General features: G+C 62.8%; 40 protein-coding genes. 19 read left to right on the top strand and 21 right to left on the bottom strand.

All coding sequences use genetic code 11. The features are described from left to right. Nucleotides 1-524: 524 nt before the first annotated feature. On the bottom strand, nucleotides 525-1175 hold the full coding sequence (locus AB1792_11075) for a tetratricopeptide repeat protein (protein MEW5702756.1): 651 nt from the start codon (nucleotides 1173-1175) through the stop codon (nucleotides 525-527). A 342-nt stretch (nucleotides 1176-1517) separates the two neighbouring features. Here AB1792_11075 and AB1792_11070 point away from each other — a divergent pair, with 342 nt between their 5' ends. After that, nucleotides 1518-3365 (top strand): carboxypeptidase regulatory-like domain-containing protein, encoded by a 1848-nt coding sequence (locus tag AB1792_11070; GenBank protein MEW5702755.1) that lies wholly within the window; start codon nucleotides 1518-1520, stop codon nucleotides 3363-3365. 73 nt (nucleotides 3366-3438) lie between these two features. On the opposite strand, the gene AB1792_11065 is transcribed toward AB1792_11070, so the two are convergent. From AB1792_11065 to AB1792_11015, 11 genes are all read right to left on the bottom strand, one after another. Next, the gene (locus AB1792_11065; protein ID MEW5702754.1) at nucleotides 3439-4638 is read right to left on the bottom strand and encodes an ABC transporter substrate-binding protein; all 1200 of its coding nucleotides are present in this window, start codon (nucleotides 4636-4638) and stop codon (nucleotides 3439-3441) included. Between the two features lie 126 nt (nucleotides 4639-4764). Further along, complete coding sequence (locus AB1792_11060) at nucleotides 4765-5967, bottom strand: GNAT family N-acetyltransferase (GenBank protein MEW5702753.1); 1203 nt, start codon at nucleotides 5965-5967, stop codon at nucleotides 4765-4767. A gap of 192 nt (nucleotides 5968-6159) precedes the next feature. Further along, nucleotides 6160-6579, bottom strand: coding sequence for a response regulator (locus tag AB1792_11055; protein ID MEW5702752.1), 420 nt, complete (start codon nucleotides 6577-6579; stop codon nucleotides 6160-6162). Between the two features lie 236 nt (nucleotides 6580-6815). Further along, on the bottom strand, nucleotides 6816-9668 hold the full coding sequence (locus AB1792_11050; protein MEW5702751.1) for a M14 metallopeptidase family protein: 2853 nt from the start codon (nucleotides 9666-9668) through the stop codon (nucleotides 6816-6818). A 388-nt stretch (nucleotides 9669-10056) separates the two neighbouring features. Further along, nucleotides 10057-12792: a pitrilysin family protein gene (locus AB1792_11045; GenBank protein MEW5702750.1), complete on the bottom strand. Its 2736-nt coding sequence runs from the start codon at nucleotides 12790-12792 to the stop codon at nucleotides 10057-10059. Nucleotides 12793-13070: 278 nt separating this feature from the next. Further along, on the bottom strand, nucleotides 13071-14675 hold the full coding sequence (locus AB1792_11040; protein ID MEW5702749.1) for a hypothetical protein: 1605 nt from the start codon (nucleotides 14673-14675) through the stop codon (nucleotides 13071-13073). Nucleotides 14676-14845: 170 nt separating this feature from the next. Then, complete coding sequence (locus AB1792_11035) at nucleotides 14846-16951, bottom strand: hypothetical protein (GenBank protein MEW5702748.1); 2106 nt, start codon at nucleotides 16949-16951, stop codon at nucleotides 14846-14848. Between the two features lie 229 nt (nucleotides 16952-17180). Then, nucleotides 17181-18020, bottom strand: coding sequence for an LOG family protein (locus AB1792_11030; protein MEW5702747.1), 840 nt, complete (start codon nucleotides 18018-18020; stop codon nucleotides 17181-17183). Between the two features lie 113 nt (nucleotides 18021-18133). After that, complete coding sequence (locus AB1792_11025; protein MEW5702746.1) at nucleotides 18134-18421, bottom strand: hypothetical protein; 288 nt, start codon at nucleotides 18419-18421, stop codon at nucleotides 18134-18136. Continuing rightward, entirely contained in the window at nucleotides 18402-18698 is a 297-nt protein-coding gene (locus AB1792_11020) for an antibiotic biosynthesis monooxygenase (protein ID MEW5702745.1), read from the bottom strand. Before AB1792_11020 ends, AB1792_11025 begins: the two co-directional genes overlap by 20 nt. 196 nt (nucleotides 18699-18894) lie before the next feature. Further along, on the bottom strand, nucleotides 18895-19407 hold the full coding sequence (locus AB1792_11015; GenBank protein ID MEW5702744.1) for a hypothetical protein: 513 nt from the start codon (nucleotides 19405-19407) through the stop codon (nucleotides 18895-18897). A gap of 49 nt (nucleotides 19408-19456) precedes the next feature. On the opposite strand from AB1792_11015, the gene AB1792_11010 reads away from it, so the two are divergent. The 3 genes from AB1792_11010 to AB1792_11000 all read left to right on the top strand — a co-directional run bounded on the left by AB1792_11010 (nucleotide 19457) and on the right by AB1792_11000 (nucleotide 21271). After that, on the top strand, nucleotides 19457-19708 hold the full coding sequence (locus tag AB1792_11010; protein ID MEW5702743.1) for a hypothetical protein: 252 nt from the start codon (nucleotides 19457-19459) through the stop codon (nucleotides 19706-19708). Nucleotides 19709-19972: 264 nt separating this feature from the next. After that, nucleotides 19973-20503 (top strand): hypothetical protein, encoded by a 531-nt coding sequence (locus AB1792_11005; GenBank protein ID MEW5702742.1) that lies wholly within the window; start codon nucleotides 19973-19975, stop codon nucleotides 20501-20503. 366 nt (nucleotides 20504-20869) lie between these two features. Further along, nucleotides 20870-21271, top strand: a complete 402-nt coding sequence (locus tag AB1792_11000; GenBank protein ID MEW5702741.1) for a hypothetical protein — start codon at nucleotides 20870-20872, stop codon at nucleotides 21269-21271. A gap of 776 nt (nucleotides 21272-22047) precedes the next feature. Here AB1792_11000 and AB1792_10995 read toward each other — a convergent pair. Then, nucleotides 22048-22392, bottom strand: coding sequence for a hypothetical protein (locus AB1792_10995; GenBank protein MEW5702740.1), 345 nt, complete (start codon nucleotides 22390-22392; stop codon nucleotides 22048-22050). Nucleotides 22393-22876: 484 nt separating this feature from the next. On the opposite strand from AB1792_10995, the gene AB1792_10990 reads away from it, so the two are divergent. The 11 genes from AB1792_10990 to AB1792_10940 all read left to right on the top strand — a co-directional run bounded on the left by AB1792_10990 (nucleotide 22877) and on the right by AB1792_10940 (nucleotide 34578). Further along, nucleotides 22877-23074, top strand: coding sequence for a hypothetical protein (locus tag AB1792_10990; GenBank protein MEW5702739.1), 198 nt, complete (start codon nucleotides 22877-22879; stop codon nucleotides 23072-23074). A 726-nt stretch (nucleotides 23075-23800) separates the two neighbouring features. Then, entirely contained in the window at nucleotides 23801-24208 is a 408-nt protein-coding gene (locus AB1792_10985; GenBank protein ID MEW5702738.1) for a hypothetical protein, read from the top strand. 553 nt (nucleotides 24209-24761) lie between these two features. Then, nucleotides 24762-27113 carry a hypothetical protein gene (locus AB1792_10980; GenBank protein MEW5702737.1) on the top strand — a complete coding sequence of 784 codons (2352 nt, stop codon included), beginning with the start codon at nucleotides 24762-24764 and terminating at the stop codon, nucleotides 27111-27113. Next, on the top strand, nucleotides 27110-29647 hold the full coding sequence (locus tag AB1792_10975; protein MEW5702736.1) for a hypothetical protein: 2538 nt from the start codon (nucleotides 27110-27112) through the stop codon (nucleotides 29645-29647). The genes AB1792_10980 and AB1792_10975 overlap by 4 nt, the downstream gene beginning before the upstream one ends. Before the next feature lie 64 nt (nucleotides 29648-29711). Then, on the top strand, nucleotides 29712-30071 hold the full coding sequence (locus AB1792_10970) for a hypothetical protein (protein ID MEW5702735.1): 360 nt from the start codon (nucleotides 29712-29714) through the stop codon (nucleotides 30069-30071). A gap of 37 nt (nucleotides 30072-30108) precedes the next feature. Next, complete coding sequence (locus AB1792_10965) at nucleotides 30109-30468, top strand: hypothetical protein (GenBank protein ID MEW5702734.1); 360 nt, start codon at nucleotides 30109-30111, stop codon at nucleotides 30466-30468. Between the two features lie 188 nt (nucleotides 30469-30656). Continuing rightward, nucleotides 30657-31256, top strand: coding sequence for a Yip1 family protein (locus AB1792_10960; protein ID MEW5702733.1), 600 nt, complete (start codon nucleotides 30657-30659; stop codon nucleotides 31254-31256). Between the two features lie 45 nt (nucleotides 31257-31301). Further along, a complete protein-coding gene (locus AB1792_10955) occupies nucleotides 31302-31823 on the top strand; it encodes a hypothetical protein (protein MEW5702732.1) in 522 nt (173 codons plus the stop codon). Then, on the top strand, nucleotides 31820-33361 hold the full coding sequence (locus AB1792_10950; GenBank protein ID MEW5702731.1) for an SLC13 family permease: 1542 nt from the start codon (nucleotides 31820-31822) through the stop codon (nucleotides 33359-33361). The genes AB1792_10955 and AB1792_10950 overlap by 4 nt, the downstream gene beginning before the upstream one ends. 115 nt (nucleotides 33362-33476) lie before the next feature. After that, nucleotides 33477-34037, top strand: a complete 561-nt coding sequence (locus tag AB1792_10945) for an Ada metal-binding domain-containing protein (protein MEW5702730.1) — start codon at nucleotides 33477-33479, stop codon at nucleotides 34035-34037. Continuing rightward, nucleotides 34009-34578, top strand: a complete 570-nt coding sequence (locus tag AB1792_10940) for a methylated-DNA--[protein]-cysteine S-methyltransferase (GenBank protein MEW5702729.1) — start codon at nucleotides 34009-34011, stop codon at nucleotides 34576-34578. Before AB1792_10945 ends, AB1792_10940 begins: the two co-directional genes overlap by 29 nt. Nucleotides 34579-35007: 429 nt before the next feature. Here the strand turns inward: AB1792_10940 and AB1792_10935 are convergent, their stop codons facing one another. The 6 genes from AB1792_10935 to AB1792_10910 form a co-directional block, all read right to left on the bottom strand. Then, nucleotides 35008-36234 (bottom strand): multiheme c-type cytochrome, encoded by a 1227-nt coding sequence (locus tag AB1792_10935; protein MEW5702728.1) that lies wholly within the window; start codon nucleotides 36232-36234, stop codon nucleotides 35008-35010. Between the two features lie 378 nt (nucleotides 36235-36612). Next, complete coding sequence (gene rpsA / locus AB1792_10930; protein ID MEW5702727.1) at nucleotides 36613-38661, bottom strand: 30S ribosomal protein S1; 2049 nt, start codon at nucleotides 38659-38661, stop codon at nucleotides 36613-36615. A 259-nt stretch (nucleotides 38662-38920) separates the two neighbouring features. Further along, nucleotides 38921-39583: a lysophospholipid acyltransferase family protein gene (locus AB1792_10925; protein ID MEW5702726.1), complete on the bottom strand. Its 663-nt coding sequence runs from the start codon at nucleotides 39581-39583 to the stop codon at nucleotides 38921-38923. Between the two features lie 19 nt (nucleotides 39584-39602). Beyond that, a complete protein-coding gene (cmk, locus tag AB1792_10920) occupies nucleotides 39603-40352 on the bottom strand; it encodes a (d)CMP kinase (protein MEW5702725.1) in 750 nt (249 codons plus the stop codon). Nucleotides 40353-40397: 45 nt separating this feature from the next. Further along, complete coding sequence (locus AB1792_10915; GenBank protein ID MEW5702724.1) at nucleotides 40398-41201, bottom strand: enoyl-CoA hydratase; 804 nt, start codon at nucleotides 41199-41201, stop codon at nucleotides 40398-40400. Nucleotides 41202-41406: 205 nt separating this feature from the next. Next, nucleotides 41407-42240, bottom strand: coding sequence for an SDR family NAD(P)-dependent oxidoreductase (locus AB1792_10910; protein MEW5702723.1), 834 nt, complete (start codon nucleotides 42238-42240; stop codon nucleotides 41407-41409). A 99-nt stretch (nucleotides 42241-42339) separates the two neighbouring features. Between AB1792_10910 and AB1792_10905 the strand changes: the two genes are divergently transcribed. The 3 genes from AB1792_10905 to AB1792_10895 all read left to right on the top strand — a co-directional run bounded on the left by AB1792_10905 (nucleotide 42340) and on the right by AB1792_10895 (nucleotide 45482). Beyond that, nucleotides 42340-42939, top strand: a complete 600-nt coding sequence (locus AB1792_10905) for a sigma-70 family RNA polymerase sigma factor (protein MEW5702722.1) — start codon at nucleotides 42340-42342, stop codon at nucleotides 42937-42939. After that, nucleotides 42936-43172, top strand: a complete 237-nt coding sequence (locus tag AB1792_10900; GenBank protein MEW5702721.1) for a hypothetical protein — start codon at nucleotides 42936-42938, stop codon at nucleotides 43170-43172. The genes AB1792_10905 and AB1792_10900 overlap by 4 nt, the downstream gene beginning before the upstream one ends. 267 nt (nucleotides 43173-43439) lie before the next feature. Next, entirely contained in the window at nucleotides 43440-45482 is a 2043-nt protein-coding gene (locus AB1792_10895; protein MEW5702720.1) for a S8 family serine peptidase, read from the top strand. Nucleotides 45483-45638: 156 nt separating this feature from the next. Here the strand turns inward: AB1792_10895 and AB1792_10890 are convergent, their stop codons facing one another. Together AB1792_10890 and AB1792_10885 are read right to left on the bottom strand one after the other, a co-directional pair. Further along, nucleotides 45639-47003 (bottom strand): terminase family protein, encoded by a 1365-nt coding sequence (locus tag AB1792_10890; protein MEW5702719.1) that lies wholly within the window; start codon nucleotides 47001-47003, stop codon nucleotides 45639-45641. Then, complete coding sequence (locus AB1792_10885; GenBank protein MEW5702718.1) at nucleotides 46990-48237, bottom strand: hypothetical protein; 1248 nt, start codon at nucleotides 48235-48237, stop codon at nucleotides 46990-46992. Before AB1792_10885 ends, AB1792_10890 begins: the two co-directional genes overlap by 14 nt. Before the next feature lie 324 nt (nucleotides 48238-48561). Here AB1792_10885 and AB1792_10880 point away from each other — a divergent pair, with 324 nt between their 5' ends. Then, nucleotides 48562-49719 (top strand): VCBS repeat-containing protein, encoded by a 1158-nt coding sequence (locus tag AB1792_10880; protein MEW5702717.1) that lies wholly within the window; start codon nucleotides 48562-48564, stop codon nucleotides 49717-49719. The last annotated feature ends 115 nt before the right edge of the window (nucleotides 49720-49834 follow it).

Raw genomic sequence — 49834 nt, 5'->3', positions numbered from 1 at the left:
TGAGAAACCGCGATCACAGATCGCGGGCACGCAACAAGGGCGAGGTGGCGGGTTGCCACAACTGTGGCAGTCGTGTGGCCGCGATCTCTGATCGCGGATGAAAGGGACCCATTGAGAAACCGCGATCACAGGTCGCGGGCACGCAACAAGGGCGAGGTGGCGGGTTGCCACAACTGTGGCAGTCGTGTGGCCGCGATCTCTGATCGCGGATGAAAGGGACCCATTGAGAAACCGCGATCTCTGATCGCGGATGGACGGCATCGTCAGAGGACCGCGATCACAGGTCGCGGGCAGACAACCGTTGCCGATCCGTCCCCGACCAAGGGGCCTCTTGAAAGAGCATTGGTGTGGACGCCAGCCGCCCTCGGCTGGCGCCAGGGCGTCACGCGAGACGCGTGGCGTCCACAAACTCACGATTCTGTGACCACGTGGATTCGCGTCGTGTTGTGTACGTGCCGGGGTTTTTCAACGGGCCCCAAGGTCGGTGGCACGACCTCGCCCGTGGGCGACCCACCGGGTCGCCTCTACTTGCCCGAATTCTTTTCCAGACTCTCGATTTCTCTGCGGACGGCCTCGGTGTGCTCGGAACTGTCGCTTAAGGCAAGAAACTTGCGCCAGGCGGCGATGGCTTCCTCGGGTTGTTTCAAATCGAAGGCATAAATCACGCCCATATTGAACCACGATTGCGGATGCACCGAATCGATGGCGACCACGCGGGCGAGGGTCGCGACGGCCTCGGACGGTCGTCCGGCTTCGCGCTGCATCGTTGCCAGGTCGGTCATGACATTCACATCGCCGGGACGCAACTGTAGCGCCCGCTCGTAGTGGATGATGGCCTCTTCGGCCATACGGCTGTCGAAGTAGAGATTCCCCAACGCCACCCAAGCATCGAAGTTCGAGCTGTCCCTGGCGAGAACCGAGCGGATGTGCTCGATCTGGTGCGAGAGCTCCTGCATCATCGTCGTGTCCATCAGTATCCCGTCCGGATCGGTCATCCCAACCTCGCCCGACTGCTCCGTTGAACCCGACTGGGGCGGCTCCATGTTGGACTTGAGGAGGTAGACCGCCGCCACAACGGCCACGGCGATCACGGCCAGGAGGATATAGCGGTTGGAGGTCGTGCCCGTCGCGGGGTCGGGTGTATCGGACTGATCGTGTCTCGATTCAGATGCCATTGAGATCGCTCACTCTGTTGCGGTGGATTGCGCCGCCGCGGCGCCCTCTCTTGCCGATCGTCGCCCAATTCTACGCAGTGCCGCGCCCTTGGTCAACATGGAATAGCCCGGCGGGCTCACCCTGTTCCTGGTATCCCGGTGCCGGCAGGAACCCAAGCTCCGGTACATGGACCCCTCTCAAGCCACGCTTCTCCCCTGCCGATAAATCGAGGAGAAACGCGCGAAAGCGAATATTAGAGACCTCTTTGCCAGGAGAGAACCGTGGACACGTCTGCCTCCCCGTCCCGGCCTGATCCGGGCCCGAGCGGATCACGACCACCAACCCCGAGTGGTGAGCCAGAGATGCACTTGCAGGACCTTCCTCGCCCCAGGCGCGATCGTCGCAGTCCGACGCCGGACAACTCACGACGCGGACCGGCCACCGCGGTGGCCGACCCCCCGGCGGGTCTCCAGCCGGTCGACCTGGATCACTCACAATCGACAGGAACTCCATCGGAAAACGGCATCCGCTATGATGCCAAGGCGCGCGAGGCCGAGTTGATAGCGCTCAACGCGGCACCGCCCCCTTCGCGGAGCACAACACTGCCTCCGTCGTCGAAGGTCGAAGCAAGGCCAGAGGCAGCCCCGTCGCCTGCCGCAGATTCAAGGCCCGGGCTGGCTGATGCCGCGACATCCGCGCCCTCACGCATCCCGGAGACCACGCAACCGGCGCGACCGCGCTTGGCACCACTGCCTCCGGTCGAGGGGGTCAAGCCACCGAGCGGAACGGCGCGTCTGTCGGGGCGGTCCTTGCAGTTCCCGTTGGGCGCGAAGCTGACACCCGGGGAGCAAGTGGTCCTCGGCGGCCGCACGTACGAAATCCGCCACGGGCACACATTCACAGCGGCCTTCTGGCTGAAAGGAGCGGCACTCGTGGTTCTCGTTATCCTCGCTGCGGTGGGGATCACCCACATGGCGGCCGGCCCACAGGGCGGTTCGATCACCGGCGTGGTCGTCGATCGACTGACCAGCCGCATTCTCCCCAGTGCCACGCTGCGGACGGCAGACGGAAGACAAGTCACGACCAACATCGCCGGTCTGTATTCGTTCGATGGCCTCACGCCCGGCCAGTACCAGCTCACGGCGTCCGCCGAGGGGTACGAGAGTCAAACCGGGACCGTCATCCGTCCCGCCCGCGATAACGCGCAGTTGGCCTTCGCTCTGGTGCCGCTGGTCTACGACACCGGTTCCGCCATCGCCTTTGCGACCCGTCCGCCGGCGGAGTCCTCCCCAACAGAGACCGAGGAATCGGCCCCCGTCGCCTACGGCAACGTGAACTTGAACACCGACTTTGAGGACTACCTGATCTTCGTTGACGACGTGCTCTACGGCAAGAACGCCAAGAAGCTCAAACGGATGTCGGCAGGCGATCACAAGATCGTGCTCCAGTTGGACGGTTACGAGGACTACTCGACCTCGGTGGCAGTGAAGGCGCGCTCGACCTCCACGTTGACGGTCAGCAAGAGCGACCTTGTACCCAAGGTGAATCCTCTGAAGCGGGCCAAAGGCCACTTTGCCGAAGGCAAGAGTCTGCTGGACCGTGGACTCTGGCAGGCGGCCATCGAGGCATACGATCGGGGTCTGGAATTCGATCCGGAGAATGCGGGGGCGATCCAGTACCGTGGCTGGGCCTACTTCAAGGCGGGGAATATGGAGAAAGCCAGGGTGGACTTCCTGGCGGCGGCGCAGCTCCATCGGAACGCCAGTCGCTACCTCGACGCCGTGGCCTGTGCCGGGCATCTGATCGACATGGATCCGACGAATCCCGATTCCTACCGGCGCCGCGCCGGGTTCTACATTGCTCTCACGGAATATGGCAAGGCGATCGACGACTACGAGCAGGCCGTCAAGCTCGACAAGAAGTCATTCGCCAGTCAATTGGGTTTGGGAGAGGCCTGTTTTCTCGCCGGCGACTATCGTCGCGCCGCCAAGGAGTTTGACAAGGCGCGCAAACTGGCCGATGATCCCTTCGATGTTTATGTCCGCCTGCTCGTGTCGCTGTCGCGTGCCGGGGAAGATGACCAAGTACGCAAGAAGTACAAGGAATTCTCCGGCAACGCGGCTCCCGAGCGCTTGCAGAAGCTGCGCAACGATCCGGAATGGCTGCGGGTGCTTCAAATCGTCGATCCCACCGTCCGATCACAGGGATAGCCCGGCGGGAACAGACATACGAACGGCCCATGGGTGAACCCCGTGGGCCGTTTGGCTTCGATGGGCGGGACGCTCACTCTTTGATGGCATCCTCCGCCGGAGGTGATTGAGCGCCCATGACCGCCTCGACATAGGCGAACCGGCGAGCAGGTTCGGCCTTGAGGATGATCACCTTCTTGGTCGGGTTGCGTGACACGTTCATTTCGATGTGACCGGTCACGCCTTCATGGTGCGCGTGAGCTAATGCGGCCTTGAGGGCGGCCGGCGTCGGCTCGGCGGCGTCCTCCAGCGCACCGGCAATCACTCCGAGGGCATCGTACCCGAGCGCCGAGGACGTGTTCGGGCGACGTCCGAACTGCTCACGGAATTCATCCACGAACCCGCGGACTTTCGCGCGATGGGCGTCTGCGGAAAAGTGCGATGCGATGTAGATCCGCGACTTGTCGTTGATGGCGTCGCCGGCGACGTCGAACAGCCCGTCGGATTCCCAGCCGTCGCCGCCGAGGAAGGCCACGTTGAGATTCTGGCGCCGGGCCGCCGTCACGATGGCTCCCGCCTCAGGATAGAAGCCGGACACCAGGATCGCATCGGGGTGGGGAGCGGCGACTTGACGCAAGTCGTCCGAGAAGTCGGATCTTCCTGCCGGGTACCCGCCCTGGTAGACAATCTCCCCGCCGAGTGCCGTGAACCGGTCACGGAAATAGCGGGACAAGGAGGCAGTGTAGTCGTGCCGTTCCTCGGTCAGGATCGCCACGCGCCGCAGACCCAGGTCGTTGTAGGCATAGGACGCCAGAGCTCCCGACATATCGGGATCGCAGAAGCAGACGCGGTAGACCCAGTCGCCGATCGAGGTGATGGCCGGATTGGTGGCTTCCGGAACCACGAGCGGCACGCCGACCGACTGCGCCGCCACCGCGGCGGCGGATGTCACCATGGACGTGTTGGAACCGATGATCGCGACGGGATGGTGCGCCTTCACCAGCGAGCGCACCGCCTCGGCCGCCAAAATCGGATTGGATTGGTCGTCGACGACTCGGAGTGCCATCGGCCGTCCGCCGATCCCACCGTTGGCGTTGATCTCTTCCAGGGCGACATTGACCCCGGCGAGTCCCTCTTGGCCGAAGGCCGCATCGCGTCCCGTCAGTGAATACACGGCGCCGATGACGATCGGTTCCGCCGTTTGAGCCGCTCCCCCAGACGGGATCAGAGCCGTCGCCAGCGCGCATACGAGAATCGCAGACAGCACCCGTGTTCCGTTCCGCATGTCATCCATGGCTCCCCTCCTTGCGTCAGCCCGAGACCCTCGGGCCGGATGCCAGGGCCCGATACACCAAGATCGACCCCGCGTACCGCCGGCGCAAGGGCATTCTGTCCGGGATTGTCATCCCTGCTGGACGCGTCAGAACCAATCGTCGATGTACGGTATAGCACGGGGAAACGCGGAGTCGAGATATGTCTGGGCATCTCCCTTCACCGTGATGGCACCGTCGGCGATGAGTTCCCCGGCTGTCTGCAAGCCGGAATACAGGATCGCCATCGTACGGATGTCGGCGCGCAGGGTATCCGGGAGTCGATCGGTGGGGCGGGCCTTGCGCACCCGGGCATATCCGTCGCGCCACTCCACACGCCAGCGTCCCCCATTCCATGGGCTGGTGACATCACTCGTCAGCTCCACCGACAGGAGAGCGTCAAGATCGCGACGGTACATCCGCTGCTCCAGCGCCCCCTTGAAATCGACGAGTTTCAGCATCTTCTTCGGTTTCAGCGCCACGGTGATGCGGGGATCCGTCATGCGGTCGAACAACCGCACGTCCGTGGGCAACCGCCAGACGACCGTGTGCACCTGGTCGCGGTGTGATCGCAACAACTGTAGGATCGCATCGAGGACATCGCTCCCGTTCCAGACGGCTTGGGCGACGGTCAGACGCATCTTGCCGGTCGTCTCATCGCGTCCCAGATTGGTGATGACGAATCCCGCCGGTGTCCGGCCGCGCTCGATCAGGTAGACGCGTTTGATCTCCCGGTGGATGGTCAGATAGCGTATGCGCCAATAGAGGGCGTTGCGCCGGACCGTGCCGAAATAGCGGCTTCCGTATGCCTGATGCAGATCCTCCAGCGTGCGCCATTCCCGTTCGCCGTCGACCAGACGCACACGCAAAGTGCCGACATCGCGCCGCGCGATCTGTTCGGGGGGAATGATGCAGTCATTCATGAAGAAGACGTCGGCGTACCCCATGCTGCCATAGAAGCCGTGTTTGAAGGGCATCAGCGCGGCCAGCGGCCGTCCTTCGGCGCGCATCTGGCGGTGGACGTGGGTCATCAACATGCGGGCCATGCCGCTGTTGCGGCATTCCGGTGCGGTCGCCACCGCCGCGACACCGCCCATGGGCACAAATCCCTCCCCCACGCGCATCTCATAGGGATAGTACCACAGGCCGGTGCACAGACGGTTCTGCTCGAAGGCACCCCAGGTATGCGCGAGATGATGGCTGACCCACGAGGTGTAGAATGGGACGTACTCCGGCGGCATATCAAAGCAGTACCGGCAGAGTTCGCCGTACGCTTCAAGGTCGGCGCGTTGCAGCGAGCGGATCGCGATCATCGCTTTCCTCCGGTCATGATGGGGGCAATCTACGAGGTCGCATCACGATGAACCAATGAAGAACTCCCCCACCCGCCCACCTGCGGCGGGCGACCTCTCCCCCTCGACCCGGCTCGGGGCAAGCCGGAGGGAGAGGTTATCACGTTCATCGTACCAGGTGAAGACTGTACCGGAAGAAAGACCATGGTGAAATCAATTGGCCGGCACGGTGGCGGGAGCAACACCCGGCCGGGAGACCATCTGCCGCATCCGGACGCGCTCGACGATGACCTCGATCTCGCGCGGCTTGATCGGCTTGGTCACGTATTCATCGGCGCCGAGCGACTTGGCCTCGTCGGACGTATGCACATCGCCGAATCCGGTCATGACAATCACAGCGGTATGCGGGAACCGGGCTTTGATCTGAATCAGAAGCTCGATGCCGCTCATGTGCGGCATGCGGATGTCGGTGATGACAATGTCGGTGCGATGCTTCTCAATCTTCGTCAGGGCGGACTGACCGTCGGGCGCTTCGTGGATGACAGGATACCCTTCGCGCAACAGGATCTCGCGGATCATCCGGCGGACCAACGGCTCGTCGTCGACGATGAGGATTCGGGCACGCGATTTCACAGCCCCCCCAAGCGGGCCAGGTACCTCCGCCTCGGCATCTTTGATACGTTATCGGACGCGAGGCGCCAGTCTTGACAGCGGGGCTCGCTGCAACCGGCTGCACAATCCTCACGGACTATCGTAATGACCGGCAAACAAGGGGCTTAAGCCCCTTGTTCACCCACGCAATGCCGAGCCGCAGTCTTAACGAGGTTGTGCAACCGACTCTGCGCTATCGTGGCGATCGCGCGGCCGTGCTACCACGGGATCGGTTGGCTTGTGCCCAGGCCCGGCCCGAGGAGAATGGCGTTTTCCAAAAGCCGCTTGGTGCCGTGGAAGTACGCGCGGAAGAAGGGATCGCCCGCGAAAAGGACGATCTGTCCCTTCTCGACGCGCTCCCGTGTTGCATATGCCGTCTTGGCCCATCGTTCTCGCGCCTCCGGCCACATCAAGCCGGACAGGCGCAATTGGGATGCCGTCGCCAGGCGCGCCGGCGCCTCGACCGGATCCTTGGCGAGCAGTGCCTGACGAGTGTAGAGCAACGCGGAGGCGTGATCACCGACGCCGAAATTCAACCAGTGCTCGGGATTGAGGTCGAGACGGACGATGACTCCCTCCGGTGCGAACAGGCGTGCCCGCTGATCGCGGCGTTCGAGTTCTTTTTTCTCCAGTTTCTGCGGAGGCTTGGCTTCCTTGGGGGCAACGGTGACCGGTGTCCCGCGCCAGACGGCATTGGTGTCAACGGTGGCCAGAAACGCGGCGCGCTCGTCCTGATAGGCCTGATCGTATTCGTCCAGTTTCTCGAGCACGGCGCCTTTCTCGCGCGCGGCGGACAGGCCGCTGGCCGAATCGGCGCAGAAGTAAGCCGCTTGGTTCAGAGCCATCAAGGTTCCTCCGGCTTTGACCCACGTGCGCAATTGCTCCAGCCCCGCCGGTCCCAATTCCATGCGCAGACCGCCCGCGCCGCCCCAGTAGGACGGCAGGATCAAGACGTTGTAATGGGACAGATCGTAGCGAGACAACTGACTGATGTCGAGCAGGGAGTGACGGACCTTCAACCGCTGATCCAGCAGGTACCACAACGAGCCGGAACTCGTGAAGTCGATGCCGGTGCCGACGAACAGACCGATCCGCGGCTGTGTCAGCAACTCGAATTCGTCCGAGCCGAGGTCCGGTCCCGACGAGGCGGCGTTGCTGGAGACGCCGATGAAGTCCACGCCGGTCGAGCGGGCGATGACCGCCAGACGGTCGGCCAGATCGGGTGGGTTCTCGGATCGGCGCAGGAGGAATGTCCCGGCGGCATACATGATCGAGTCGTGGACCAACGGCTTCATCGCAACTCGGACTTGCAGACTGTCCTCCAGCAGCGCGGCCAGGGCGATGCTGCTGCGATCGTCCATCGTTGTCAGCAGGAAGCCGTATCCAGCGTCGGCACGGCGCACGGCCCCGGTCGGGGAGATGGCCGTGGTGTCATACGGTTCCGTCCGCACGCCCGGCATGGCATCGGCATGACTGATGTCCAGCGCGTAGGCGTGGGAGAGCGACCAACTGCTGACTTCATACAGTCGTGTTCCCTTTCCCTTCTCCAGTTCCCGCCGCTCCTCCTGGAGGAACTCCGAGGATAAGTGCGTGTCGAACTCGAGGATGGCCTGTGCCAGCAATCCGCGCGGCTGGGCCAAGGGGACAAGGTAGGTCCCCGCGGGAAAGCGTCGCGTACGGCGCTCGCCCTGTGCTGATATAACAGTGGCCTGGAAGGACTCGAAGGCCCTCTCCACACGGAGACCGTGCCGTTTCAGTGTTGTCAGGAATTCCCCTTCCCGACCGCTGTTGCCCGACGGTGCCAGGATGAAGGCGCCTCGTCCGGCGCGTGTGGCACCGGCGGCGCCGTCGCGGTGGAAGCGGGCATAGTCGCCCAGCAACCCGGTCCGGTGATCGGCCGCCGTCGTGAGATTGGCCAGTGAACTGACGGACTGTTGGGCGACCGCACGGGCGTAGGTCAGCGTCGTCCCATCCGGACGCTTGACACCGGCCCCTTGCACGCCGGCCTGTTCATAGAGAATCCCAACGGCGCCCAGGTAGAGGCACCACCCGTTCGTGTATCCGGGATACCACTCCTCGTACCAGCCGCGCGTGTAGTAGCTCCAGCCGTGGCGATCGAACGCCCTGCCCTGATCGGCGGCGAACACGTTCCACCATGTCCGAATCGTGCTGGTGATATTGGGGTTGATCGGTTCGCGCGGCGGCGAAAACAGGAAGCTGGAGAACGGCCACATCTCATGCGCATCGACCAGCAACTGCGGATTCCAATGCAGGATCGCGGCGGTGCGGGCGCGTGTTTCGGACAAGACCAACGGCAGCCAGTCGCGGTTCATGTCGAAGAGGTAGTGGTTGCCGCGCCCCCACGGCCAGAAGCCGTCATGTTGCAGACTCTGCGCGTCCAAGGAGGGGACCTGTCCGGCCAGAGAGAACACCTGCGCCAGAAACCGTTCGCGGCCGTCCGGATTCTGACTGGGATCGATAAGAACCAGCACGCTGTCGCGGATGCGTCGCGTCGCCGCATCGTCGGCCGCGACGAGGTGATAGGCCACCCACAGCGACGCATCGACGCCGGAAAGTTCATCGCCATGGATGGAATATCCCATCCAAGCGATGACCGGTGAGGACTTCAGGGTAACGTCGCCGCCGGCCACCATGCCCGTTGCCGGCGGATCGGCCAGACTGGCGATATGGGCGCGGATCGTCTCACGGTCGGTGAGGTTCTTCTCGGAGCTGATGACCATATAGTAGAGCGTCCGCCCTTCGTAGGTTGCTCCCATGGGGATCAACTCGGCCCGGGGCGAAGCATCGGCCAGGGCGCGCAAGTAGGTGACCGCCTGATCGTAATGAACCGGGCGCGTGCCCAGCGCGAAGCCGAGGATGGACTCGGGCGCGGGGACGGACGGGTCGTATGTCACGTCGGCGAAGTACGTGTTGACGCGTTCCGAGCCGAACAGCGGCAATGCGACAGGAAGGGGATCGGCCGCTTGTGCCGTCGCGGCGAGGCAGACGAGTGCCGCAGTACATGCCGCATGGAGGCGGCCCACGATCGCTCCACCAGGTTTCAGGTTCATGTCAGCGTCCTTTCGTTGAATGCCAAAGTCACGTGAGGGAATATGCGCTGCGCGGCGTCGCAGGTCATGCGGATTCATGATCGTACAAACCGAACGGGCGGAGGAGATCCCCGATCCGCCTACGGCGCCGTGCCTGCCGGCAGGCAGGGATCGACCTCTCCCGTAGGGAGAGGTTATCAGATTCGCGGTCACGGCGAAAGGGGCAGCTCGTAGCTGTAGGTCAGGAGCCCTGTGCTCCTGACTCGTGGACCGGCGGTGCGTGCGAAGCGCGCACCCTGCATGCCATGGATTGAGGACAGCGGGCTTTCAGCCCGCCGGCGGTGGTTTATGAGAAAAGGGGCAGCCCGTTGTGGGCTGCCCCCCTCGCGGTCGAATCTATGGTCGCGCTCTATTGCAGCTCGGCGTCTGCATAGGTGATCTGGCCGAGGTTGAGTGCCTTGATCCCGGCTTCGATCTTGGCGCGATCGCCGACAACGACGATCAACACCGCATCGGGATGAACGTGGTCTTTGGCGGCCTGGGTCGCGGTCGCGCCATCAATGGCGCGTACCCGGTTCTGATAGGTCTGCCATTCGTCATCCGGCAGGCCGAGCGTGATGATGCTGCCCATGCTCCCGGCGACGGCGCCGATCGAGGAGAAATAGTCCTGGGGGAACCCCTTGATCATGTTGTTCTTGCTGTCGGCCAGCTCGGCATCGGACAGGGGGCGCGGCCCGAGGACATCGCGCAGCTCTTTCATCATCTGCACGAGCGCGGAATCGGTGAATCGGGTTTCCACCGGCGCATAGACCACAAATGGTCCGATGCCGCGTCGCGACGAGAAGAACGACCCGGCGCCATAGGTGTACCCCTTGTCCTCGCGCAGATTCATGTTGATGCGACTGGTGAACATCCCGCCGAGGGCATTGTTCATGACAGAGGTTGCCATGAAATCCGGGTCATTGCGGCGGAGCCCCAGACTGCCGGCCATGACGACGCTCTGGGCCGCTCCGGGCTTATCGACAATCAGAATCTTCGTCTGCGAGACCGGTTGCGGATCCGGGACCTCTGGCGAGGCGACCGTGCCGGGCTGCCATCCCTTGAAGGCCTTTTCGAGCGCGGCCTGCGCCTCGGCCATCGTCATGTCGCCACTGACAACGAAGGCGGCGTTGTTGGGATGGTAGTTGGCATCGTAGTAGCGCACCAGGTCATCGCGTGTGATCGCCTTGATCGAGGCCTCAGTCCCCGAGCCGGTGTACGGTTGGCCATAGGGATGATTGGGACCAAACAGGGCACGCGAGAAGGTCTTGTAGGCCACCGTGAAGGGCTCTTTCGATTCCTGCATGATGCGGCCCAAATAGAGCTGCCGACGGCGCTCCAGTTCCTCGTTTGGGAAGGTCGGGTTGAGCACGACATCGGCCATGAGTGCCAGGGCGGGATCGATATTGCGCTTCAGAACGTTCAATGAGACCGACGAGCCGTCAAAGGAACTGCCGGTTCCCAACGAAGCGCCCAGCGACTTGGCTTCCTCGGAGATCTGCAGGGCCGTGCGTGTCTTGGTTCCCTCGTCCAGCAACTCGGCGGTGAGCGAGGCAGCGCCGGGGCGATCGGCGGGATCGGCGGCCCAGCCGCTCTTGAGCACAAGATTCAACTGAACCAGCGGCAGCTTGTGGTCCTCGACCAACCAGAGGTCCATGCCGTTCGTCAGCTTGGTCTTCTCTATGGTCGGCGGCGTGAAGGTCGGATCCGGCATCGGCGCGGGTTCCTGGGCACGGTCGATCTCCGTCTCGCCCGCCGCCAATGTCCCCTGCGGAAATACTTCGAAGATCAGCCGTCGATCGAGCAGAACGTACTGCTTGGCGACTCGTTGCACATCGGCCGCGGTCGCCCGTGAGTAGCGGTCGAGGTCCCACTGGAACTTGTTGGGCTCGCCCAAGAACGTGTTGTATGCATTCAGCATGTCGGCGCGGCCGCCGAAGCTGCCCACGCGCTCCATGCGCCGGACGAATCCGGCCTCGTAGGCTGTCTGCGCCTGAGCCAGTTCGGTTGCCGTGATCCCGGTCGCCAGTACCTTGCGCAGTTCCTCGTCGATGGCCGATTCCAGCTCCGCCAACGTGTGCCCCTGGCGCGCCGTGGCAATGATGTTGAACGATCCGCTCACTTCGCCGGATGACTGATAGGCACGGACGTCCTGTGCGATCTGCTTCTCATACACGAGCGACTTGTAGAGCCGCGATGTCTTACCCGACGTGAGCACGTTCGCCAGCAGGTCCAGTTCGGCGTCGCCCGGCATGTAACCGGCGGGTGTATGCCACATCATGTAGACACGGGGCAGATTGACGTTATCCTCGGCGGTGCCGCGGCGAACGCCATCGAACGTCGGAATCCACGTCTGCACGCGGTCGACCGGCGGTCCCGGCGGAATGTTCGCGAAGTACTTCTCGACGAGCTTCTTGGCCGCGGCCGGGTCAAAATCACCGGCAATGCACAACGAGGCATTGTTCGGCGTGTAGTACGACTTGAAGAAGTTCTTCACGTCATCCAGCGACGCCGCCGACAGATCCTCCATGCTCCCGATCACCGTGTGCGCGTAGGGATGTCCCTCGGGATATTGCAGCGGGACCACGAGCTCCTCGACCTTGCCGTACGGCTCGTTCTCCAGCCCCTGCCGACGCTCGTTCTTCACAACGTCGCGCTGGTTGTCGAGCTTCTCCTGCGTCATCGAGGGAAGCAGAAAGCCCATACGGTCGGATTCCAGCCAGAGCGCCAGTTCCAGGTAGTTGCTGGGGACGTCCTCGAAGTAGTTGGTCCGATCCTCGGTCGTGCTGCCATTGACGCCGCCGCCGATCTTCTCCAGCGGTTCGAAATACTCTCCCTCGTGGTGCTCCGAGCCCTGGAACATCATGTGCTCAAAAAGGTGGGCGAATCCGGTCCGACGCGGCTGCTCGTTCTTGGAGCCGACGTGATACCAGATGTTCACCGCAACCGTTGGCAGCGTGTGGTCCTCATGCAGGATCACATCGAGCCCGTTGGGGAGTTCGTATTTCTCCACCTGGAGGGGCGGCAACGTGGCCGCAGACACAAGGCCCGCCGCCAGCAATGCGCCGACGATCAGGACAATCATGGTCGTGGAACGTGCCTTCATTCCTCTGCTCCTTTTCTGTACGCTTGGGGTTATGTAGACACTCGATCATCCGCTATGCTTCAAAGGCCCACAACGCAGTAAGCTGTTAACATGGACGACTGAAAGCCAGCGGAATCCGCCGGGCTTGTGTCGAGAAATGCGCCGTATGCGCTTGCGGCTCACGCGGATACGGCATTCGGTTCGTGTGGTGGTTCGGGTGCCGAAGGGGACAACAACTGCCGTGTCCCGGACAGACTACATGATCATGGCCCTCTACGCCTGATGGTCTCTATTGAGCATCACTGGAACGCAACAAAGACCGTATCCCGGCTGATCGTGAGTGTGCCGGCGGCACCGGTGACATTCAGTTCATCACCGACGGTCAACCGGAGAGAGTCCTGGATGGCGTGTGTTTCCGCGTCGTGTGGGAGCGCGTGTCCATCGACGACGATTTCTGACGGCAGCACGTCCATGAACACTTCAACGGTGATGGTCTTGCCGTCCGCGGCACGGGAGTAGATGAGTCCACGACCCCGCACGGTGACGGCCGCCGGTCCGGTCTTGACGAGGAAGCGATCGGCCTGCTCGTACAACGCGGTCTGTCCGGCATCGCTGTAGAGAACCTTGTGCGACGATGCCGAGCTTTTGGAGACGCCTCTCTTCACGGCGGCCGCGATGCGATACGCGATCCGTCCGGAAGAGCGGATCTGGCGCGCCAGTGTTTCGATCTGCCGATTGTGGTCGTCGATGTTTGCCGCCGCCGCCGTCAGGATCTGCGCGAAGGCGAACTCCTGTTCGACGGCCGCCAGCTCGCGGCGGCGGCTGTCGGCATCGCCGATGGGACCGATGGATTGCTCCAGGGTACCGTGGAACAGGAAACTGGAATCGGCGGTCGCCTGTCCCTTCCAGTCCGCGCCGAGATAGTCCAACAGGTACCCCACGGCGGCACCGTTGTCATAGATGCGAAGCCGGGGCATGGTGACGGGCGCGATCGCTCCGCCCCGCAAATGCTCCAGTATGCCGTCGTGGACTGTCTGGAGGACTTCCTTGTGTGAGTGGTAGGGATCGAATCGTGTGCATCGGCGGAATTCGGTCGGTGCGTACCCCCGGGTCCGTCCGGCCTCCTCACAGCGTTTCTCCACGTAGAAGGCGGTGTTCTCCTTGCGTTCCTCGCTCTGCTCGTGTTCTCGAACAAATGGCGGAGCGACCTTTAGCCGCCGGTCGCGCACGATGACGAACTGGCGTGCCCGCCGCAGGACCTCATCACGGTCATCGACGATCAGAGCGTCCACGGCTTTGGCCAGGATCAGGTTCTCCAGTGTGGCCAGAGTATTGTTCTGCACGATCGTGATGGGATAGAGCTTCTCATCGGTGTCGGCCCGGTCACGGAACATCATCGCCTGAAACGTGTGAAACGCCTCGTGCGCCACGAAACGGAAGAAGCGTCCCTCCCGCGTGCTGTCATCGTCATAGGGACAGACGAACGTCGCCTGCCCGTTGAAGTCCATCTCGGTCCAGAACTGGCCGGTAAGATCGCCCACCCGTCCCCGGTGAACATACACAGGGTTTTGAAACGCCCAGGGTAACCCGATGGCGGGCTCGAACTCCGGCGGCGGATTCGGGTGATTGAACAGGAAGGCAATGCTGTCAGGACGGTAGAGGAGAATCGGCACGCGGTTGTAATCGAGCCCCGGCCAGATGCTGTCTCCCAAGGCCCGACTGAGGTGAAAGATCTCCCGCATGTAGGCGAGGTACGTCGAGTCGGTCCGAGACACTACAAAGGTCGACTCCTGCGCGGCGGCAGTCGATGTGACGAGCGGCGCGCACAGAGGCAAGAGCAACGGCATGAGCATGGTTGCAGATCGCCGCCAGACCGGGCCGCGGATGACATGTAGGATGCCCATGGTCTTCCCTCCGTCTTGCCTCACTTGGAACCCCAAGGCCGGGTCACGCCGGGTCCGGTAGTGTGCCGCCCTCTCCGGACGCGATGCCCTTCCCTCGTTTAACGAACATGGAGGCGGAAAGTTACAGTTGGTGGCCCTGGATCACGTCCGCATGATCGGCCCACACGTCGCTACTGCGTGCAAGGCCGGCAGACCATGGTCCATGGGCTGGACCCCCGGAAGGCCACAGCGACGATGCGCACAACGTCGATGACGTCGGTCGACCCATTGCAGTCGACGTCTGTCACCGGCAGGCCGCAGGCGGGATTCGGGTCCAAGGTGGGATCGGTACCGCGAAAGGCGACGTCGACGGTCTTGACGACATCAGTGATGTTGGTCACGCTGTCGCACTGCGGGTCGCCGTGGCAACGGCAACTGAAAGTTGCTGTCAGCTCCGCCATCTCCCGGATGTACGTGAAGTGCAAATCGGGATGATCGGGATTGAGTCGTCCGGAAACCCAGTTGGGGTACTGTGATGTATCGCTGAATTGGTAGACCGTATTGACCGGGTTTCCCATGTCGTCGCCGTTCATCCGTGTCCAGCAGGCCACTCCCCCTCCGCCGGCGGACGATGACGTGGCGGAGTCGATCATCTCAATTGCATGACGGAAGTAGCCGGAATCCTGCGCGTGATCATCCTCGGCCTGCATGCGCAGGTAGTAGCCGGGATAATCGCCGATGTAACGCACCGCCTCGCGCTCGGACCAGTAGGCGACATTCTCAGGCGATGGGTCTGTGACCGTGCTGAGGTGGCCGCAGACGGCGACCTCATGCCCGGCATCGTAGAACGTGATCACGCGGTTGTCGTGCGGCCCCTCCTGGTCGACCAGATAGGCGACCGGGAGCTCGGGGTAGCGTCCCAACGCCCCGGCGCCAATGGCGATGCCGAATGATGATGTCTCGACACCGATGTTGCCGCGATCGACATTCGCGAGGCCGGCGGTATGTTCCACGATCGCCTTCAGATCATCCTGATGCGTCCAGCCGTTGCAGTCCTCGACTCCCTCACTCAGTAGGTTGCCGGGCTGGCCGGTGCCGCGGCCCTCGGGATTGAAAACGACCACCACGAAGCCGCCGGCGGCGAGATCTCGATAGCCGGCATTGTCGGCCAATGGCGCCCCCGGTCCGGTTCCGCCGGGGACGGCGATCAGGGATGGGAAACGCTGCCCCGGATAGAGCGCGGAAATCGGCTGCACGATCCGCGTGTAGAGAAGGTTGCCATTGGGGGCGGCAACCCATGTCTCCAACGTTTCAATCGTGTAGGTGCCAACGGTGTCGGGCACACAGTCGTAGCGAAACGGTTGCGCCATATACTGCGTTCGCCACGTCTGCGCGGTCTGTGTCAACGTTGACCAGATGATCCGGCCCGATGCCACCACCGGTGCCAGCGAGTCGATGAAGCTGCCCAGCGCAACGATGCTCTGGGGCGTCATCCAATCCTGAATCATCATCAGATTCGCGGTGTAGAACCCGTCAGCCGGGACACGTTCCGCCTCGATGTCATCGAGCAGTTGCACCAGCCCCGGCTGGCCGCCACAGCCGCCGCCGATGTACAGAAGCCGTCGATTGGGGTCATCGGTGTAGAAACTGTAGCGGTCCTGCGGCCGCCAGATTCCCGAGGAACGGTCGTCCTCTCCCTGATGCTGAAATGTCGCCGCACCCCAGAGATGGTCGGCCCGCCAGAAATATGACGGATGGATCCAGCCGTTGATGCCGTTCTCGTGCTGTTCCCAACCCTGTGGATTGTCGGGAGGATTGTAGAGAAAACCGCCCACGTTCTTGGATGGAGTAATGCCAAGCTGCTCGATCAGGTAGGCGACATCGGCATAGTTGTACTGCGTTTCGTGGGCGTGTGAGTCGATCTCGACCCCCAGGTCCTCCTTCATCCAACGGACAATGTTCTTGCCATTGGTATTGGCCGTCACGACACCGGTGTCGAACTGCGCCACCGCCTTCAGGTAGTTCCAATCGGATTGGAAGTTGAAGGCGGCGTTGCGGCTGCGAATCGTCTCCGCCAGCAGCTTCACCAGATTCCGATTCTGAAGGTAGTAATTGATGTCCGCAGTGTAATCAGGGCGGCCGCCAAGCGGCTCCTCATTATGGCTGACGATCGTGAGAAAGACCGGGGGCAGAGCCGGTGGCGATGCACTCTGCAATGCCCCTGCGGCCGTGGCGCCCAGAAGCAATACTCCGGCGCACCCCAGCGCCGGCACCAAATGTCGAACGTCTGTAAGCATGGATGACTCCATGGATGGATGGACAACTGGAGCGGTGCGAGCGCATGCCACCGCCACCGATGACAAAATGAATACGAAATGGGTCGACGTCAAGAGATTCCGGGCAATCCTGCTTCTTGAAATCGGACTGTCGCCTCGTGAGGATCACGCTGCTCGTCCTTGCATGGGTGAACAAGGGGCTTAAGCCCCTTGTTTGCCGGTCGTTGATCCGGTCTGGGAGGGGACGGCTTTACTTCTGCTGGGCGTGGAAGGCGCGGATGTACTCCCACGCCTCGCGGGCGGTTTCGGCGTAGCGGAACAGTTCGGCGTCGTGCTGGTCGATCACACCTTCGGCGACCAGCTGATCGAAGTGGATGATGCTGCTCCAGAACTGGCGTCCCATCAGCACGATCGGCAAGGCGGGGATCTTCTGTGTTTGCACCAGCGTCAGCGCCTCGAAGAGCTCGTCCATGGTGCCGAAGCCGCCGGGGAAGGCGACCAGCCCCTTGGCGCGCAGCAGGAAATGCATCTTGCGGATGGCGAAGTAGCGAAACTGGAAACAGAGCTCGGGTGTGATGTAAGAATTCGGTTCCTGTTCGTGCGGCAGTGTGATGTTCAGCCCGATGCTCTCCGCGCCGACCTCGTAGGCGCCGCGGTTGGCGGCCTCCATGATCCCCGGCCCTCCCCCGGTGATGATGACGTAGTCATAGTGCTCGTTGCGACGGTCGGCCTCCGACACCAAGCGTCCGAACGTGCGCGCCTCGTCGTAGAATCGCGCGTTGGACAGCAGTCGACGCGCCGCTTCCAGGCGAATGCGCAAGGTTGGGTCGTCCGCCTGAAGAGCCACGTCCTTCTCCATGGCGGCGACCCGACGCTCCGCTTCGGTCCGTTCGACCAGACGCGTGCTCCCGAAGACGACGATGGTCGAGCGAATCCGATGGTTGATGAAGGCCAGTTCCGGCTTGAGCAACTCCAATTGCAGGCGGACCGGGCGCAGTTCGTCGCGGTTGAGGAATTCCAGGTCCTCATTAGCCTTGCGATAGGCCGCCGAGTGCTCCCACCAATGATAGTCGGGGTGCAGATCATCCATACGTGCTGTCCCTTCATCCGCGACAGGCCAGACGCCCGCGCATGCGCAAAGACCCCTTCCCGGCCGGTGAGGGCAAGCGGAAATATGACGGCGCCCGCAGGGGTGATCGCACGTCAGGGGGCAATCAACCGTCGGGCCACGAGGTAGGGAATGATCACGTACAGGGTCAGATCACGGACGGCGTAGTAGCAGATCACGGCAAGCACCAGCTTCCAGCCGTACCGTCGGTAGAGAAGACGTAGACGGACGCGGAGACGCCGAGCGCGTGACCACTCGGCCGAGTCGGGGAGCGGCGACCGGAAGTCGGTGGTGATCTGTCCCCACACCTTCCGCGCCCGATGGAGCGCTCCCCGTGGTCCGCCGGTGGGCGCGCCGCCCGGCTCAACCGGCGAAGACTTCATACTTCTCGACCTTGGATGTCAGCGCCATCCGGCCGTCGCCGTCGCGGAACTCGTCGACCCGACGGTGACCCTCCGCGTACTCCGGGCTCTTGGTCCATCCCTCAAAGGCTGCCTCGGACTCCCAATGGGTCATCACGATGTACTCATCACCCGACGTGGGGCGCAGGATTTCGGCCCGGATGAAGCCCGGCCGGCGATCGACGGCCTTCGCGCGTGTTGCAAACGCATGCTCGAACTTCTCGCGGAATTCGGGTGGAACGGTCATTCGATTCATCATCACAAACATGAGATACCTCCCGGCGGGACACTACGCGGCGCTTGCCGGGCAGTCAAGGAGATTGCGGACCAATTGTGTCAGAGTTCTCGGCGGCGCCTTCGCCCTGTGTCGGAGACGGGATTTGATGCCACCCCAAAAGAGCGGGGGATCCTCGAAGGGATCCCCCGCTTGTATTACCGCGTTTGCCGTCGACTGGCTATGGGCATTCGCGCGGCGTTGGCGGTGGCGTGGCGCAGGGTCGGCAGAACTCAGCAGCCGGATCGGCACCACGGAACGAAACGTTGACCATCTTCACGACGTCCTGGATCGTTGTCCGACCATCGCAGTTCACATCCGTGCGCGAAGCCGGGCAACCGTCATCGCAGGTTCCCGGAAGGCCGCGGAATGCGACTCCGACCGCGGCGACCACATCCTGGACGTTGTGCACCCCGTCGCAGTTCGGATCGCCATGACACGGGCAGCTACACGCGACGTAGACGCAGGAGGCAGCCGTGCCGAAGCAGGTCGTCGCTCCCGGACAGGTGGCGATGTTCCAGCAGGTCGCGGCATGATCGCAGGTCAGGTTGCCCGGACAGGTGGCCTGGCCGAAGCAGGTCACCGCGCCGGCGGCGCAGGTTTGGAAGCCGGGGCAACTGCTGGTGCCCGGACATGTGACAAAGCCGACACAGGTCTGACCATCGGCGCATGTCGCGGTCCCGGGGCACGTCACATGCCCGTCGCAGGTCTCAGTGTAATGACAGGTCGCGGACCCTTCACAGGTGATGTTCCCCTGGCACGTCGTGGCCGCGAAGCATGTGGGCGCTCCCTCGCAGGTCACGAAGGTGCACGTGGGCAGGTTCACGCATGTCGGCGAACCGTGGCAGGTGCTCGACCAGTTACAGGTCGCCATGCCACCGCACGTGACACCGGTCGCGTCGCAGCTCGGCGAGTGCTGGCATGTTGAGAGACCCGGACAGGTCGGGAACTGGCTGCAGGTTTGCATCGATCCGCAGGTCGGCAACCCAAACTGACATGTCGTCGTCCCCTCGCAGGTCGCATAGCCGGGCGAGGTGGGATTGTTCGGACAGGTGGCCGCACCGGCGCAGGTCGCTGTCCCTTCACAGGTCTCGAATCCGGGACAGGTCTGCACGTCCTTACAGGTCGGTGCTCCTGGGCAGGTTGCCTGATGGCAGGTCGCTGTGCTCGGGCAGGTGACTGTGCCATGACAGGAGACCATCGCTCCGCAGGTCGCAATATCGGCGGCGGCGCAGGAGATCGCTGCGGCGCAGGTCTGGTTGCCGTTGCATGTGCTCTGGCCGGGGCAGGTGGCCAGTCCCCAACACGACGCTGCTGTGCCGCATGTCGGGCTGGGAGCGCATGTCACTGCGCCCTGGCAACTGGCGAAGCCGACGCAGGTCGCGGCATCCGTGCAGGTCTGGAAGCCGTGGCAGGTCGCCGTCCCCCAGCACGTCGTCGTTCCGTTGCACGACGGCGTGTTGGGACAGGTCGGCTGGCCGGAGCACGTTGTGCTGGCCTTGCAGGTGAATGTCCCTTTGCAGGTCGCCGTACCCGGGCAGGTCGCGATGTTTGTGCACGTCAGCGAACCCGCACAGGTGATCTGTGTGGCGCAGGTAACAACGGTGGCCGCGCACGATGCGGTTCCGTCACAGGTCGGCGAACCGGCGCAGGTGGCGAACGGCGCGCATGTGTGCGACCCCTTGCAGGTTGGCGTTCCGGGACACGTTGCCAGATGCAGACAGGTCGCCGACTGCAAGCAGGTGATCGCACCCGGACAGGTCGCGAATCCCGTGCACGTCGTCTGCTGACATGTGATCGTTCCGGGGCAGGTCGTCGCATCAACGCACGTCGCAGCCCCGGGACAGGTCGCCGTGGCGCAGGTGCTGTTATCGATGCAGGTTGGGGAATGATCGCACGTATTCGACCAGGCACAGGTCAAGGTCCCGGCGCAGGTGCTGGTCCCGGCGCAACTTATCGTGCCCTGACAGGTCTGGTTCCCAGTGCAGGTCGGGAATTGCGTGCAGGTCGTTTGGGTGCCGCAGGTCGGTGAGGTGGCGCTACACGTTGTCGTGCCCTCGCAGGTTGGCGCTCCGGGACAGGTCGTCCCCGCGGCACCGCAGGTCGTCGCGCCCGCGCAGGTCGGCGTCCCTTCGCAGGTATTGTAGCCGGGACAGGTGGCTTCATCTTTGCAGGTGTGCGTCCCGGCACAGGTGGCGGTCCCGTCGCACGAGGCCGAATTCACACAGGTCGGAACGTTCTCGCAGGTCGGCGCCGTAGCGCATGTGTTGATGCCCGGACAGGTAGCAGCACCGCAAGTCGAGGTGCCGGGGCAGGTCACGGCAGCATCACAGGTAGGTGCCCCGTGGCATGTGGCGGCAGCATCGCAGGTCGACATGCCGGGGCAGGTCGTGGTCCCGTCGCACGAGGCCGTACCTGGACAGGTTCCGACGGCTGCGCACGTGTTGGTTCCATCGCATGATACCGTCCCGGGACACGTTGATGTCCCTGGGCAAGTGGTGACACCATCGCAGGTGTTGGTGCCGGTGCAGGTCGGGAAGCCCGGCATGGTCGGATGACCGCAATCAGGACCACCGTCGCAGGTCGTCGTGCCGTCGCACGTCGGCTTCAGGTCGCACGTCGGCGTACCATTGCAGGTCGCAGAGCCGTCGCAGGTCGAACTCGGCGGCAGGGTCGCCATGGCCATTTGTGGCGGCTGAGCCGGCGTCGCCGGTCCCTGCTTCACCGGTGTTGCAACCGGACGGTCTTCGCCGTCCAACCGGGCCACCGATGTTTGCAGGCTCTGCTGGAACAGCGGCGAGGGCTGCGGATCACTACTGGCGTGGACGGCGACAAGCGGTAGAAGTGCGGAGAACAGAACGAGGACGGTGAGCAGGCCGCGACATCGACTCCGACATCGGGCCAGCCCGGTAGTTCGTACACCCTGACACTGGTCTGGCATGGCGCGCCTCCTGGTTCCTTGAGACCGTCCTGGAACGTTAAAACGACGCTGGAATTGTAAAATCTTCGTTTCTCAGACAAGGCACACAACCGGCCGAAGACTGCCGCGCCTGACCCCATAAAAGCCGACAAGATTAATCCTGTCAAGGGAATAATGCGAAAAACGTGATAGATGTTGAAGATATTGTTCAAAATCCTCCTGCGGTATATCGGGACGTGACGCGCCTCCTTCCCCACTGGGAGGATGTCCCGGGGCGAATCATGATCAGAAGTGTCGCATATGGTGTTGTCGCCGTTGCGCTTGTGGCCATCAGCCGCCGTCGCTAGATGATCAAGGGGCGTCCCGGAGTTCGGGACGCCCCTGAGGTGTGATTAGCGGGAGCCAATCAGTTGTTTACGGGCAGTTGCTCGGGTAGGGATTGCAGGCGCACGGGTCGCAGATCTCGATCGACGGGTCGCCGCCGCGGAAGGCCACATTGACCATCCGCACCACGTCCTGCACCGTGCAAACGCCGTCACAATTCAGATCGGTGCGCTGTGCCGGGTTCCCCTGTACACAAGTCGGATCATATGTAGGTGCAGCGCCACGGAATGCGACATTGACCGTCGCGACCACATCCTGCACGTTCGGGACTCCATCGCACACCGGATCGCCATGGCATGGGCACAGACAGATCTGAGCACACAGCGGTGGACAGGTGTTGTAGCCGGCACAGGTTACGATCCCGGCGCAGGTCATCTGCGGGGCGCACGTCTCCGTCCCAGGGCACGTGGTCGTTCCGGGGCACGTCGCATTCGGATAGCATGTCGGCAGTCCGTTGCAGGTGGGCGTACCCTGACATGTCGCGACCGCCGCGCAAGTCGCATTACCGGGACAGGTCGCCGCGCCAGGGCAGGTTGCGACTCCCCAGCACGTCGCCGGGGCACCACAGGTCGGATTCGGAGCGCAGGTCACCGCGCCACAACTCGGGAACCCTGGACATGTTTGGTGACCGGGGCAGGTGTTCGCTCCATCGCAGGTCGCGGCGCCGGGGCAACTCTGGGTTCCGGGACAGGTCGATTCGCCCGGACAGGTCACCCAACCTTCGCACGAGAACGATCCAATGCAGGTCGTCGTCCCCTCGCAGCTCGGGTATCCGGGGGATGTCGGATTGTGCGGGCAGGTTGGTCCCTCGGCACACGTCGCCGTGCCCAAGCATGTCTTATAGCCGGGGCAAGTAGACATGTCGGAGCAGGTGCTTGATCCGGGACACGTGAGCTCTGGTCGGCAGGTCGGTGCGCCGGGGCAGGTCTGGTTTCCTGCGCATGTGGATGATCCGGAGCAAGTCATGGCGCCAGCGCACGTGGCTGTGCCGCTGCAGGTCTCGGCACCAGGGCAGGTCTGGACATCGGGGCAGGTCGGCGATCCTTTGCAGGTGTAATATCCCTCGCACGTTTCGGTGTAATGGCAGGTTGGCCCACCGGCGCACGTATAGTAGCCCGCACAGGTGGTTCCTTCAGGACAGGTAAAAGCACCGGGGCAGGTGGCCACATCACATGTTTCCGACCCCATGCATGTCGGCGTCCCAGAGCAAGTCGTGCCCCAGTTACAGGTGGCCGTGCCATCGCAGGTGGGGCTCCCCGGCCCGGCGCAAGTGATCCAGCCCGGACACGTCGTCGCCACGCCACAGGTATACGCGAAGAGACACGTGGGCATCTCGGTGCATGTCGGCCCCTGTGCGCAGGTTGTCGTCCCCGGACAAGTGGGATAGCCCGGTGACGTCGGCTGCCACGGGCACGTGGGACCGTTCTGGCAGGTCGCGGTTCCCAAGCAGGTCGCTTCGCCGGGGCAAGTCTCTACTCCCGGACACGTGGTAGTCCCTGGGCAGGTGGTCTCACCGACACAGGTGAATGTTCCGACGCAAGTCGCTTGACCGGGCATCGTCGCCACACAGGGATCATCACACGTGGCCGTGCCCAGGCATGTTGAGTAACCCGGGCATGTCGACATCCCCGCACACGTCGGCGTCGCGCCCCCGCAGGTCGTCGTGCCTTCGCAGGTCGGATAACCATGGCATGTGGACATGTCTTCGCAGGTGAAGCTGCCGGGACAGGTCGTCGTGCCGGGGCATGTCTGTTGTCCCGGACAGGTTTGCTGAACGCAGGTGATGTCGCAGGTCGTCGTCCCGACGCAGGTCGCTGTGCCGGTGCACGTGGGTGATCCCGTGCATGTGAGCGTTCCGTCACAGGTCGGGAAGCCCTGTAACGTCGGCAATGAGTCGGCGCCGGCGGGACGAACGGCGACACCGGCACCCGCACCCGCACCCGCGGATTTCACCGCGGCGCCGGGTGCTTCATCGAGCTTGGCGATCGACTGGTTGAGGCTCTGCGTAAACAGCGGCGATGGGGACGGATCGGATGATGCCATCGCCGGATGGGCGGCGACGAGGATGAGCGAGGTGACAGCGATCACCCCGAAGAGACACCGACTTCTACATCGCGATGTACGCGACGAATTTGGAACCGAACGAGTGATGGACATTTCCAACCTCCGCGGAGAGACGTTTGGTATGTAAACCTGTAAGAAGAGGCGCGCCGACGGGAACCGGCGAACCCGCATAACGTCAAAAAGTTAACCCGCTCTGTCGGCTTGTCAAGGAGATATGTTCAAAATATCATAATCGGGAGGAAATCACAGGGGTTTCGTCGAGTCAACCTGTTATGGCCCCGCAGGATTACTCATTGGTCCCGGCTGCAGTCGCTCCCTACACGCCTCTAATTGTCCGCAATTTCCAAGATGAATTTGGATGTCGGTTTCATCCGGCAGCGGTCTATCGAATCGCGCATCCAGACCATCCCTACGCCGCGATCTGTGATCACACTCGTGCTCGATGGCACAGACGGGGGTCTTGCCTGCTCCGCGATCGGAGATCGCGGCCACACCGTATGAAAAACCGACAACGGATTTCACTTTCCTTGCCCGGACCGAGAGCCTATCCTAACACCCGGTTCGCGGATGGGGGCGTGTTAGCTTGCGTCCAAAGGACAAAAACTGTATACAATGTATAAGATGTTGACCGGCCCCGGCGGGCTGTCCGATGTTCCCCCGGCCCCCGGCGAGGGTTCCCTGTGACTTTCTACTTTCTCGCACTCTTGGGTTCCGTGACGCGCGCGTTCGGCGACTTCCGGGAACCGATCTATTCGCTGGTGACGGGCGTGTTGCTGGCGCTGTTGTGGCGGTACTGCCCGCCAGTCCCGGGATGGAATCGGGCCATCAACTGGTTGTTGCGCTGGTCTACATGGGCGCTGGCGGCCGGGATCATCGCCGCGGTCGATCCGGTCTTCCGTATTGTCCTCATCACGATCGCCGTGTGGGTGTTCGATCGTTTCGCCGCGCCTGAGGTGCGTGGGCAACGGAAGGCACTGGTCCTGACCGGAGTACTCTACGCGTTGTGGTGGACCGTCTTCTTCCAGTTGCCGCTCGGATACCGCTGGCTGACGGAGTGGTCGTTTCCCTACACACATTTCCTCACGCAGACCATGAGTGTGCGCCTGTCGCTGGGGCCCTCGGCCTCGGCGGTCGACCTGTTGCTGCTGGGAGTCGTCGGTGTGGTCGCGATCACGATCGTCTCAAAACCGCGGCAATGGCTCTATGCGGTGGCGGCGGTTGTTCTGCTCGAAGCGGGACGAATCCTCTACATCTGGATGGCACCGGAGCTTCAGTCACTGGTCGGCCGGGTGGCACCGGTTTCGCTGACGCCGCATCTCGACATGCCGGCCGCGTACTTCCTGTTCGTGGCCCTGGTGCTGGCGCTATTGCAGCGTACGGCCGTGTCGGAACCATCGCCGGTACTGTCCCCCGGGCGTGGACGGCGCTCCCGGTGGCTCTGGGCCGCGGGCGGTGGGTTGGTCGCCGCCGTGATCGTCGCGGGTGCCGCCTCCTACTCCGACGCTCCGGTTCGCGTCCTGTTTCTCAACAAGAACACGCTCGATGAGATGGTCCCCACCCATGGCCGGTATGGCGATCGTTCCGGGGGTATGTTTGGCTTCCTCCCGCGATTCCTCGAAGCCGCCGGCCACAAGGTCTACCACCGTGATCTGACCGGGCAGATTCTCGATTCGGTCGATGTCATCATCATCGCCAATCTTCTGAACAAGCTTTCGCCCGAGGAACGGCAGCGGGTCTGGGATTTCGTGGCCGGAGGCGGCGGGCTGTTGATTCTCGGCGACCACACCGGGACCGACGCGATTCGCGATCCGACGAATGATCTGCTGCAGCCGTGCGGACTGGAAATCAACTTCGACACGGCAGTGCCGTTGCGGCGCAGTTGGGCCTCGGCGAGGTCGTTCCTGTTTCATCCGCTGGCGCGTTCCGGGGGGGTGATGGACGCCGAGTTGTGGTTGGGAGCATCGGTGACACCGGGTCCGAAGGGGGACCCGGTGGTCATCGGCCGCGGCGCCTTTTCCGATCCCGGTGATCTGAACAACAAGGGTCGGTCATACCTTGGTAATCTCGCCTATGATCCCGGGGAGCCGCTCGGCGACGTTGTTCTCGTGGCGGCGGCGCACTGGGGCAAAGGTAAAGCCATCCTTCACGGCGATACTTCTCCCTATCAAAACGGTACTATTGTCCGTTCGCATGCGCTGATCGACCGTTCGGTGCGCTGGCTGGCGAAGGGTGGCTGGGCGGCGTTCCTCGATCGTTGGCGCGGATGGTTGCTCTTTCTCATTATCGGGATATGGGGAACCGTCCTGGCGATCAGTGGCCGTCGCGAGCCGGCGCTCCTGGCCGCGGCCCTGCTCTTGCCGGTGGCCTCGGTTTCGCTGTGGAGCGCCATTCCCGGTGCCGCCGACCGCACGTGGATCGACGGATCCTATCGGCAGGCGTTGATCGATGAAGGGCATCACTCGTTGTTTGACGGCATGTCGTGGGAACCGAAGTCCATCGGCGGGCTGCAATACAACCTGATGCGCAATGGCTTTTCGCCGCGTTACGTCCGCTCAGCCCACGCCCTATCCCATGAGAAGGCCGCGCTGTACCTCTTGTGCTCACCGACTACACCCGTATCCTCCGAGGAAATCGACAAGATGGAACGATTCATGGACAGGGGCGGCTGGGTGATAGTAACGTCCGGGTGGGATACACATGAAGAAGTGGCGGAGTTGTTCCGGCGCTTCGGATTGACGCATAAGAACATCCCCTTCGGCGCCGCCGACGGTGTCGCCTTCGGTTCACCGGTGAAGTTGAAGGATGCCTACCCGATTTCCGGGGAGGGCGCCGGCATCGAATCGCTTATTGTGGCCTTTGGTACTCCGGTGGCCAAATTGGTGCATCACGGCCGGGGAGGCCTGATCGCCATCGGCGACTCCCGCTTTCTGTTCAACGAGAATCTCGAAGGGCAGAATGAATTCGTGGTTATGGACAATATCAACTTCTTCAACGAGCTGATGAAGCGCACGGCCGGAGCGACGACCCCATGAAGCGACTCTACATCTGGGGTGCGGTCGCCTGGGCGACCGGGTGGTTGTTTCTGCCGCCCAACGCCGATCCTTCCCCCTCGACATTCTGGTGGCTGGCCGCCATCGGAACGCTGTTCATCCTGATCGCATCGGGGTTTGATTCATCGGAGCCGCGTCGCTGGCCGTTCCGTTCGCTGGCGGCGGGAGCGGCACTGGCCATCTTCGCCATCTGGTGGTTCGAGCTTCCCGCCATCGGAGCACTTCTCCTGGCCGGAGCGGTCGTCCTGGCCACCACGGTCGGTGGCACGCGTTGGGGCGCAAAGCTGGGCGACGGTCTACTCGTGGCCGGAACTGTGGCTCTGCTGCAGCTTGTCGGATACTACCTGTACATCGTGTACCTGGGACCACGAGGACACGGGTGCGCCATCCCGGCGACGATCATCGCCGCGGCGTTGCGCCTGTTCGGTGTCCATGCGGTGGCGATGTCCGATGGACTTCACCTGCTGGCGATTGACCGCCTCTATGAAGTCGTGCCCTCTCCGGTCAACATGGGGCTGTTTGTGTTCCTCATGGTCTGGATGGGGCTGATTGCGCTGGCCATCACCGGAAAGGTGCGACCCCGCGCCGTGCTGATCGGCGGGCTGGGGATCGGCCTGTTTGCCCTGCTCCGGTATGCCGCCGTGGCCATCTGGGATTACAATCAGGGCGGCACAGCGGACATTTTCTGGAGCCCACGGGTTTTTGCCTGGACCGCGTGGCCGGTGGCGTTTCTCATGCAGGGACTGGCGACACGGCGCCAGACAGAAACACCGAAGCCGGTTCGCTCGCAGCCGGAAAGATCCGGTCGTCGTCTCGCCGTTGTCGTCGTGGCGACCGCGCTGGCGGTGCTGGCCTGGACATTCTATGAGTCCTATCATCCCGCCGGTGTGCGCAAACAGGGCCGGATGTTGATCGATGAACTCCACTCCGACTGGGAGTGGACGGAGATGCCCTTCGACACTGTTTGGTACGGCCAGCAATCGACATACAACTTTTACCTCCTTGCCGAATACTGGGGCAAGCACTTCCAGATGGAGCGCAGCTTCGACTCGCTGACGCCGGAGCGGCTGGCGGATGTCGACATCCTCGTGCTGAAAGTGCCGACACAACCGTACGCGGAGAAGGAAATCGACGCCGTCTACGATTGGGTGAAGAAAGGCGGCGGGCTGATTCTGATCGGCGAGCACACCAACGTTTTCGGCTACGGGACATTCCTCAATCCCGTCGCCGGTCGCTTCGGCATCCGTTTCATCCCCGACATCGTTTATGAGCTCAAGACCGGCGATCTGAACCTGGAACACATGCCGTCGCTGCTCCCCCATCCCGTGCGAGCCAACATGCCGCCGGATTTTCTCTTTGGGGGTCCCTGTTCAATCTGGGCCGATCTGTCGGCGCGTTCCATCATAACCGGGATGCAACTGAAGACATTGCCCGCCGACTACACGCAGCGCAATTTCTTCCCCGAGCGCTCGGGCCACACTGGGTATCGCTTCGGCCAGTTCCTCTTATCGCTCTCCACGCGCTGTGGGAAGGGACGGATCGTGACCTTCCCCGATTCGACGTTGTGGTCGAACTTCTTCGTTTTCATTCCCGGCAAGCCGGAGCTGGCATTGATGCTCGCCGAATATGTCAACCGCTATGACCCGTTCCCTTATTGGCGGATTGTGACATTCCTCTTTGCGGTTGTGGCCTTCCTCGTTGCGATCGTCGCCGCCGCCGGTCTTGGGAAGGAAGGTTGGGCGTGGTTGGCCGCGGTGGGGTGTATCGTGTTCGGCCTGACCGCGCGATGGGTCGAGTCGATCAATCAAGGCAACTACACGCTGCCGAAGCCGCACTCGCCATTCGCTCAGCTCAATTTCGAGGCGGAGCATTCCCGCTTCTTCCTGCCGGAACTGCGGCTGGCGCGCGAGCCCGACAAGGATTTCAGCACCTTCTACCTGTGGGCGTCGCGGGTCGGTGTGGTCCCGCGCAAGTGGCCGACCTTGAAGGACGCGCTGGCGCAGCCGGGCGGCCAGATCATCATCGATCCTGTGATACCATTCAGCAGCGCCGCACTGGAGCGATTGAGGGAATTCGTGACGGGCGGGGGCACCCTCTACGTGTTCGATGATCCAACGAATCACGCGTCGACCTCCGCCCCTCTGCTGTCGCAGTTCGGTCTGACCGTCGACCTTCGCCCGGTGCCATCGCAAGGGAGGGTCTACATGCCGGCGGAGGCCTCATTGTGGCAGGGCGGCGGCCGGATTACCGGGGGCGAACCGCTGGTCACCCTCCCGGATGGTTCGGTCAGTTGTGCCATCGCCCATGTCGGCCAAGGCAAGGTGATTGCCTACGCCAACTCCCATGCATTCGAGCGCAAGACAATGGGCTACACTGCCATGATTCCAAACCCCATTCAAAACGCCATCAGCCAGTTCGAGTATCGTTTGATGACATATCTGGATGCGCCGCCTGTGGGCGCTCAGCCGCTTCCGGTCACGCGGCGCCGCGCCGGAGCGGTACCGTTGGGGGATTGAACGAAGCAGGGCATGTCAGTTGCGGACTCATTCTCGCGACTCCCCCAGAGAGGATCAAGGTTCCATGAATTCCCGAACGCAAAGCAGATCGTCAACGCCGAACCTCGTGCTTGTCCTGGCCCTCTGTCTGCTGGTCGGCTTCATCGGCGGGTACTTGTTCGGCCAACGCGGTCCGATCTCGTCCGGGACAATGACGGCACAGGGACCCTGTCCCCATGAGTTGGGGCCTGAGGATGAATACATCATCGCCGGCTTTTCCTGTCCGGCGCCGGCCTGCCAGGACCCCCTGCTGACCTGTCATTGCGATGAGGCTCATCAGATCAAGGATCGGATCAAGCAGGAGTTGGGTCAGGGCAAAGACGGCACGGAGATTCGAGCCGAACTCGAACGGCAGTATGGCGCGCTACTGCACAAGGGCGGATGAGCGCGTCGGTGAACGTGTCAATGGAGGAGACCAGATCATGAACGGACAGAGAGCAGGAGCCGTCAACGTCGTTCTCATCGCCTTGGTCGGATTGCTCATCGGCTTCATCGGCGGGTATGTCATCGGGCGGAATGCCGCTCCGGTGGCATCTTCCGCGACGGTCGCCACGGGGACTTGCCCGCACCAATTGGATCCCAAAGATCAGTGGATCCTGGTGGGATTCCGTTGCCCCGGCACCGATACTGCGCAGGTGGCGCTCTTGGGCTGCCACTGCAACACGGCGCATGGGATCGAGGACTTCGTGAAGGCGGAATTGGCGGCGGGCAAGCCGGGGCAGGCGATTCGTGAGGAGTTGATCGCACAGTACGGCGACCGGCTGAAGTTCCGGGGGCAGTGATCCGCTCCCACAAGAAAGGCAGAGAAGACGGCGGGCGGAGCCCGCCCTACGAGAACGATGATCGTGTAGCGTAGGGCGGGCTTGGCCCGCCGTCTCGTTGCACATCGATCTTGACAGCGTGGAGCCGACTCGGGATGTTGCGGCGATGATGGATCGGATTCCCATTGTTCGTGGCGAAGGGAGGTTCCATGAGCATCGTTAGCCGGGTTACGAATATCGCGTTGCGGCCCAAGGAGGAGTGGCCGGTCATCGCCGCCGAAACCACGACCACGGCGGGACTCTACACCGGGTTCATTGTTCCGCTCTTGCTGATCGGACCGCTCTGTTCCTTCCTGAGTGCATTGGTGTTCGGTCAGCGCATTCCCTTCACCGGCGTCGCCGTCCGTCCCGCGGCCGGCACGCTTATCGCGATGTTGGTCGTCTCTTTCGTCCTCGGACTGATCGCGATCGCCCTCACCGCCTTCATCGTGCAGAAGCTGGCGCCGACATTCCAGTCACAGGGCACCTTTACGCAGTCGCTGCAACTGGTCGCCTATTCCGAGGCGCCCTTCTGGGTGTCCGGCGTGCTGTATTTGATACCCTTCTTGGGTGTTCTGACGATCTTCGTTGCCCTGTATGGGCTCTACCTGGCCTATCTCGGCCTGCCGGTCATGATGAAGACGCCGGCGGATAAGGTGATCCCCTACCTTGTCGTCGTGATCGTCGTGACCGTCATACTCTGGTTCCTTGTCGCCGCCGTCTCGGGGGCGATCATCGGCGCCAGTCTGATGGTCAGCAGCATATCGTAGCGCCGGCGGTGACGCGGCAACGGCCGCGCGGTCGGAGGTGGCGCTATGCGCCGTGATCTCAGTCGTCTCCTTGGGCTTTGGCTGTCGCCGCTCGGTGCGGTCACGGCGGTGATCTGCTTCTTCCTTCCGTGGGTCCGCTTCTCGTGTCTCGGCATCCGGCGGACGATGTCCGGCGCGGATCTGGGCGGGGTTCTCTGGGTCGTGCCGGTCTTGTGCATCGCGGTTGTGATGGTGTCTCTGCTGCGTGTGTGGCGACCGCAGGGGTTGCCGTGGACGCAGTTTCTGGTCGCGGCGGCTTCATTGGGGGCGCTGGCGGTCCTGGTTCTGAAGTACATGAGCGTGGCGCGATATGTCCGGGCTGAGTACGGCACGATCACGGCCGAGGACGTCGGCTTGCATGTGCACACCGGTGCCTGGGGGATCTTGGTCAGCCTGCTCGTTTGTCTGATCGGGTCACTTGTTCCCCGTTCCCGTCCGAAGGCCGCCACTTCTGAGGTGCCCGAGACATCCGCGGATGTCGTTTCGGTCTCTTCCGGCAACCCCGATCGAGCAGGTCCAGGCCGGTGAGCGGTCGCTCCCCACAGGAGGACACCACCGTCGGCTATTGGCGGCGTGTCGGATTGATCGGTGGCCCGGTGGCGGCGCTCGCCATCGTACTCCTTGTCGAATTCGATCCGGCCCACCCGGCGATGGCGCGGACCGCAGCCGTGGCGGCGCTCATGGCGGTCTGGTGGATGACCGAAGCGCTGCCGATTCCCGCCACCGCGCTGGTGCCGATGGCGCTGTTTCCGCTTTTGGGCGTGTCGTCCGGACGTGCGGTCGCCGGCCAGTACTTCAACGACGTTGTCTTTCTGTTCATCGGCGGCTTCATCATGGCGCTGGCGATGGAGAAGTGGGGGCTGTTCCGTCGTTTCGCGCTGGCGATCATGCTCGTGGCGGGAGCGAGCCCGTCGCGTCTGGTCTTGGGGTTCATGGCGGCCACTGCGTTCGTCTCCATGTGGGTGTCGAACACCGCCGCCGCGATGATGATGGTGCCGATCGCGCTGGCAGTGATCACGCAGTTGAAAGACAGTACGCCGCCGGAAAGGACAGGGCGTCTGTCGACCTCGCTGCTGCTGGGAATCGCTTATGGGGCGACGATCGGGGGGATCGCCACATTGATCGGCACGCCGCCCAATCTTGCGTTCAGCCGCCTCTTTGCCATCGCGTTTCCGCGTGCGCCGGAGATCACCTTTGCCCGCTGGATGCTGTTCGGGGTGCCGTTCGCAATCGTCCTTTTGGCTCTGACTTGGATACTGCTCGTGCTCGTGTTCCGAACGCGGTCCGGGGCCGGCGCAGTCGATGCGTCACTGCTGCGACAGGAATACCGGCAACTGGGCCGGATGCGGTTCGAAGAACGCGTCGTCTTGTGGTTGTTTCTCCTGCTGGCGTTCCTGTGGGTCTTCCGTCAGGACATTACGCTGGGGTCCTGGACGATCCCCGGCTGGGCGGGGCTCTTTGGATCGCCGTCATTCCTGGATGATGGCGTGGTGGCCATCGTCCTCTCCCTTCTGCTGTTCATCATTCCCGCGCGGAATGCGCCCGGTGAACGTCTGATGGACTGGGAGACCGCGACCCGGCTCAACTGGGGGATCGTGATCCTGTTCGGCGGGGGATTCGCCCTCGCGGCGGCGATGGAGGAGTCGGGACTTTCGGCATGGGTGGCACAACATCTGCAATCGTGGCAGGGAATCCCTCCACTTCTTCTCGTGGCGGCGATCTGCGTCTCCGTCACGTTTCTGACGGAACTGGTGTCCAACACCGCCTGCGTTCAAATCGTGTTGCCGATCCTCGCGCCGATGGCGGTCGCTATCGGCGTCAATCCCCTGCTGTTGATGGTCCCGGCCACGGTGGCGGCCTCGTGCGGCTTCATGCTGCCGGTCGGTACCCCACCCAACGCGATCGTCTTCGGGACCGGCGAGATCAAGATGCGTGACATGCTTCGCGTGGGGATCGTCCTTGATCTTCTCTCCGTTCTGTTGGTCACGATCTTCATGTACCTGATCGGCCTGCCGGCGTTCGGGATCGGCTCAGTCGGAGCGCCTCCGTGGGCGACGGGGTCGTAATCGTTGCCGGAAGACTGGGCGGCTTCCCCGCTTCGGCTTCCTGACCGATCACTTTCCAACATCCCTGCACGGAAATCGGTAGACGGTGCCGCGGGCACTATCGTTGTTTACTCGCGTGGATCCGCTCGACTACCAGACGATGGCGGCGGCGATGAGCCGGAACGATGCGGCGTACGATGGGAAGTTCTATGTCGGCGTGTTGTCGACCGGGATCTACTGCCTGCCGTCGTGCCGGGCGCGGCTGCCACGGCTGAAAAACGTGCGGTTCTTCGCCACGCGGGAGGAGGCGATTGCCGCCGGTTTGCGCGGGTGTAAACGCTGCCGCGCCGCCCGCTATCCCGATGTGCTTCCGGATTGGCTCCCATTGGTTCTGGCGCATATGCGCGCCACGCGCGATCAGCGGCTGACCGAATCGCAGTTGATGCGCCTGACCGCAGTCCACATCGCCACGGTGCGCCGGTATTTCAAGACCCACTTGCACACAACGCCTTCGGCCTTTCATCGGCGACTGCGATTGGCGTTCGCGCGCGAATTGATCGAGTCGGGAACCGATTATCTGAACGCCGCGTATGCCAGTGGATATGAATCGGCGAGCGGATTCCGCGATGCCTTCGCACGCCAGTTCGGCCAGCCGCCGGGGAGGTATTATGCACGAACCAACCATCGGCGTTCGTGATCTTGACAGCCCATTGGGACCGATGATCGCCGGGGCGACCGCCAACGGAGTCTGTTTCCTCGAATGGCACGATCGCAGCGGTGTGGAACGAATCAAGGAACGAGTCGAGAAGCGCTACCGGCTGCCGCTGTCGGCGGGCAATACCAATCTCCTTGACGACCTCGAAAGGCAACTCGCCGCCTACTTCGCCGGCACTCTGCGGGAGTTTACGGTGCCGATCGGCGTGCGCGGTACGCCATTTGAGCGGAGTGTTTGGGAGCAACTTCTCGCCATTCCCTATGGTGAGACGCGGAGCTATGGCCAGATCGCCGCCGCCCTCGGCAAACCGGATGCGCAACGTGCGGTCGGCCGCGCCAATGGGGCGAACTACCTGTCGATCGTGATCCCCTGCCACCGGGTCATCGAAGTAAACGGCGCCCTGCGCGGCTACGGCGGCGGGCTGTCACGCAAGAAGTGGCTGCTGGAGCTGGAGAGCGGCGTCTCGCATGGCAACGAGCGCCAACTGGGAGGTTGCGTGCCACTGACCTTGGTCAGTGCGTGAGGGATGTGTGGTCGTGACCTTGGTCACGGCTTGAACGAGCCCTGACGAACGTCAGGGCCACGCCGGCCAGTGCGTGAGTGATGTGAGGCCGTGACCTTGGTCACGGTTCACGAAGAACCAGACGATTGGGAAACGACCTGGATCACGTTGCCGATGCTGATTAGTGTCACGGCTTCAACGAGCCCTGACGAACGTCAGGGCCACGCCAGTCGTCGTCCCTCTTGTGGGGCGATTCAAGGCTCACTGACCAGGGTCAGTGGCACCGGGCCGTTTGTCAATCCAAGGGGACTGTTGAAGAGGCCGCTGTGTGCGGTCGGGTGCCCACACCCGACCGCAGTGTACCAACAGCTTGCGCCGGGTGTGGGCACCCGGCGCCACTGGTAAAGCGGGATTCTTCGACATACCGACCAAGGTCGGTGGCACACTATATCACTTCTTCGCGGTGCGCATCTGCGCGGCCATCTCTTTGATGTCGCTCAAGTCGCGGACCAGCTCACTCCAGCCATACCAAAGGGCATAGTCGGGGTTGGCATGGAACGTGCCTTGGAAGGCGCGCATGCGGTGTTCGAGGTGCATCACGAACAACCGCTGCTCGATCGGCGTCGGCGCATCGTGGAACGCCAGAAGATCGGGGAAGGGATAGGCGTAGTGCGCCGGTTTCGCGAGAGTCCCATCCTGGTATAACCCCGCCACAATACGGATGGCTGCCGCGAGCATCGAATCGGCGGCGCGGATCATCTTGTCGCCCTTGGCGAGCTCGCCTTTGGCGAAGTTCTCGGAATGGCACTGGCTGCACGCGTTCATCAGCTTGGCGCGCTCGGCGTCGAAGCTCTCCTGCGTTAGTCGGGCGACATCGGCGGCTTTGACGACATCCAGCCGTGCGGTCGGCTTCCCCAGTGGGTCGAGGACACCGAGGGCCTGCAGGATCGTCGTCTGATCGGCCTTCCATTGCGGGTCTTCGGGTAACGGCAAACGCACCGCCAGGAAGCCCCATGGGGTGCGGACCTCATGATTCCCCTCCTGCATGTGGCAGTTCTGGCAGGTGGGACCGGCGATGGAATCGGAGAGGACGCCGGTCTGCTTGAGCCCGTAGCGGACGCCGTGCTTCGAGGCCGAGTACATCTCCCACTGTGGATGGTCGAATCCCATGTGGCAGGTCTGGCAGGCCTGCGGTTGACGCGCCTCGGTCACAGAGAACGCATGACGCGTGTGGCAGGCATCGCATGAGGCCACACCGAAGCGAACCCCCTCGTCCTTCAGCGTCTGGATTTCGGCGTCGGATTTCAACCCGATCTTGTGGCAGCCGCCGCACCCTTTCATACCCTCGGTCAATGCCATCGGCAACCAGTGTGTGGTCGGCATCGCCTTCATCGCGGCCCAGCCGGCGGCATGCTTGCCGCGCGTGTATTGCTCGACCTGGGTTTGATGACAGGTGGCGCAGGTCTGGGGTGTCGGGATGAGCGCCAAGGCAGCGTCATCGGCACCCTTGTGCTGGTCGCCGTGGCAAACGTCACAACCGACATCGTTGGCGCTGTGCTTGCTCAGCGTCCAGTCGGCGACGACTCCGGGGGAGGTCTTCTGGTGGCATGTCACGCACTCCTGTGCATGAGCCGCGCCGGGCCGGATGATCATGGCGACTGCCGCCAGCAGCATCATCGACCGCAGCGCCACCGTTTTCGCCCTCCAACACTTCCTCATTCCACCCTCCTCCTGAGATCGGGACCAACGATCGCGTGCTCTCAGCCGAACATTGGGTGACTGTCCGATGGCGTCAAGAGTCAACGGGGACAAATGTCGCCAAGATTGTCACAATCTCGGTTGTCTCAGAGTTCCCAGATGGAGAAATCCCCGGGAACTTGCGTCCCCGGGGATTGTGCAGAAGCAGGACAAGGAGGTGGTTTTGCCCTGCATTGTGCTCGCAATAGCTACTACCGATCAGCCGGCAGTTTGTTCCAGTTTTTCAACCGGCCGCGAAGGCGTCGCGTAAGGCATTCACCGGCAACGGCTTGGCCGCCCAAATTACGGCCGTTCTGGTCACACGCCCGTCAATCCGCCCGAGAGCCCGCCTTCCGGCCGGTTGTTGTCGTTCTCCGGGCGCTGTTCTTGTGCTTCCTCGGCATCCGGCGTTGCGCCAGTGCCCGTTGGCTCCCCCGCCTCGGGCTCGCGTGCCGTCTCCGGCGCGCTCACGACTGCGGCCTCGCCCATCGAGGTCGTGCGGGTCGGATGGGCCGCTAAGAACCCTTCCAACTCGCCGCGATCTTTGTCGCGGTAGTAGGCCTCGACCGACAAGACAATCCGGCGGTTGGTTGGGTCGAATTCGATCACCCGCATCTTCAACTCATCGCCGATGGCGAAGGCGTCCTCGGGCTTCTCCAACTCCTTCTTGCCGAGCTGGTTGAGCGGGACGAACCCCTCCACCTCGTTGTCGATGTCGACCACCACGCCGCGTTCGAGCAGCCGGACGATCTTGCCTGTCATCTCGTTGCTGACACGAAAACGCTCGTGGTAGTGAGGCCACGGGTCTTCCAGCACCTGTTTGTGTCCGAGGGAGATCTTGCGGTTTTCCGCATCGATGTTCAGTACGATTACGGGAACCAGATCGCCTTTTTTCATGACCTCGGATGGATGCTGAACGCGACGGGTCCACGATAGATCGGAGATGTGCACCAGCCCGTCGATCCCTTCCTCCAGCTCGACGAAGGCACCGAAGGCGGTCAGATTGCGGACACGCCCTTCGTGCCGCGTGCCGACCGGATATCGCAACTCCACGGTCGACCAGGGATCGGGCTCCAGTTGTTTGATTCCCAGAGAGATCTTCTGGTGCTCGCGGTCGACATTGAGAACCATCGCGTCGACCGTGTCGCCGACCTGCACCAGCTTGGAAGGATGCCGCACATGGTGCGTCCAGGACATCTCGGAAATGTGCACCAAGCCCTCGACGCCGCGCTCCAGCTCCACAAATGCGCCGTAGTCGGTGATCGAGACGACCCGACCCTGCACGCGGCCGCCAATGGGGTACTTCTCCTCGACGTTCTCCCAGGGATGCGCCGTCAGTTGCTTGAGTCCGAGGGAAATGCGGTGCGTCTTGGGATCGAAATCGAGGATCTTGATGTCGATGTCGTCCCCCACCGAGACCACCTCGGAGGGATGGCGAATCCGTCCCCATGACATGTCGGTGATGTGCAGGAGACCGTCGACGCCACCCAAGTCGATGAACACGCCGAAGTCGGTGATGTTTTTGACCTTGCCGCGGCGGATCTGTCCGGTCGAAATCTCCCCCAAGACCCGGCTGCGCAAGTCGTCGCGCTCCTGCTCGAGGACGACGCGGCGCGACACGACGATGTTGCGGCGCGTCTTGTTCAGCTTGATGATCTTCATCGGCAACGCTTGGCCAATCAGCGAATCGAAGTCGGGGACCTGGCGCAGGGCCACCTGCGATCCGGGGAGAAACGCCTCGACGCCGAACAGGTCGACGACCAGGCCGCCCTTGATGCGGCGCACGATGCGCCCATCGACCATCACGCCCTGTTCATGCGCCGCCCGTATCCGATCCCAGACGCGCAGGAAGTCGGCCTTGCTCTTGGAGAGGACGAGTTGCCCGTCCTGATCCTCGACGGCATCAAGGAAGACATCCACCTCGTCGCCGACCTTGACATTGATCGGCTCGGAGAACTCAGAGATCGGAATGGCGCCTTCGGACTTGAAGCCGACGTCGACAATGACGGCATCGCGGCTGACGGCCTGGACGCGTCCCTTGACGATTTCCCCTTCGCGAATCTCGGCGATCGTCTGCTCATAGAGCGCCGCCATGCGCTGGTCGTCCTCGGGGGTGAATTCCTTGTCATCGAGATCGGGAGCATAGATCTCCTCCTTCTCGACGACCGGGGGTGGAAGTGGAGCGACCGCGGCCATCTGGGCGCGCTTGGCCGATTTGGTCTTGCGTACCGTCGCCGTGCGGGTCAGACCTTCCGTCTTGACCTCGGTGACCTTCTTCTTGCGGGATGTGGTGGTGGCGGCCTTCTTCGTGCGCGTGCCGCCGGTGGTTTTTCCCGACTCGTCATCGGGTTTTGTGGTTGTGGACACCTGTGGACTTCCTCCTGAACAGCAGCATTCGCCCATCCGGGCGGCCTCTCCATCGGAAACGGAAAAGCCCTCTAAAATGCAGGCACAGGGCATATACCACAAGGTCTTTTTCACGCCATTCGCGCGCCGCAAGGGGCTGAAGCCCCCTGGCCGCGTGACGAAGTCGTGGGCGGAGCCCACCCTACACTGCGACAACTTTGCCCCGGGTGGGCTATGTCCACCGAATCATGCGGCAATCAAGCACGCAGGCGCAAGACCGCTACGAGCCGTGGGTCTCGACGAGTGCGTCGCTTGGAAAGGCATCGGCGAGGTCGCGCGCGGAGTCATCGCTGAGGGCGCAGATTCTCTGCATGATCAGGCGGGAGAGGGCACGATACCCATCCTTGTCATCGGGGAAGGCAAGGACTTCTTCGGCGGGAATGGGCTCGCCGGTGCGTATCGTGAGCCGGCGCCAACGAAAGACCGCGAGGGACAGTCGCCGGTTCCCCTCGATGTACGCCGGAACAATCGGCAGGCCGGCAATCCGTGCCAGTCGTCCGACACCAGGGCGCGGCGATTGCATTCGGCCGGTGCGCGACCGCGTTCCCTCGGGAAAAACGAGAACCGGCCGCCCCGATGCCAACAAACGAAGGATCTCCTGCTCGGCGGTGCGATCGATCACGCCACGGCGGATTGGCCGGGCGTTGAGGTATCGGATGAGACCTCCGAAGAGCGGATTGTGAAACAACTCCGCCTTGGCGAGAAACCCTATCTCTCTGGGCACCAGGAACGCCACCATGGGCGGATCGAACCAGGATCGATGATTGGGGCAGATCAGGAAGGCGCCCTCGGGCAGCTTCTCGCGCCCTTGCAAGCGCGGCCACCAGAGCACTGTGTAGATCGTGCGGGCGAGGTACAGCCAGAAGCGATAACCGAAACGCATCACCGTGGGTCCATCCGTGCTACCGAGCGCGGTTCAAACGCAATTGCTCGTGGCAGATGCGATAGACCTCGTGGATCTGCTCATCGATGGTCAGCGAGGAGGTGTCGACCGTGATCGCGTCATCCGGTTTGCGCAGCGGACCGTGGGCGCGGGTCGAATCGGCACGGTCGCGACGGGCCATGTCACGTTGCAACTGTTCGGAATCCTCCCCACCGCCGCGTTCCCTGCTGCGACGTGAGGCGCGTTCTGCCAATGACGCCTCCAGGTAGATCTTCACGTCGGCGTCGGGCCATACGACCGTGCCGGTGTCCCGGCCTTCCAGCACGACGTTGCCCTGGGCGGCTCGTCGTCTCTGCCACCGGACCAGTCGTTCCCGCACCTCGGGGAGCGCGGCAACGGCCGAGACTTGCGCGTCGACCACCGGAGTGCGGACGAGATCGGTGACGTCCTCCTCATCGAGGTAGGCGCGAACGCCCCGATCATGATCCTGCCGGATGACGAAACGGGAATCAAACTCGTCCAACACGGCCGACAACCGATCTCTGTCGGCCAGATCGCAATGTCGACGGCCGACCAGCAGTGTCACCGTCCGATACATGGCGCCTGTGTCGAGATAGTCGAAACCGATACGTTCCGCCAGCCGACGGGCGGTGGTCGACTTCCCCGATCCGGCCGGGCCGTCGATCGTGATCACGGCACCTCGGAAGACGTCGGGAATGCGCGCGGAATCCACGACGCTGATAATAGAGTGGACTGCGTGTATGAGCAATGAGTTTCCCCCGGCAACGCCACGACCGGGGGATGTCGGCTCATGTCATGGTCGATGAGGCAACGGCCCGAACCGAGGCGCGCGTTTCTCAAGAAAGGCGGCGATGCCCTCGGCGCAGTCGGGGCCGCGGAAATTCTCCAGTTGCAGTTGACGTTCGATGCCGGCCGTGGTCTCAAAGGAGGCATCCCATGTGGCGTGAATCGCCCTCTTGTAGCGCGCCATCACAGCCGTCGGCCCGGATGCGAGGCGCGCGGCCAGGCGGCGCGTCTGCTCCGTCAATTCAGCCGCCGGCCAGATGCGATTGACGAGACCAATCCGCTGCGCCTCGTTCGCGTCGATCGGTTCGCCGGTGTACAGCAGTTCCAGCGCCTTGGCAGTGCCCAGCAGTCGCGGCAGCAGGTACGTTCCGCCCCAATCGGGCCCCAATCCCAGACGAACGAACGGGAGGCCGAATTTCGCGTGCTCGCCGGCCATCCGCAGATCGCAGGCCATCGCGATGAGAAACCCTGCCCCGGCGGCGACGCCGTCGACCATGGCGATTGTCGGTTTGGTCGACTCCCGCAGCAGGGCCACGATCTCCTTGCCATCGTCCAACAGGCGGGCGAAACCCGCTTCATCGTCGGCGTTCTTCAGCTCGCGCAGGACATGGATGTCGCCGCCGGCGCAAAAGTCGCCGCCGGCGCCGGTCACGATGATCACACGCACACGGTCGCTGCAATCGGCTTCGCGCAGCATCTTGAGGAGATCCACGCGCATCTCCGTCGAGAGCGCGTTGCGCTTTCCGGGGCGATCGATGGTCACAGTCGAAATGTGATCGCGGATGTCGAGGTGGATGTGTCCGTCAGTCATGTGACGTGTGATGATTCATACCCTGTGTCTGTGATGTAAGGGGCTGAAGCCCCTTGTCCTCGATGGAGACTATCTGGCAGGTTTGGTCGGAGCATGGCGCGCCGTGCCCTCCGCAGGGGGCTGAAAGTCCCCTGTCCGCGAATTCGGATGACCGGGAGGACAAGGGGCTTTAGCCCCTTGTGGTCGCTGCAAGCGCACATGAACGTCACACCCCATACCCGCCGGAGACCTTGAGGTGCGAGCCGGTCACGTACGCCGCCTGCAGTGACAGGAAATACCGGACGGCACCGATGATGTCCTCGTCGGCCCCGAGCCGGCCGGCGGGGATGACCTTGTCTGGCTCAGCGGGACGCTGGACGGTGTTGTGGTGAATGCCGGGCGACACGGTATTGATCGTGACGCCATCGGCCATCGCGACCTTGGCCAGTGATGAGGAGAAAGACAGAAGCGCGGTCTTCGCCGCCTGGTAGGCCGCCACATTGGGATGTCCCTGCAAACGATCAGCAAACACATATCCGAGATTGACGATGCGCCCCCCACTCTGCTTGCGCATCGTCTTGACGGCGATGAGCGACAGTCGCGCCGCCACGGAGAAGTTCGACTGCAAAAGCGTCCGCAGCGTGTCGGTCTTCATCTGAAGCAACGGACCCCACCAGTAGTCTCCGACATTGTTGATGAGAACGTCCCAACGCCGGAACTGACGGACAAATCGAACCGCGACCTTCTCGGTGACGTCCGCGTCGGTCAAATCGGCGAGCCAGTACTGAGCCGAGACGCCCAGGTTCTCACAGGCGGCGACGACTTGTCGCGCCGCCGTCTCGCTCTTGCGTGTGACGATGCCGACGTTGTAGCCGTCCTCCGCCAGGGCGATGGCGATGGCGCGGCCGATTCCCCGCGCCCCGCCCGTGACCAGGGCGCTGCGTCGCCCGGCGCTCTGACCCTCACTCCGTTTGCGTGCGGTACCCGCTCTCATGGCGGAGAGTATAGCATGCCGATTCCCGCCGGACAATCGTCTGCGTGAGCCGCGAATGACCATCATCTGATCGCTGTCGGCCTCCGCCGGCGGATGTCGATTGTCATTTGATCACATCATCGCCGTTCGGCGCCGAATCATGATCGCGAGGAGGCAACGGGCGCGATGCAGACATTTGACGTGTGGGACAAGACTCCACTGGGATGGCGACCGGCCGACGGCTGGACCGGGGAATGGAGGGCTTGGTTTCGGGCACCCGGGCGTGATGATGGCCAACGGCGTCATCGGGTGAGGCTCATTCAGGAGCACGTGCGCAACGCCGTGGCCAAGTTGCCGATCCTGGAGCGGCGTATTATCGAGGGACATTACTTCGATGGTCATTCCCTGTCGCAACTGGCGGATGAGATCGGTTTGCCCAAAACGAGGATCCAGGTGTTGTACCGTCGTGGACTCGGTCGCCTGCGCACGGCGCTCGCCGACTTCGTCGTGGCGACGTTTGGAATCCGAGCGGTGATTCTCCCCGATTGCCCCATCTGCCACGCGGCTTGGCGAGGAACCGCTGAAGATCTGCTTGATGAGAAGACACCCGAGATCACGTGGGGTGAGCTGGCACGTCGTCTCGAACGGGCGGTCGGTTGGACGCCGACAACGATCCAAGTGGTGATCGGTCATCAGAAGCGTCATCGCGCCTACGCGGTAGAGGGAGTGAGTGGCACCGGCTTGGACTCGATTCGTGCCATAAACTCAGAGGAGGTCCCGTGGTGAACGGAGTACCGAAACGCGGGCAGCATGCGGTGAAGATATTCGTCTCGACCGAGCTGCGGGCGCGTCTGAGCGCGTTGTCGGAGTCGCTCGACCGTCCGCTGGCCGACGTCTGTCGGACCCTCATGTGGATCGCCCTGCCGATCCTGGAGGGCCTGGATCAGGCACAGCAACGCGGAACCGACTGGTGGGTCCAACGGGTCCAGGGACGCGACCAAGAGGAGAACAACCGGTGAGACAGGCGCGGCATGGCCCGCGTGTCACTCTGTAAGCGGGGATTGACATCCGGACGGTTTGCGGTATCTTGCCGTGGGAGCCCCCACGAGTGCCGCCGAGGGCGTGGCCTCCTGTGATCTCCTGCTGAGAGTGTGTCTTGTCTGGTTAGGCGTGTCTACGGTCCTGCCGAAACATAACAAGGCACGGCACTGTCGCATTGATCGGCCTCGCATCGTTCGGCGGGTCGAAGATGCAGTGTCCGTGTGACGGATCCGGAAAGGCGAGTCATGATGTCGCGAAACGACGCACATAGGTCCGTTGTCCCATGGGGCTGGGTATTCCTGACGTGTGGGATTTTGGCGTTCGGTGTTCTGGGGCACGCCGCCTCGGTCGACCGCGCCTTTGTCCGACCGAGGAACAACCCCGTAATCTCGCCCTGGGCCGCTTCGGTGATCGCTCAAACCACCCGTGAAGGCAGTGTCAAGGTCTGGGTCCTGTTCACCGACAGGGGATTCTACGATCAGCGCGGATTCGCCGCCGCTGCGACGGCATCGCGCGGCGCCTTGACATCGCGCGCGACGTCCCGGCGGGCCAAAGTCGGGCGTGACCGCGTCGAGTTTGTTGACATCCCCGTGCGCCAGGTCTACATCGACCGTGTGCTGGACCTCGGCGCCACGTTGCGCCAGCGGTCGCGGTGGCTGAATGGTGCATCGTTTGAGATCGCGGTGGACCGGCTGCAAGATCTGCAGGCACTGCCGTTCGTCCGCGAGATTCGGCCTGTGATGGGATTTCGCCGTGATCCCGAGGGCCTGGAGAAGGAATCACCGGGGACAGCCGGTCCTGCCGGTGTGCAGGGTCCTGGTGGTCCGGGGCTGAACTACGGCCCCTCGCAGGCGCAACTCGACCAGATCAACGTTCCCGCTGCACACGTGGCGGGATATCGCGGTCAGGGCGTGCTGGTCTGCATGATGGACACGGGGTATCGCAAGGACCATGTCGCGTTCGCGCAGGCCTATGCCGAGGCGCGGGTGCTGGCAGAGTACGACTTCATCTTCCACGACGGCAACACGCAAGATGAACCCGCGGATCAACCGGGGCAGCATTCTCATGGGACGTACACGTGGTCGACGCTCGGCGGTGCATCGGACGGCAACTTGTATGGCCCGGCATTCATGTCTCAGTTCATTCTGGCCAAGACCGAGGACATCCGCTCCGAGACGCCGATCGAGGAGGACAATTGGGTGGCGGGGATGGAATGGGCCGATTCGATCGGTGCCGGTGTCATCTCCTCGTCACTGAGTTACAAGACCTGGGATGACCTGACCGGGTACGTCTACTCCGACATGAACGGCGATTTCTGCGTGACCACGGTCGCGGCCGATTCGGCGGCGGCATTGGGAATTGTCGTTTGCAACTCGGCGGGAAACAGCGGCAGCAATCCGGAGACGATGGGCGCCCCGGCCGACGCCGATTCGATTCTCACCGTGGGTGCGGTCAACTCGGTCGGGACGATCGCCAGCTTCTCACAGTGGGGGCCGACGTACGATGGTCGAATCAAACCCGAAGTGTGCGCGCGCGGGGTCGCCACTTACTGTGCCACTCCCACGACGACGACCAGCTACGGCTCGGTGGGTGGAACGTCACTCTCGTGCCCGTTGGTCGGCGGCGGCGCGGCCGTCGTGCTGTCGGCACATCCGGATTGGACACCGATGCAGGTGCGCGAGGCGCTGATGATGACGGCCTCGCAAGCCGCCACCCCGAACAACGCCTATGGCTGGGGGATCATCAATGTCATGGCGGCGATCAACTACACCTTCTGTCAGCCGCCGGCGGCTCCGGGAGCGCCGGTTACGTCCATGAACCAGCCCTGCCCCGATTCCATTTACACAATCAGTTGGAGCCCTGTGACTGGGGCGACGCAATACGAGCTCTTTGAGAACGATACCCTGGTCGCCGCTGTCGTCGATACACAACTGACCATCAGTCACCCCACCGGGACGTTTGACTACTTTGTCAAGGCCAAGGACGCGTGCGGCACCAGCGCGGCCGGTCCGAGCGGGGCAACCACACAAGTCGTCGACTGCCCCTGCCATGCCGACCCCGAGTGCGACGGTGTGGCGTCGATTCAGGATGTGGCGCTGGTTGTCAATGAGGCGTTCCGGGGTGCATCCCCCCTGTCTGACAGCGGTTGCCCGCATGTCAGCCGCTGCGACGTCGATTGTGATTGTGTCGTCGGTCTCACCGACGTCGTGAAGATGGTTGACGTGGCATTTCGCGGCGGCGATCCGGCGACGACGTTCTGCCTACCGTGCGCGCACCGCTGCCCATGAGCGGGCCGGCACGGGTCTGAAGACCCGTGGCACCAAGAATGTCTTGTAGGGGCAGGTCTTAGACCTGCCCTTCTTCGTTCATGCGATCAATGGGCGGGTCTGATATCCGACCCTACACATGCCGTAATATCGGCGACCGAAGGCCGCACTACAGACTCACCACCCCTGTAGACGGAATGCGGGACGGGTATCGGCCACAGATGGTGTCCGTGCCAGCCAAAGGGCCAATGCCAATGCAAACACCGCATCGCAGTGCGTATTGTCCTCCCAACTGAACTCGCGCAGCTCGTTCGCCAACGACCAGTACTCGCCGTCGGCGGTCGTCATCTCGACGTTGGGGATTGCCACGGCACCTGAAGCGAAGGCCTGTTCGAGGGCGGCGATTAGCTCGCTTTTGGCGCGTCCGCCCCGTTCGCCGAAGTTGTATCCCTCGGCTTTGATGTCCGCCAATTCGGAAAGGACGACATCGCCCAGGCCGGTGGCGTCGATCAGGACACGACCGCCATACGCGCGTTGCCGTTGCCGGATGGCGGTGAAGACATCGGGCCAATTCCGATGCTGGAAGCGGGTGAAGGCGACCATCTGCGCCGGGCGCGCCGTGACATCGAGGGTCACGCCGACAGTCCAGGAGCGCTTGCGCGCCAGATCCCAGCCGTGAACATATCTGCGCCCCGGCTCGGGTGGGTTCAACCCCGTGGCGAGTGACAGTGCCTTCTGGATGTCCTCTTCACGCAGGACCTCATTGCCGAGATCGACAAAGCGTCCCTCGATGTTCTGCGCTCGACGCTGGGGTGACAGCCGGGCGATCGTGCTTTCCAGATAGTCAACAGGCAGATGCGGGTTCTCGCGGGAATCGCCACGCTGGACATATCCCCGACGGCCGCGCGCACGAATCTGTTTAGCCTTGCGATAGAACCAGTTCTTGCCGCGCGGCGTCGAGACATAGTCGATCTGTCCGGCGCGGTCGACGACACGCATCGCCAGCACCTCCTCCACGACGTAGTCGGCGCTGGGTTCAAAGGCGGCCTCATCGAAGCTGATGAAATCGAAGTCGTGGCCCAACAGGTACTCGCCGCGCCGTTGCGTGGAACGGGCCCACAATATCGACCCATTCGTGAGCCGCAACATCGGGAAGGGTGTCGCCAGGACATCGGCGATCAGGTGGTCGGCACAGGGGAGTCGACGCACGAGCCGGAGAGTCTCATTGAAGATGATGCGGGCCTGATCGAGCGTGATCGAGACATTGGCGCAGACATAGCGCCCGGCGCGATCATGGCGGGGATTGCGGATCTGGAAGAGGAGACGGTGGGCGATCTTGACGGCCTGCACGAGGGACTTGCCCCAGCGATTGCCGCAGTGCAGGAGATTCTCCGGGCAGGTCGAGTGACGGAGCCACCGGACCTGCCCCGGATGCGGGTCAATCGCGAGGAATTGCCCGGCGAAGTAGACGGGATCGATGAGCGCACGGCGCCAAGAGCCACGGATCACGAGGCCCGGTGTCCGCCGATCAGCGCGAACCACCGGCCGTCTCGGTCTGCAGCCGCTGCCGCGCCTGTTCCATCGTCAGGACACCGGCTTCGAGTTGACGGAGGACGAGATCGGTGTGGGCGCGCTCGGTCTCATACCGTTCCCGGCGGTCGAATTCCAGACGGTTGTCGAAGACATGGCGGACCTTGGCTTCAACTCCGGCCAGCGCCAGTTCGATTGCGGCGATCCACTCACAGAAGCGAGACGCGGCCCGCTGCAGGGTGACGATCTGTCGCCCGACCATCTCGTACTTGAATCGCGCCCAGGTCTGCGTCGTGCCGTAGGAGTAGCCGAGCATGAACGGGGCCAGGTGGCAACCGGCGACGACGTCTTCAATCATCGAGCGATGATTGAGATACCAGTTGCGCGAGGCGGTCACCTGCGCGCCGGGACCGACATGCGTGATCTCCACGTCATTCCAGGTGATGGGGTTGTCGTCGACGTCGAAATCGCGCAGCGCCCGCACGGTGCTGTCGAAATAGGCGTTGGCCCGGGCGGCGTAGTCGACGTCGGCTTCTGCCGTCCCTTGTGTCGGCGGCGTGATCCGGACGTGCAGCCGGTGGTACCCGGCGTTGTGCATGGCTTTCTGCATGTCACGGATCAACTCCTGCTCGACGCGGGCGACGAAGCCGACGGCGGCCAACAGCGATTTCCCGTGTGGTCGTCCGGCCTCGGCATCGAGCGGTTGATAGAAGATCGCGTCAGAGTCGAGCGGAATCCGGTTCCGGCCAGTCTGCTGCCACATCTGCCATTGCCCATGGGCGTCGGTTTCGAATTCGAGCGTCGCCACGTCGACGAAATGGAAGACATCGAGGCCGCGTCGAGAGGGCAACAGCGTCAATTCCCCGGCCACAGCACCATCGGTAAAGAGGGCGTCGAAATACTGAACGAGCAGAGCGTCGAATCCGCCAAAGCGGATGAGCCGATCAGGATGGATACGCCGATCCAGTGCCGCCAAGACCTCCAGTGCCCGACGGCTCTCTTCTTCACCAGAGCTGTCAGTGACCTCAAAACGGTGTGGTGATGCCGCCAGTCGCGTCCAGGTCCAAACGGCGGCCTTCAAGACAGGAATCCGGTCCCGGAGGAATCGGTGCAGACGGATCGCGAACGTGCGCTCGGCCAGAGCGTCGGCCACGAACGTCCAATCGCCATTCCCCGCTTGGGGGCCGTGCGATCGGGGCTTGGTTCCCCATCCGGCCGCACGGGAGAAGGGACCGAGAGATTTCACGGCGCCCGGATCTCGCGCTGGTGTCTCTCCGCCTCGGATCAACCAGCGTTGCCACCACTTTGGTTCTGCTGCCACACTCACCTCACTGCCACGGAGGGGCAGAGCACCCCTCTATCCTACCGGCAGGCGCGACAATCACCCCCGAAATGGGGTCGGATTTGCCGATTTGGCTGCGGGATGAGTCAAACGACCAACCGGCCGTCTGTGACCGGTCTTTTTCTGCGTCACTCCGGCTTGCGATATGGGGTTGACGGCGGCTGCTTGGGTGCTATCTTGACGCCAACTGTTCGTCTTTTCACAAACCTCGAATCCGTGGAGGTGACCATGGAAAGGTGCAAGGCCCCGAGTCTGCTGGTGGCACTGATCGTGTGTGCCGTATGCTGTGCCGTTTTATCGACCGTCGCTGAGGCACAGGATCTCTGCTTTGCGACTGCAATCGGCCATCCCGTGGGTGATCACGCCAATTCTGTCTTTGCGGCTGATCTGGATGGAGACAACGATGTCGACTTGGTGGTGACTACCGGGTCGGAGAACAACCTCTCGATCTTGAGCAACAATGGCAACGGTACCTATGCGGCGGCGGTGAGCCTTGTGGGCGGGGAGTGGCCGGTGTGGGCTGTTGCCGCCGATCTGGATGGTGACAACGATCGCGATCTGGCGGTGGCCAACTGGAGCGTGAGCAACGTCTCCGTGCTGAAGAACAACGGAAATGGGACCTTCACGGCGCCGCAGACTTATGCGCTTGCGGGCAGTCCCTACCAGGTCCTCGCGGTCGATTTGGATGGTGACAAGGATGCCGACTTGGTCACCGCAAACTTCAGCACGGACAATGTCTCGGCGCTCAGGAACAACGGGGATGGGACCTTCGCGGCGCAGGTGAGCTACGCGTGCGGGGACGGCCCCGTCTCGATTGTAGCCGCCGATCTCGATGCGGACAACGACGCCGATCTGGCTGTGACCAACTACAACAGCGACAATATCTCGATTTCCAAGAACAACGGGGACGGAACATTCGCGGTCGCTACCGATCAAGCGGTGGGGGATGCGCCCCGCTCGGCCTGCGCCGTTGATCTCGATGGGGATGGTGATCCCGACCTGGCGGTGGCCGGCGCCGGAAGCGACAGCGTTCTGATGCTCGACAATAATGGGAACGGGACCTTTGCGTCCGCCGGGAACCACGCCGCCGGAGATAGCCCCCGCTCGGTTGTCGCCGCCGATCTGGATGGGGACAGCGATGCTGATCTGGTCGTGGCCGCCTTCCACAGCGACAGCGTCAAGGTGCTGGAGAACAATGGGGGTTGGAGTTTTGCGCCCGCGGTGACCTACGCGGTTGGGGATGCCCCTGTTTCCGTCTGTGCCGCTGATATGGATGGGGATAGTGATGCGGATGTCGCTGTCGCCAATCAGGAGGGCGACAACGTTTCCGTGCTCGTCAACTGCGCCGAGCCCTACGCGGCTATCGATGATGAGCTAGTGTCCTGAGTCATTAATTTCTTAAACATTATTCTCTCGTCTGCGTATGTCTGGTAGACTCTTTGAAGGAGGCATCGCATGCGCAGAGGACCGCGACTGGAACCGTTGCGATTGAGCCCGCCCG

It is taken from the genome of Candidatus Zixiibacteriota bacterium (assembly GCA_040752595.1).
Classification (GTDB): Bacteria; Zixibacteria; MSB-5A5; order WJJR01; family WJJR01; genus JACQFV01.
This window is presented reverse-complemented; position numbering and strand designations above follow the sequence as displayed.

What these genes read in the sequence shown, in the direction of transcription:
- AB1792_11075 (MEW5702756.1), bottom strand. Translation starts at nt 1,175, where the DNA reads ATGGCATCTGAATCGAGACACGATCAGTCCGATACACCCGACCCCGCG.
- AB1792_11070 (MEW5702755.1), top strand. Translation starts at nt 1,518, where the DNA reads ATGCACTTGCAGGACCTTCCTCGCCCCAGGCGCGATCGTCGCAGTCCG.
- AB1792_11065 (MEW5702754.1), bottom strand. Translation starts at nt 4,638, where the DNA reads ATGGATGACATGCGGAACGGAACACGGGTGCTGTCTGCGATTCTCGTA.
- AB1792_11060 (MEW5702753.1), bottom strand. Translation starts at nt 5,967, where the DNA reads ATGATCGCGATCCGCTCGCTGCAACGCGCCGACCTTGAAGCGTACGGC.
- AB1792_11050 (MEW5702751.1), bottom strand. Translation starts at nt 9,668, where the DNA reads ATGAACCTGAAACCTGGTGGAGCGATCGTGGGCCGCCTCCATGCGGCA.
- AB1792_11045 (MEW5702750.1), bottom strand. Translation starts at nt 12,792, where the DNA reads ATGAAGGCACGTTCCACGACCATGATTGTCCTGATCGTCGGCGCATTG.
- AB1792_11040 (MEW5702749.1), bottom strand. Translation starts at nt 14,675, where the DNA reads ATGGGCATCCTACATGTCATCCGCGGCCCGGTCTGGCGGCGATCTGCA.
- AB1792_11035 (MEW5702748.1), bottom strand. Translation starts at nt 16,951, where the DNA reads ATGCTTACAGACGTTCGACATTTGGTGCCGGCGCTGGGGTGCGCCGGA.
- AB1792_11030 (MEW5702747.1), bottom strand. Translation starts at nt 18,020, where the DNA reads ATGGATGATCTGCACCCCGACTATCATTGGTGGGAGCACTCGGCGGCC.
- AB1792_11025 (MEW5702746.1), bottom strand. Translation starts at nt 18,421, where the DNA reads ATGAAGTCTTCGCCGGTTGAGCCGGGCGGCGCGCCCACCGGCGGACCA.
- AB1792_11020 (MEW5702745.1), bottom strand. Translation starts at nt 18,698, where the DNA reads ATGATGAATCGAATGACCGTTCCACCCGAATTCCGCGAGAAGTTCGAG.
- AB1792_10995 (MEW5702740.1), bottom strand. Translation starts at nt 22,392, where the DNA reads ATGACCTGCGCCGGGATCGTAACCTGTGCCGGCTACAACACCTGTCCA.
- AB1792_10990 (MEW5702739.1), top strand. Translation starts at nt 22,877, where the DNA reads ATGTCGGAGCAGGTGCTTGATCCGGGACACGTGAGCTCTGGTCGGCAG.
- AB1792_10985 (MEW5702738.1), top strand. Translation starts at nt 23,801, where the DNA reads ATGTCGCAGGTCGTCGTCCCGACGCAGGTCGCTGTGCCGGTGCACGTG.
- AB1792_10975 (MEW5702736.1), top strand. Translation starts at nt 27,110, where the DNA reads ATGAAGCGACTCTACATCTGGGGTGCGGTCGCCTGGGCGACCGGGTGG.
- AB1792_10970 (MEW5702735.1), top strand. Translation starts at nt 29,712, where the DNA reads ATGAATTCCCGAACGCAAAGCAGATCGTCAACGCCGAACCTCGTGCTT.
- AB1792_10965 (MEW5702734.1), top strand. Translation starts at nt 30,109, where the DNA reads ATGAACGGACAGAGAGCAGGAGCCGTCAACGTCGTTCTCATCGCCTTG.
- AB1792_10960 (MEW5702733.1), top strand. Translation starts at nt 30,657, where the DNA reads ATGAGCATCGTTAGCCGGGTTACGAATATCGCGTTGCGGCCCAAGGAG.
- AB1792_10955 (MEW5702732.1), top strand. Translation starts at nt 31,302, where the DNA reads ATGCGCCGTGATCTCAGTCGTCTCCTTGGGCTTTGGCTGTCGCCGCTC.
- AB1792_10940 (MEW5702729.1), top strand. Translation starts at nt 34,009, where the DNA reads ATGCACGAACCAACCATCGGCGTTCGTGATCTTGACAGCCCATTGGGA.
- AB1792_10935 (MEW5702728.1), bottom strand. Translation starts at nt 36,234, where the DNA reads ATGATGCTGCTGGCGGCAGTCGCCATGATCATCCGGCCCGGCGCGGCT.
- AB1792_10925 (MEW5702726.1), bottom strand. Translation starts at nt 39,583, where the DNA reads ATGCGTTTCGGTTATCGCTTCTGGCTGTACCTCGCCCGCACGATCTAC.
- AB1792_10915 (MEW5702724.1), bottom strand. Translation starts at nt 41,201, where the DNA reads ATGACTGACGGACACATCCACCTCGACATCCGCGATCACATTTCGACT.
- AB1792_10910 (MEW5702723.1), bottom strand. Translation starts at nt 42,240, where the DNA reads ATGATGGTCATTCGCGGCTCACGCAGACGATTGTCCGGCGGGAATCGG.
- AB1792_10905 (MEW5702722.1), top strand. Translation starts at nt 42,340, where the DNA reads ATGCAGACATTTGACGTGTGGGACAAGACTCCACTGGGATGGCGACCG.
- AB1792_10895 (MEW5702720.1), top strand. Translation starts at nt 43,440, where the DNA reads ATGATGTCGCGAAACGACGCACATAGGTCCGTTGTCCCATGGGGCTGG.
- AB1792_10880 (MEW5702717.1), top strand. Translation starts at nt 48,562, where the DNA reads ATGGAAAGGTGCAAGGCCCCGAGTCTGCTGGTGGCACTGATCGTGTGT.